The organism is Corynebacterium sp. 122RC1 (assembly GCF_024580955.1).
Classification (GTDB): Bacteria; Actinomycetota; Actinomycetes; order Mycobacteriales; family Mycobacteriaceae; genus Corynebacterium; species Corynebacterium kozikiae.
On sequence record NZ_JANIKD010000001.1, the window covers coordinates 1 to 57,112 of the forward strand.

General features: G+C 60.1%; 51 protein-coding genes (1 of these 51 cut by a window edge). 27 read left to right on the forward strand and 24 right to left on the reverse strand.

Annotation, left to right across the window (positions count from 1 at the left end):
- The first annotated feature begins 165 nt into the window (after positions 1-165).
- Positions 166-843, forward strand: a complete 678-nt coding sequence (locus tag NQ050_RS00005; RefSeq protein ID WP_257037176.1) for a metal-dependent transcriptional regulator — start codon at positions 166-168, stop codon at positions 841-843.
- Positions 844-846: 3 nt separating this feature from the next.
- Entirely contained in the window at positions 847-1,833 is a 987-nt protein-coding gene (gene galE, locus NQ050_RS00010) for a UDP-glucose 4-epimerase GalE (RefSeq protein ID WP_257037177.1), read from the forward strand.
- A gap of 55 nt (positions 1,834-1,888) precedes the next feature.
- Here the strand turns inward: galE and NQ050_RS00015 are convergent, their stop codons facing one another.
- Positions 1,889-3,058: a DUF4192 domain-containing protein gene (locus NQ050_RS00015; protein WP_257037178.1), complete on the reverse strand. Its 1,170-nt coding sequence runs from the start codon at positions 3,056-3,058 to the stop codon at positions 1,889-1,891.
- 374 nt (positions 3,059-3,432) lie between these two features.
- Between NQ050_RS00015 and NQ050_RS00020 the strand changes: the two genes are divergently transcribed.
- From NQ050_RS00020 to NQ050_RS00030, 3 genes are all read left to right on the forward strand, one after another.
- Entirely contained in the window at positions 3,433-4,395 is a 963-nt protein-coding gene (locus tag NQ050_RS00020) for a PAC2 family protein (protein WP_257037179.1), read from the forward strand.
- A 33-nt stretch (positions 4,396-4,428) separates the two neighbouring features.
- Positions 4,429-6,966: a DEAD/DEAH box helicase gene (locus NQ050_RS00025; protein ID WP_257037180.1), complete on the forward strand. Its 2,538-nt coding sequence runs from the start codon at positions 4,429-4,431 to the stop codon at positions 6,964-6,966.
- Positions 6,967-7,077: 111 nt separating this feature from the next.
- On the forward strand, positions 7,078-8,055 hold the full coding sequence (locus NQ050_RS00030; RefSeq protein WP_257037181.1) for a LysR substrate-binding domain-containing protein: 978 nt from the start codon (positions 7,078-7,080) through the stop codon (positions 8,053-8,055).
- Between the two features lie 47 nt (positions 8,056-8,102).
- Here the strand turns inward: NQ050_RS00030 and NQ050_RS00035 are convergent, their stop codons facing one another.
- Entirely contained in the window at positions 8,103-9,089 is a 987-nt protein-coding gene (locus tag NQ050_RS00035; RefSeq protein WP_257037182.1) for a hypothetical protein, read from the reverse strand.
- Positions 9,090-9,277: 188 nt separating this feature from the next.
- On the opposite strand from NQ050_RS00035, the gene hrpA reads away from it, so the two are divergent.
- Positions 9,278-13,345: an ATP-dependent RNA helicase HrpA gene (gene hrpA, locus NQ050_RS00040; RefSeq protein ID WP_257037183.1), complete on the forward strand. Its 4,068-nt coding sequence runs from the start codon at positions 9,278-9,280 to the stop codon at positions 13,343-13,345.
- A 32-nt stretch (positions 13,346-13,377) separates the two neighbouring features.
- On the opposite strand, the gene nrdR is transcribed toward hrpA, so the two are convergent.
- Positions 13,378-13,848, reverse strand: coding sequence for a transcriptional regulator NrdR (nrdR, locus tag NQ050_RS00045; RefSeq protein ID WP_257037184.1), 471 nt, complete (start codon positions 13,846-13,848; stop codon positions 13,378-13,380).
- Positions 13,849-14,924: 1,076 nt separating this feature from the next.
- On the opposite strand from nrdR, the gene lexA reads away from it, so the two are divergent.
- Positions 14,925-15,638 carry a transcriptional repressor LexA gene (gene lexA, locus NQ050_RS00050; RefSeq protein WP_257037185.1) on the forward strand — a complete coding sequence of 238 codons (714 nt, stop codon included), beginning with the start codon at positions 14,925-14,927 and terminating at the stop codon, positions 15,636-15,638.
- A gap of 420 nt (positions 15,639-16,058) precedes the next feature.
- Entirely contained in the window at positions 16,059-16,838 is a 780-nt protein-coding gene (locus NQ050_RS00055; protein ID WP_257037187.1) for a DeoR/GlpR family DNA-binding transcription regulator, read from the forward strand.
- A 188-nt stretch (positions 16,839-17,026) separates the two neighbouring features.
- Here the strand turns inward: NQ050_RS00055 and ptsP are convergent, their stop codons facing one another.
- Entirely contained in the window at positions 17,027-18,730 is a 1,704-nt protein-coding gene (gene ptsP / locus NQ050_RS00060) for a phosphoenolpyruvate--protein phosphotransferase (protein WP_257037188.1), read from the reverse strand.
- Positions 18,731-19,280: 550 nt separating this feature from the next.
- Between ptsP and NQ050_RS00065 the strand changes: the two genes are divergently transcribed.
- From NQ050_RS00065 to NQ050_RS00090, 6 genes are all read left to right on the forward strand, one after another.
- Positions 19,281-20,087 (forward strand): DeoR/GlpR family DNA-binding transcription regulator, encoded by an 807-nt coding sequence (locus NQ050_RS00065; protein WP_257037189.1) that lies wholly within the window; start codon positions 19,281-19,283, stop codon positions 20,085-20,087.
- Positions 20,084-21,079, forward strand: coding sequence for a 1-phosphofructokinase family hexose kinase (locus tag NQ050_RS00070; RefSeq protein WP_257037190.1), 996 nt, complete (start codon positions 20,084-20,086; stop codon positions 21,077-21,079). The genes NQ050_RS00065 and NQ050_RS00070 overlap by 4 nt, the downstream gene beginning before the upstream one ends.
- Positions 21,080-21,129: 50 nt before the next feature.
- Positions 21,130-23,202 (forward strand): fructose-specific PTS transporter subunit EIIC, encoded by a 2,073-nt coding sequence (locus tag NQ050_RS00075; RefSeq protein ID WP_257037191.1) that lies wholly within the window; start codon positions 21,130-21,132, stop codon positions 23,200-23,202.
- Between the two features lie 328 nt (positions 23,203-23,530).
- A complete protein-coding gene (locus tag NQ050_RS00080) occupies positions 23,531-23,797 on the forward strand; it encodes an HPr family phosphocarrier protein (RefSeq protein WP_257037192.1) in 267 nt (88 codons plus the stop codon).
- Positions 23,798-24,032: 235 nt separating this feature from the next.
- On the forward strand, positions 24,033-25,181 hold the full coding sequence (locus NQ050_RS00085; protein WP_257037193.1) for a CE1758 family FMN-dependent luciferase-like monooxygenase: 1,149 nt from the start codon (positions 24,033-24,035) through the stop codon (positions 25,179-25,181).
- A gap of 58 nt (positions 25,182-25,239) precedes the next feature.
- The gene (locus NQ050_RS00090) at positions 25,240-25,890 is read left to right on the forward strand and encodes an FMN reductase (RefSeq protein ID WP_257037195.1); all 651 of its coding nucleotides are present in this window, start codon (positions 25,240-25,242) and stop codon (positions 25,888-25,890) included.
- Between the two features lie 49 nt (positions 25,891-25,939).
- Here NQ050_RS00090 and NQ050_RS00095 read toward each other — a convergent pair whose 3' ends face one another.
- The 4 genes from NQ050_RS00095 to hflX all read right to left on the reverse strand — a co-directional run bounded on the left by NQ050_RS00095 (position 25,940) and on the right by hflX (position 30,824).
- On the reverse strand, positions 25,940-27,238 hold the full coding sequence (locus NQ050_RS00095) for a uracil-xanthine permease family protein (RefSeq protein ID WP_257037196.1): 1,299 nt from the start codon (positions 27,236-27,238) through the stop codon (positions 25,940-25,942).
- Between the two features lie 78 nt (positions 27,239-27,316).
- A complete protein-coding gene (locus tag NQ050_RS00100) occupies positions 27,317-27,703 on the reverse strand; it encodes a GNAT family N-acetyltransferase (RefSeq protein ID WP_257037197.1) in 387 nt (128 codons plus the stop codon).
- Between the two features lie 28 nt (positions 27,704-27,731).
- On the reverse strand, positions 27,732-29,060 hold the full coding sequence (locus NQ050_RS00105; RefSeq protein ID WP_257037198.1) for a hypothetical protein: 1,329 nt from the start codon (positions 29,058-29,060) through the stop codon (positions 27,732-27,734).
- Positions 29,061-29,171: 111 nt separating this feature from the next.
- Complete coding sequence (hflX, locus tag NQ050_RS00110; RefSeq protein ID WP_257037199.1) at positions 29,172-30,824, reverse strand: GTPase HflX; 1,653 nt, start codon at positions 30,822-30,824, stop codon at positions 29,172-29,174.
- A gap of 119 nt (positions 30,825-30,943) precedes the next feature.
- Between hflX and NQ050_RS00115 the strand changes: the two genes are divergently transcribed.
- Positions 30,944-31,723 carry a hypothetical protein gene (locus NQ050_RS00115; RefSeq protein WP_257037200.1) on the forward strand — a complete coding sequence of 260 codons (780 nt, stop codon included), beginning with the start codon at positions 30,944-30,946 and terminating at the stop codon, positions 31,721-31,723.
- Positions 31,724-31,726: 3 nt separating this feature from the next.
- Positions 31,727-32,260, forward strand: coding sequence for a hypothetical protein (locus NQ050_RS00120; RefSeq protein WP_257037201.1), 534 nt, complete (start codon positions 31,727-31,729; stop codon positions 32,258-32,260).
- Here the strand turns inward: NQ050_RS00120 and dapF are convergent.
- From dapF to NQ050_RS00135, 3 genes are read right to left on the reverse strand one after another with little or no spacing between them, the layout of a single operon-like run.
- On the reverse strand, positions 32,257-33,159 hold the full coding sequence (dapF, locus tag NQ050_RS00125; protein WP_257037202.1) for a diaminopimelate epimerase: 903 nt from the start codon (positions 33,157-33,159) through the stop codon (positions 32,257-32,259). The two genes, NQ050_RS00120 and dapF, sit on opposite strands and share 4 nt — an antisense overlap.
- Positions 33,156-34,052, reverse strand: a complete 897-nt coding sequence (gene miaA, locus NQ050_RS00130) for a tRNA (adenosine(37)-N6)-dimethylallyltransferase MiaA (protein ID WP_257037354.1) — start codon at positions 34,050-34,052, stop codon at positions 33,156-33,158. Before miaA ends, dapF begins: the two co-directional genes overlap by 4 nt.
- 26 nt (positions 34,053-34,078) lie before the next feature.
- On the reverse strand, positions 34,079-34,768 hold the full coding sequence (locus NQ050_RS00135; protein ID WP_257037203.1) for a hypothetical protein: 690 nt from the start codon (positions 34,766-34,768) through the stop codon (positions 34,079-34,081).
- 127 nt (positions 34,769-34,895) lie between these two features.
- Here NQ050_RS00135 and NQ050_RS00140 point away from each other — a divergent pair, with 127 nt between their 5' ends.
- Together NQ050_RS00140 and NQ050_RS00145 are read left to right on the forward strand one after the other, a co-directional pair.
- A complete protein-coding gene (locus NQ050_RS00140) occupies positions 34,896-36,245 on the forward strand; it encodes a DUF349 domain-containing protein (RefSeq protein WP_257037204.1) in 1,350 nt (449 codons plus the stop codon).
- Positions 36,245-37,264 carry a GNAT family N-acetyltransferase gene (locus NQ050_RS00145; protein ID WP_257037205.1) on the forward strand — a complete coding sequence of 340 codons (1,020 nt, stop codon included), beginning with the start codon at positions 36,245-36,247 and terminating at the stop codon, positions 37,262-37,264. Before NQ050_RS00140 ends, NQ050_RS00145 begins: the two co-directional genes overlap by 1 nt.
- A gap of 1 nt (position 37,265) precedes the next feature.
- Here the strand turns inward: NQ050_RS00145 and NQ050_RS00150 are convergent, their stop codons facing one another.
- Together NQ050_RS00150 and miaB are read right to left on the reverse strand one after the other, a co-directional pair.
- A complete protein-coding gene (locus NQ050_RS00150) occupies positions 37,266-37,919 on the reverse strand; it encodes a hypothetical protein (RefSeq protein ID WP_257037206.1) in 654 nt (217 codons plus the stop codon).
- Positions 37,920-37,939: 20 nt separating this feature from the next.
- Entirely contained in the window at positions 37,940-39,463 is a 1,524-nt protein-coding gene (gene miaB, locus NQ050_RS00155) for a tRNA (N6-isopentenyl adenosine(37)-C2)-methylthiotransferase MiaB (protein ID WP_257037207.1), read from the reverse strand.
- Positions 39,464-39,688: 225 nt separating this feature from the next.
- On the opposite strand from miaB, the gene gluA reads away from it, so the two are divergent.
- Genes gluA through NQ050_RS00175 form a run of 4 tightly spaced genes read left to right on the forward strand, consistent with a single transcriptional unit; the run spans position 39,689 to position 42,981 of the window.
- Complete coding sequence (gene gluA, locus NQ050_RS00160) at positions 39,689-40,417, forward strand: glutamate ABC transporter ATP-binding protein GluA (RefSeq protein WP_257037355.1); 729 nt, start codon at positions 39,689-39,691, stop codon at positions 40,415-40,417.
- Between the two features lie 52 nt (positions 40,418-40,469).
- Complete coding sequence (locus NQ050_RS00165) at positions 40,470-41,348, forward strand: glutamate ABC transporter substrate-binding protein (protein ID WP_257037208.1); 879 nt, start codon at positions 40,470-40,472, stop codon at positions 41,346-41,348.
- 11 nt (positions 41,349-41,359) lie between these two features.
- Positions 41,360-42,046 carry an amino acid ABC transporter permease gene (locus NQ050_RS00170; RefSeq protein WP_257037210.1) on the forward strand — a complete coding sequence of 229 codons (687 nt, stop codon included), beginning with the start codon at positions 41,360-41,362 and terminating at the stop codon, positions 42,044-42,046.
- On the forward strand, positions 42,043-42,981 hold the full coding sequence (locus NQ050_RS00175; RefSeq protein ID WP_257037211.1) for an amino acid ABC transporter permease: 939 nt from the start codon (positions 42,043-42,045) through the stop codon (positions 42,979-42,981). The genes NQ050_RS00170 and NQ050_RS00175 overlap by 4 nt, the downstream gene beginning before the upstream one ends.
- Here the strand turns inward: NQ050_RS00175 and NQ050_RS00180 are convergent.
- The 3 genes from NQ050_RS00180 to NQ050_RS00190 form a co-directional block, all read right to left on the reverse strand.
- Positions 42,962-43,525 carry a regulatory protein RecX gene (locus tag NQ050_RS00180; RefSeq protein ID WP_257037212.1) on the reverse strand — a complete coding sequence of 188 codons (564 nt, stop codon included), beginning with the start codon at positions 43,523-43,525 and terminating at the stop codon, positions 42,962-42,964. The genes NQ050_RS00175 and NQ050_RS00180 overlap by 20 nt on opposite strands.
- The gene (gene recA / locus NQ050_RS00185; protein ID WP_257037213.1) at positions 43,509-44,609 is read right to left on the reverse strand and encodes a recombinase RecA; all 1,101 of its coding nucleotides are present in this window, start codon (positions 44,607-44,609) and stop codon (positions 43,509-43,511) included. The genes NQ050_RS00180 and recA overlap by 17 nt, the downstream gene beginning before the upstream one ends.
- A 181-nt stretch (positions 44,610-44,790) precedes the next feature.
- Positions 44,791-45,003 carry a DUF3046 domain-containing protein gene (locus NQ050_RS00190; RefSeq protein WP_257037214.1) on the reverse strand — a complete coding sequence of 71 codons (213 nt, stop codon included), beginning with the start codon at positions 45,001-45,003 and terminating at the stop codon, positions 44,791-44,793.
- Between the two features lie 65 nt (positions 45,004-45,068).
- On the opposite strand from NQ050_RS00190, the gene NQ050_RS00195 reads away from it, so the two are divergent.
- Genes NQ050_RS00195 through NQ050_RS00205 form a run of 3 tightly spaced genes read left to right on the forward strand, consistent with a single transcriptional unit; the run spans position 45,069 to position 46,900 of the window.
- Complete coding sequence (locus tag NQ050_RS00195; RefSeq protein ID WP_257037215.1) at positions 45,069-45,629, forward strand: biotin transporter BioY; 561 nt, start codon at positions 45,069-45,071, stop codon at positions 45,627-45,629.
- Positions 45,630-46,313 carry an energy-coupling factor ABC transporter ATP-binding protein gene (locus NQ050_RS00200; RefSeq protein ID WP_257037216.1) on the forward strand — a complete coding sequence of 228 codons (684 nt, stop codon included), beginning with the start codon at positions 45,630-45,632 and terminating at the stop codon, positions 46,311-46,313. It abuts the gene before it with no gap.
- The gene (locus NQ050_RS00205) at positions 46,310-46,900 is read left to right on the forward strand and encodes an energy-coupling factor transporter transmembrane protein EcfT (protein ID WP_257037217.1); all 591 of its coding nucleotides are present in this window, start codon (positions 46,310-46,312) and stop codon (positions 46,898-46,900) included. Before NQ050_RS00200 ends, NQ050_RS00205 begins: the two co-directional genes overlap by 4 nt.
- Here NQ050_RS00205 and NQ050_RS00210 read toward each other — a convergent pair.
- The 4 genes from NQ050_RS00210 to pgsA are packed head-to-tail and all read right to left on the reverse strand — an operon-like array spanning position 46,897 to position 49,069.
- Complete coding sequence (locus NQ050_RS00210) at positions 46,897-47,712, reverse strand: PspA/IM30 family protein (protein WP_257037218.1); 816 nt, start codon at positions 47,710-47,712, stop codon at positions 46,897-46,899. The genes NQ050_RS00205 and NQ050_RS00210 overlap by 4 nt on opposite strands.
- Before the next feature lie 21 nt (positions 47,713-47,733).
- Entirely contained in the window at positions 47,734-48,045 is a 312-nt protein-coding gene (locus NQ050_RS00215; RefSeq protein WP_257037220.1) for a helix-turn-helix domain-containing protein, read from the reverse strand.
- 8 nt (positions 48,046-48,053) lie between these two features.
- Positions 48,054-48,512 carry a CinA family protein gene (locus NQ050_RS00220; protein WP_257037221.1) on the reverse strand — a complete coding sequence of 153 codons (459 nt, stop codon included), beginning with the start codon at positions 48,510-48,512 and terminating at the stop codon, positions 48,054-48,056.
- Positions 48,509-49,069 (reverse strand): CDP-diacylglycerol--glycerol-3-phosphate 3-phosphatidyltransferase, encoded by a 561-nt coding sequence (gene pgsA / locus NQ050_RS00225; protein WP_257037223.1) that lies wholly within the window; start codon positions 49,067-49,069, stop codon positions 48,509-48,511. The genes NQ050_RS00220 and pgsA overlap by 4 nt, the downstream gene beginning before the upstream one ends.
- 17 nt (positions 49,070-49,086) lie before the next feature.
- Between pgsA and NQ050_RS00230 the strand changes: the two genes are divergently transcribed.
- Entirely contained in the window at positions 49,087-49,380 is a 294-nt protein-coding gene (locus tag NQ050_RS00230) for a YciI family protein (RefSeq protein WP_257037224.1), read from the forward strand.
- Here the strand turns inward: NQ050_RS00230 and NQ050_RS00235 are convergent.
- The gene (locus NQ050_RS00235; RefSeq protein WP_257037225.1) at positions 49,377-50,429 is read right to left on the reverse strand and encodes a TerC family protein; all 1,053 of its coding nucleotides are present in this window, start codon (positions 50,427-50,429) and stop codon (positions 49,377-49,379) included. The two genes, NQ050_RS00230 and NQ050_RS00235, sit on opposite strands and share 4 nt — an antisense overlap.
- Before the next feature lie 318 nt (positions 50,430-50,747).
- Between NQ050_RS00235 and NQ050_RS00240 the strand changes: the two genes are divergently transcribed.
- Positions 50,748-51,863, forward strand: coding sequence for an HNH endonuclease (locus NQ050_RS00240; protein ID WP_257037226.1), 1,116 nt, complete (start codon positions 50,748-50,750; stop codon positions 51,861-51,863).
- A gap of 78 nt (positions 51,864-51,941) precedes the next feature.
- Here the strand turns inward: NQ050_RS00240 and NQ050_RS00245 are convergent, their stop codons facing one another.
- The 3 genes in view from NQ050_RS00245 to NQ050_RS00255 are tightly spaced (at most 56 nt apart) and all read right to left on the reverse strand, a layout consistent with a single transcriptional unit that may run on beyond the window.
- On the reverse strand, positions 51,942-54,503 hold the full coding sequence (locus tag NQ050_RS00245; protein ID WP_257037227.1) for a DNA translocase FtsK: 2,562 nt from the start codon (positions 54,501-54,503) through the stop codon (positions 51,942-51,944).
- 56 nt (positions 54,504-54,559) lie between these two features.
- Positions 54,560-55,177 carry a TIGR03085 family metal-binding protein gene (locus NQ050_RS00250; RefSeq protein ID WP_257037228.1) on the reverse strand — a complete coding sequence of 206 codons (618 nt, stop codon included), beginning with the start codon at positions 55,175-55,177 and terminating at the stop codon, positions 54,560-54,562.
- A gap of 18 nt (positions 55,178-55,195) precedes the next feature.
- Positions 55,196-57,112, reverse strand: the 3' portion of a protein-coding gene (locus NQ050_RS00255) for a ribonuclease J (RefSeq protein ID WP_257037229.1). 24 nt of this gene lie beyond the right edge of the window; only the last 1,917 of its 1,941 coding nucleotides appear in the window; the start codon falls outside the window, past its right edge; the stop codon is at positions 55,196-55,198.

Sequence of the window (57,112 nt, forward strand, 5' to 3'; positions counted from 1 at the left end):
GCTCCCGCCCCCGCCCAAGCTCCTGCCCCCACAACTTACTCACCCTGGCGAAAAACCCGTTACACTGTGTGAAGCGTTACAACTCCGTGCCCAACTTTTAGCTCTTAAGATAAGTGGCACATCGCGGCAAAAGCGTTCCTGTGGATGTAAAGGAAGAACTGCACAATGAAGGATTTGGTAGATACAACAGAAATGTATCTGCGCACCATTTATGAGCTGGAAGAAGAAGGTATCACTCCCCTTCGTGCTCGTATTGCGGAGCGCTTGGAGCAGTCTGGTCCAACCGTGAGCCAGACCGTTGCCCGTATGGAACGCGACGGACTCGTGGTGGTTGCCAATGACCGCAGCCTCCAGATGACTACTGAAGGCCGCGCTCTAGCCACCGCGGTGATGCGCAAGCACAGGCTCGCGGAACGCCTCCTCACCGATATCATCAAGCTGGACATCAACAAAGTCCACGAGGAAGCCTGCCGCTGGGAACATGTGATGAGCGAAGAGGTGGAGCGCCGTCTCGTAGAAGTGCTGGACACCATCGACCGCTCCCCCTTTGGCAACCCAATCCCAGGACTCGATGAACTCGGCGCCAATGTGGCTACCGCTGATGTGGGTGTACGCACCATTGACGCGGCATCATTGAGCCCCCGCAAAGTTCGCGTGGTGCAGTTCAACGAAATCCTCCAGGTGGATGAAGACCAGTTCACACGCCTTCAAGACGCCGGGATCACCTTGGGCTCTGAAGTGGAACTCGAGCTGCGTGAAGGCCGCGTGATCCTGCGCAAGGGTGACGTGGAAGTAGAGCTTATCGACGATCTCGCTCATGCCGTGCGCGTGGAGGATGTATAACCCATGAATCTGCTGGTCACAGGCGGCGCGGGGTATGTAGGCAGTGTGTGCACCGCGGTGCTCATTGAGCGCGGGCATTCTGTCACTGTTGTAGACACCCTTGCCACCGGCAACCGTGAGGCCGTCCACCCAGACGCCACCTTCATCCAAGGTGACATCGCCGATGTTGCCCACAGCGTGCTTTCGGAACACCACTTTGACGGCGTGCTCCACTTTGCCGCCCGTTCGCTTGTGGGTGAATCGGTGGAAGACCCAGCCGAATATTGGCAGCACAATGTTGTGACCACGCTTCGCCTCCTCGAAGCGATGCGCCAGACCAACACCAACAACCTGGTGTTCTCTTCCACCGCTGCGACCTATGGCGAACCGGCGCAGGTGCCAATTACCGAGGACTTCCCTACCGCCCCAACGAATCCTTACGGTGCAACGAAGCTGGCCATCGACGCGATGATCACCTCCTACGCACACGCCTACGGTCTGGCTGCCACCAGCCTGCGCTACTTCAACGTGGCCGGTGCATACGGTGGCTTCGGGGAAAACCGAGAGGTGGAAACCCACCTCATCCCCATCGTGCTGCAAGTGGCCTTAGGGCACCGGGAGTCCATCAAGATTTTCGGCGACGACTGGCCCACCCCAGACGGCACCTGTATCCGCGACTACATCCACATTTTCGACCTCGCCCAGGCGCACCTCCTCGCGCTGGAGTCCAACACGGCAGGCGCCCATCGCATTTACAACCTTGGTTCGGGTGAAGGTTTCTCCGTCCGTGAGGTCATCGACGCCTGCAGGCAGATCACCGGCCACCCGATCCCAGCCGTGGTGGAAAGCCGCCGCGCCGGTGACCCAGCGGTACTCATCGCTTCCTCCCAAAAGGCAAAAGAGGAACTTGGCTGGCAACCCGAACGCACTGAGCTCAACCAAATCGTGGGAGACGCCTGGGAGTTCACCTCTGCACTGGGGGACCGGGCGCACAGCGCTCCCAAACACTAGGACACCCATACACCTGGGCCCTGAGAAATAGGGTCTTGGAAATTAGGGCTGGAAATTAGGGTTGGAACCCCACCTGCTCATCGAGTTCTTCCAGGGTGACATGCGCCCCTTCGCTCATCGCATTCAGCAGCTCGGCGATCACCCCGAAGCGGTAGCCCTGGTGGATCAGATTGCACAGGTAGTGGCGTGGATCTTGCTCGAAGGCGGCTTGCAACGCCATATTGGTGTACGCCGTTGCCCCTTGGGCGAGTGAACTCAGCGCGCACAATGCCAATGCGTTTGTTTTCACCTCGCCTCCAACAGAGCTCGCCAGTGCCACCATGATGTTTTTCAAGGCCACAGCGTGATCCGGGATGAGCACACACAGGGCATCACGCAACTTCACATTCGCGCACATCGAACCAAAGGCGATAAGGACTTCCGAGTGCTGTTGGAGCTGTTCAATACTTTGATGCTTCACCTGCTCGCAATATTGCTCCAAGATGTCCAGGTGGCGGCGCACCACACTCCTAGGAATCCCCCGTGCATTGATGAGCTGTGAACTCAGCGTGTGGATGGCGGCGTCGAGGTCATCTTCATCAGATTCTGTAAGAAACGGGTTGGATTGGGTGAAGTACCTCCAGGCCTCCTCCCGATTCAGTGCCGGCAGTTCCCCTCCTTGGAGCAAGCGCTTGGTGGCAGGAGCACTGGCTATATTTCCCACCTTGGGCGTGCGCCAGGAACGGTGCGGGGCGTCGTGGCTGAACAACAGGTGCATAGGTTGCCCGGTGAGCAGTTCTGGGACGTGGTAGCAGGCAATGGCGTCAATCTGCCCCGCTTCGTGGGCATCGTGGAGTTGCTCCACAAGAATGCTCATGGCTACGTGATTGTGCTCGGTGATGAGGAAAGCCACCACCTTCGGATGAGACAGCGATTGGATAAATTCAAGGACTTCATCGATGTTGTTTCTCTGGTCAAAACCCAGGCGCAGTACAGGGCCGAGGCTCGTGCCCAAACAACGCTGCGGCCCCACAGCATCCACTGCATCCACCGCGTCCGCCGCGCTGCCGGGATGTTCGGGCTGGTGTTGCAGCTCTGGGTCTGGATGTGGGTCCGGCTGTGGGGTCGGCCGTGGGTGTGTTTCCACGGTGACGAGAACCAAGGACTCCTTTGGGTAGTAACCCAGGATTCCTGGGACGTTTGCAATGAGATCTGCTGGATGAAAATTGATTGTGACTTGTTGCATGGGCTCACTTTCACAAACCCCGTACAACACCCGCTAGGGTCCGTAAGTGGAAAGGGCCTAATCTGTGGAAAACGTGGCCCAGAGGGCACCGCTTGTGGAAAACTCAACGGCCTTCGGGAACCAAAACCGTAATGCTTCCCACCACGTGAGCGTCGTTGCTGCCCCACCTCACGCGCAGTGCAGCGGGCAGTGTGGAACAAATGTGTACCCACAGGCGTTGTGCCGGTAGTAACCCGCAATGAACTGAAACGTGCTGCCGCGTGTCCGCGAAGGTGGACCATTGCCGGCGTGGCATGGATTAGCATGGATTGCCAGAAACGTTATTGGTGCGCCCGGCGGCGCGCTGATGGCTAGACACACCCCGGGAGGAAGTTATGCCAGAAGATTTTGGCCGGATGTATGAGCTACAGTTCCCCGCACCCGAGGTGAACAATGCCGATTCCCAAGGCCCAACGCTCATTGTGGCGCTACAGGGGTACGCAGACGCAGGCCATGCCGTTGAGCACAGTGCCGATCACCTGTTGGCCGCATTGGATCACCGCCCGGTGGCCTCCTTCAACAGTGACGAGTTGATTGACTATCGCTCGCGGCGCCCGGCGGTCACCATTGATCACAACGCGGTTGTAGAAATTGAAGATCTGCATATCGGCATGGACGTGGTGCGCGATAGCACCGGGAAATCCTTTCTGCTGCTCAGTGGCCCCGAGCCAGACTTGCGCTGGGAGGGATTCACCCAAGCGGTAGCAAACTTGGTGGACCGATTCGGCGTGAGCCAGACCATTTGCCTTTACGCCGCACCCATGGCCGTTCCGCATACCCGCCCCATGGTGATCTCTGCGCACGGCAACTCCCCGGAACTCGTGAGCAGCCAGTTCAACCTGGACACCCGTATCACCGTTCCCGGCGCTGCCGCCCTGCACCTGGAGCGCCTCCTGCACCAGCAGGGCCGCAAAGTCGCAGGCTTCACGGCGCATGTGCCGCACTACCTGGCCGCGTCGGTATACCCGCAAGCAGTCCTCGGGCTGCTTGAGGCCGCCGCCAGCGCTGCAGACCTTTCCTTGCCGCTGCGCGCACTCGAGGAAGACGCCGCAAAGGTAGCGATGCAGATCGAGGAACAGGTGGACGGCACCCCCGAGATCGAGCAGGTGGTGCACATGTTGGAGCGCCAGTACGACGAAGAGTTGGAACGATACCGCGAACGCAAACCCCACGCGGTCATGCCTGGGGAAAGCGCAGTGCCCACCGGCGAGGAACTTGGCGAGGAGTTCGAACGCTTCCTCGCGGGGCTTGACGACGAGCCCGGCACCGAAGGCACCGACGCTCCCCCGGCCCCTTAAGGCACACACCCCTTCTCCACTAAGGTAGAAGGGGTGAATTTGTCTCGGATGCTGCCAGATCTTGAAGAGGTCCCCGAAAACCTGCTTGATGAGTCCATCTTTGACTCCTTCCTCCGGTGGACCTCGGACCGCGGGATCAGCCTGTACCCCGCGCAAGAGGAAGCAGCGCTAGGCATCCTCGCTGGAGACAACGTCATTCTGGCCACCCCCACCGGCTCCGGAAAGTCCATGGTGGCTATCGCCGCCCACTTCATCGCTATGGCTCGCGGGCAGCGCAGCTTCTACACCGCACCCATCAAGGCCCTGGTGAGTGAGAAGTTCTTTGCCCTCTGCGAGATCTTCGGGCCAGAAAACGTGGGTATGATGACCGGCGACGCCACCGTCAACGGCCAAGCCCCTATCATCTGCGCAACAGCCGAGATCGTTGCCAACATAGCTCTACGCGACGGCGCCCAGGCCAACATCGGCCAAGTGGTAATGGACGAGTTCCACTACTACTCCGAACCCCGCCGCGGCTGGGCTTGGCAAGTACCTCTCCTGGAGCTGCCGCACGCCCAATTCCTCCTCATGTCCGCCACCTTGGGCTCCACTGACTTCCTTAGCGAAGACCTCAGTAAGCGCACCGGCCGCACCACCAACCTCGTGGCCGGCGCGACCCGCCCGGTGCCACTGGAGTTTGAGTACGTGTACACCCCCGTCCACGAAACCATCGAGGAGCTGCTGAGCAAAGGCAAAGCCCCGGTGTACGTGGTGCACTTCACCCAGCGCCAAGCTGTGGAGCGCGCGCAGTCCCTGACCAGCATCAGCATCATCACACCGGAAGAGAAGGAGCAGATCGCGGCGGAAATCGGGGCGTTTCGCTTTACCACCACCTTCGGCCAAACCCTCTCCAAGCTGCTCAGACGCGGCATCGGTATTCACCACGCAGGCATGCTGCCGAAGTACCGCCGCCTCGTGGAAAAACTCTCGCAGACCGGCCTGCTCAAGGTCATCTGCGGCACCGATACCCTTGGAGTGGGCATCAACGTGCCCATCCGCACCGTGTTGTTCACCGGCCTGGCCAAATTCGACGGCACCAAACAGCGCATCCTCGCCTCCCGGGAGTTCCACCAGATTGCAGGACGCGCCGGGCGCGCTGGCTACGACACCGTAGGCTACGTGGTGGTGGAGGCCCCTGAGCACGAGATTGAGAACTGGCGCCTGCGCCAGCGAGCCGGCCAGGACCCCAAGAAGCTCAAGAAGATGCGGATGAAATCCGCCCGCGATGGTGAAGTTACCTGGGGCGAACGCACTTTTGAACGCCTTATGAATGCACAGCCAGAGCAGCTCACCAGCCAGTTCATGGTGTCCAACTCCATGGTGCTCAATGTGATTGCCCGCCCCGGCGACGCCTACCAGCACCTGAAAAAACTCCTCCGCGGTAACCACGACAACTGGGACAAACAAAACAGAGACATCCTCACCACGATTGAACTCGTGCGCGGCCTGGTCACCGCGGGGATCGTGGTCCGTTTGGATGAAATTGACGCCACGGGACGTCGATACGCTCTCACCGAAGAACTGGAGCGTGACTTCGCGCTGAACCAGCCGCTCTCCCCCTTTGCCCTGGCGAGCCTGGAGCTGCTGGACCGGGAGGCGGATGACTTTGAGCTCAACGTGATCAGCGCTTTCGAGGCCATTTTGGATGACCCCCGCCAGGTGTTGCTCGCGCAGCAGAAGGCCGCGCGTGACGAGCAGATCGCGGCGATGAAGGAAGAGGGCCTGGATTACACGGAGCGGATGCGGCTGCTTGACGACGTCACGTGGCCGCAACCCCAAGCCGAACTCCTTGAGCAAGCGTATGCTACATACGCCGCCGGGCACCCTTGGGCGCGGGAATTCCAGATCAGCCCGAAGTCCATCATCCGTGACATGGTGGAACAGGGCATGACTTTCAGCGATTTCATTGCCGCCTACGGGCTCGCGCGCTCGGAGGGAGTGGTGCTGCACTACCTCACTGATGCGTGGCGCACCCTCAAGAACTCGATTCCCGAGGAGTACCGAACCCAGCAGCTTGAGGACATCGTGGAATGGCTCGGTGAGCTGATTCGTCAGGTGGATTCCTCGCTGATTGATGAATGGGCGCAGATGGCGGACCCAGACGCCCCGATCTCGCAGGATGCATTGGCCACGGAGCTGGCGTTCGGCGTGGAAGACCCCAACGCGCTGACCGCAAACAAGCGTGCCTTCCAAGTGATGGTGCGCAACCTCATGTTCCGCCTGGTGAGCCTGTTCGCATTGGAAAAGGAAGACGAGCTGGCGGAAATGCTGGACTACCTGGAGGAAGTGCCAGACTTCGGTGCCGCCATGGACGCCTACTTTGAGGACTACGCGGACCTGGATACCTCCGCCGCTGCCCGCGGCCCGGAGTACTTCCGCGTGGAAAAAGGCCCCGAGAAGTGGCGGGTGCGTCAGGTCATCAAGGATCCCGAGGATGACCGGGCATTTGCGTTTGTGGCCGAGGTGGACCTTGCCGCCTCTGACGCTGCAGGCGAAGTTCGGCTCTCTCAGCTTGAGATCGACCAACACTAGTGCGGTGTTGTGCGGTGTAGTGCGGTGTGGTGCGGTGTGGTGCGGTGTGGTGCGGTGTGCACGATAGGCTCAATCAGTTGAACCTATTAACACTGCTCTATACTCATAGGCATGAGCAATAAAGAGTACCGCCCGACTCTCGCCCAGCTTCGCACGTTCGTCACCATCGCGGAAAACCGCCACTTTGGCACCGCCGCCACCAAGCTCAACATTTCCCAGCCCTCGCTTTCCCAAGCGTTGGTTTCCTTGGAAAACGGCCTGGGGGTGCAGCTCATTGAGCGCTCCACGCGGCGGGTGATCGTCACACCGATCGGCGAATCCCTCCTGCCCTTCGCCAAAGCCACCCTGGATGCAGCCGAGGCTTTTATCGCTCATGCCCAAGGCAACAGTGGCGTGTTGTCTGGCAACCTCGCGGTGGGAATCATCCCCACCATCGCGCCGTACATTCTGCCCGAGCTGTACAAGGAACTCGCTGCCAGCTACCCCGACCTCGAACTGCAAATCGTGGAAGATCAAACGCAACACCTGCTCAGCCAGCTTAAAGACGGCCACATCGATTGTGCCCTCTTGGCCTTGCCGGTGGAAAACACCGGGATTGTGGAAATCCCCCTGTACGCCGAACACTTCAAGATCGTTGTATCGGAGTCCAATGTACTCGCCGGCAGGGAGGACGTGAAGCTCTCCTCGCTCGCGGACCTCAACCTGCTCCTCCTTGACGACGGACACTGCCTGCGCGACCAAGTCGTGGACCTCTGCCGCAAGGCAGACGTCAACCCCTTGGCGCAGCGCAGCGCCGAAACCAAGGCCGCAAGTCTCACCACCGTGATGCAACTCGTCAGTGCGGGCATTGGCTCCACATTGATCCCCGAAAGCGCCGTGAGCATTGAAACCAACCGCGAGGGTGTGGCAACCGCAAGTTTTGCCCAAGACGTGACCGCCAGCCGCCAAGTGGGGCTGGTGTACCGTGCGTCCTCCACCAGGGAAGACACCTACCTGAAACTTGGTTCAGTAATCTCCGAGGCTTTCTACCGCACGATTGGCATGGAAAACACGGGTGGCATGGATGGCATGGATGGCACCGAGAAATAGCACAAAAGCCCAGACCATAGATGTCTGGGCTGTGTGTTTTCCGGAGTTTAGCGCAGGTCGCGCGGGAACTCACCGCCGGAGATCTGGCGGTAGAAGTGCGCGGTGGCGTTCAGGCTAACGCCAATTGCCACGACGATTCCCAAGCCACAAGTGGCCAGGACAAGCAGCATGACAACCAACGAGGTCATCACATAGAAACCTACGGTCTTCAGGTAATTGGCTTTCACCGCCTGGAAGGAAGCGGAAACAGAGGCTAGGGCGCCGCTGCGACCGTCGGCCGCGAAATATGGCGCAAAATTCACCAGGGGCACTACCAAAAGGCTCACCACCAATTGCGCCAGCATTCCAAGGGAATACATGCCCCAATTAATTTCGCCCGTGGAGGTATCGATCGCCAGCATGAGCGGCAATGCAGCCACCACGGTAACAACGCCGGTAATAAGAGAGCACAGTAAATAGCTCAAAAACGTGGCGCCATAATGCGGGCCGGGCACTGCCTCGCCCACTGCGAACTTCTTGCCGTCTGCCTGGAGCAACGTCAGCCGCATGATCATTGGGTAAATCAGCAATGCCAGGATGAAAATCACCCAGGTGGACGGGTTCGTGTAAGGGTTCACCTCAAAGTTTTGTGGGTCTTCCACCGCCAGCGGCGCGTTGGCGATGTAGTACGCGAAGTAGCCACCAAGTGCCACCAGCGAAAGCAGACCGAGGCCAAGCCACAATGGCCAACGCTTAAAGGTGATGCGGAAACCGTATTTGATTGCCTCAAAGAGATCTACCGTTTGGCCGGGACCGGCCACCATGAGGTCGCCTAGATCTTCATGGCGGCGATCCCCGCCGTGATTCTCCCCAAACTGGCCAGCACCGTAATTGCCGGCGCCGTAGCCACCGGCATTTGCTGCACCAAATCCGGCGGTACCAAAATCTGGGCGGTCTTCTGGATGATTGGACGCTGGATATTGCGAATCAGCGGAAAACTCACCGTCAAATGGGTCCTGGGAAGGCCCATTTTCATCATTGGGACTGTTGGTCATGAAAACTCCTTCGGGTTTGAGCGCATTTTCGGCACTACGCGATCATGGAAACGTAAAGCCGAGAAAGTCAACTCGAATTAGTGAAAAGGATGAATTGAGACAAAACCCAATACTAGTGAAGTTCACTGGCGAAGGCAGGCAAGCAAAAAGCAAGCAGCCCCAAACGCAAGATAGACTGGGCAATTGCTATGACCGAAGCCAAAAAGGAACCCCACAGCGCTGAGCAACTCCCGCGCCGCCGCTCTCAGCGAACTCAGCACCCTCAACGCCGCCGTCGGAAGCCGCAGGCAGCCGCACAGGCGCCGGTAGGGACACGAGCCCAGGCACCGCTAGAGGGGGCGCTCAAGGCAACACAGAGGGAACTGCTAACCCACATTGAGCAAGACGCGCCGAACTTGCGCACTGTGGATGTTCGCGCGCTGCGCAGACGAGCCCGGAATGCGCGCAGCGACAAGGCGTTTCAGGCGATCCACGCCGACTTGCAGCAGGCTGTATCGCACCACGCCGAGTTCGTGGCGAGTCTTCCCGAGGTGAGCTATCCGGAGTCATTGCCGGTCAGCGCACGTAAAGATGACATCGCCGAGGCAATCCGGGACCATCAAGTGGTCATCATTGCCGGTGAAACCGGTTCCGGTAAAACCACGCAGATTCCCAAGATCTGCCTGGAGCTCGGCCGCGGGCGCAAAGGCCTAATTGGGCATACGCAGCCGCGCCGTCTCGCTGCGCGCACAGTTGCAGAACGCATTGCATTTGAGCTGGAACAACCGATCGGCCAGACCGTTGGCTATGCGATCCGTTTTGATGACCAAGTGGGCCCCAACACGGCGATCAAGCTCATGACTGACGGCATCCTGCTGGCGGAAATGCAGCGCGACCGCTTCCTTAACGCATACGACACCATCATCATCGACGAAGCCCACGAACGCTCCCTCAACATCGACTTCCTCTTGGGCTACCTGAAGCAGCTTCTGCCGAAACGCCCGGATCTCAAGGTGGTGATCACCTCCGCAACAATCGACCCTGCACGATTCGCAGAGCATTTCGCGCAGCCCGACGGCACCCCGGCCCCCATCATCGAAGTTTCCGGCCGAACCTATCCAGTGGAGGTTCGCTACCGGCCGCTCGAGGTTGAAGTAGGCGAAAAGACAGTGGACATCGATCCACTCGACGGCCTGATTGGCGCTTTGGAAGAGCTCATGAGTGAGGGGCCGGGAGATATTCTGTGCTTTTTCGCAGGCGAAGCTGACATCCGCGACGCCATGGAAGTGATCCAGGCGCGGCGCTACAAGAATGTGGAGGTCACTCCCCTCTTTGGCCGGTTGTCCAACCAGGAACAGCACAAGGTGTTCAGCCCCCATTCGGGGCGCCGCATCGTGCTGGCCACCAACATCGCGGAAACTTCACTCACGGTTCCCGGAATCCACTATGTGGTGGACACCGGCACCGCCCGCATCTCCCGCTACTCCACGCGCACCAAAGTGCAGCGCCTTCCGGTTGAACCCATCTCCCAGGCCAGTGCCAATCAGCGTTCGGGCCGTTGTGGGCGCGTTGCCGACGGCGTGGCCATCCGTTTGTACTCGGAGGAGGATTTCTCCTCCCGCCCGGAGTTCACGGACCCGGAGATTTTGCGGACCAACCTGGCGAGCGTCATCCTACAAATGGCCAGCCTGCGGCTGGGCGACATCGAGGCGTTTCCATTTCTACAGGCCCCAGATACTAAGGCCATTCGGGACGGCCTGTTGCTGCTCCATGAACTCGGGGCTTTGGACAGCACGACGGGCAAAGACGGCGAACCGCGGCTCACCAAAGTGGGCCGCGACATCGCGCGCGTTCCCCTTGATCCCCGGCTTGCACGCATGCTCCTGGAGGCCAACACCCATGGGGTGTTGGGTGCGGTGTATGTGATTGTTGCCGCGCTGAGCATCCAGGATGTGCGCGAACGCCCGCTCGAAATGCAGGCCCAAGCAGATCAGGCACATGCGCGTTTCAAAGACCCCAACAGTGACTTCTTGAGCCTGCTGAAGTTGTGGGAACACATCGTTGAAGAGCGCGGTGCCCTCAGCGGCAACGCCTTCAAACGCTCGGTGCAAAAACAATTCCTGCACTACATGCGCATCCGGGAGTGGTTCGACCTCGTGCGTCAGTTGCGCAATATCGGTGACCAGTTGGGGTGGGCTGACCCAATGCACGGCCTGTTTGAGTCGCTTGGTGACGTTGAATCGCAGGCGGACCTCATCCACCGCGCGCTACTTTCGGGTCTGCTTTCCCAAATTGGCATCCGTGACGCGCAAACAAAGGAGTTCCAGGGCACACGGAATACCCGTTTCATGATTTTCCCCGGCTCAGCGCTTGCCAAAAAGCCACCGCAGTTTCTGATGGCGGCCCAGTTGGTGGAAACCTCCAGATTGTGGGCCCGCGACGTGGCAAGTATTGATCCTCGCTGGGTAGAGCAACTGGGCAAAGACCTCCTCAAGCACCAATACTCAGAGCCCTTCTGGTCCACCAAACGCGGCAGCGCCATGGCTCACCAACGCTCAACACTGTACGGCGTACCGGTTGTTGCGGACCGGGTGGTTGGGTATCACACCATTGATCCTCAGGCAGCGCGTGACATGTTCCTCCGCGAGGCTCTCATTGACGGCAATTGGAACACTCACCACGAATTTTTCCATAACAACACCGCCAAATTGGAGCTCGCGGGTGAGCTTGAGGAGAAGGCCCGTAGGCGTGACATTGTGGTGGATGAGCAGGCACTGTTCGACTTCTACGATGCTCGCATCCCGCAAGAGGTTTTCAACGCCAACACCTTCCACTCTTGGTGGAAAAAGCAGCAGGGCATCACCCCGAATCTACTGGACTTTGACCCCGCGGAGCTGCTCACCGAGCACGCCGAGGACGTCCACGAAGATGCATTCCCAGATTCCTGGACGCAAAACGGTGTGGATTTTGAACTCACCTACAAGTTTGAACCGGGCACCGTGGACGACGGCGTCACAGTGCGCATTCCGGTTCCCCTGTTGGGGAGCGTCCGCCCCGAGGGTTTTGAGTGGAATGTCCCTGGCCTACGCGAAGAGTTAGTGACAGCGCTGATCAAAACGTTGCCCAAGCACCTCCGCAGACAGGTGGTGCCCGCACCCGACTACGCCAAAAAGGTTGCAGCCAATCTGCGTTTCGGCTCCGGTGACCTGCTGGTTCAGGTGGCCAACGAGCTGGTCCACTTGGGAGGCAGTGGCATCACTGAGGATGATTTCTCCTTGGCCCAGGTCCCAGACCACCTTAAGGTGAGTTTCGGCGCTGTGGATAAGCGCGGCGACGTCATTGACCGGGATAAAGACCTCCTCGCCCTCCAGCAGCGCTTCAAAGGGAAAATCTCCACGTCTATGGCGAAGGTTGGCCCGAAGCAGCAACGCGCCACGGAGTGGACCTCGGAGACGCTCGGCACTATCGCTGAGGAGGTGATCACGAAGGTCGATGGGCAAAATGTGATTGCGTACCCTACACTCGCGGTGGGCAAGACTGGGGTGGCGGTGGAGGTAGTGTCCACGAAGGCGCAGGCCGAAGCCCAGCTCTTTACCGCGACATTGACGTTAATGTTGCGGGAAGTGAAGCTCAACGCACAGAAAATGTTGAATGGCCTACCGCTGCAGCAGCGGGTTGCGCTGGAGCACTTTCCAAACGGAGGTGCGCAGGGTTTCATTGCCGACGCCACCGCCGCAGCCGTGCGCGACATCCTTCGCGATAACGGTGGCCCTTCCCGAAATCCCGCACGGTTTAGAGAGCTGTTGTCCCTGGTGAAAGAGCAGGCGCCTGCTGTGGTACGTCGGACAACTGTGGATCTTGCGCCGTCAGTGTTGGCGTTTCACCAGTTGAATGACGAGTTGGAGCTGTGGTCCGGTCCCGCAATTGATGATATGCGGGCCCAGGTTGCCGGCTGGCTCCCCCAGCACGCGATTACCAGGCTCGGCGTTGCGCGTTTGCGGCATATTCCTCGTTTTGCCCAGGCAATCCGTCTGAGGTTAGAGGATTTGCAGCGGCTTCCGGATCGAGACGCGCGCTACCAGCAGCAGATCCAGGTTTTGCAGCAGCGATTGGCCCAGAAGGTCCAGGCTTCCAAGCGTGGAGTGAACCAGAGCCAGGTGTTGGATATTCAGTGGATGATCGAAGAGCTGCGGGTGAGCTTGTTTGCACAACGTTTGGGTACCGCGCAAAAGGTTTCCGAGCGCAAAATTGAGAAAGCGATTGATGAGTTGAAGTAGCCGAGGCTGCGCGTGTCTTTGTGGCTGCTTCCCTATTCGCCGAGGTTGTCAAAGCTTCGGCTTCTGCGCCGCATGAGCCGGATTTCTGACTCAAAGTCCTCGGCACGTTCAAATGATTTGTACACTGAGGCGAAGCGAAGGTATGCAACCTCGTCGAGCTCTCGGAGCGGATCGAGGATTGCTAAGCCTACGTCGTTGGCGTACACCTGCGATCCGTGTTGGCTGCGCACGGTTGCCTCCACTTCTTGGGCGAGGCGTTTCAGTGCATCTTCGCTGACATCGCGGCCTTGGCATGCACGGCGCACTCCGGTGATGACCTTTTCTTTGCTGAAAGGCTCAGAAAGTCCGTTCTTCTTGATGACCAAGAGCACTGCTTTTTCCACTGTAGTGAAGCGGCCTTCACAATGAGTGCATTGGCGGCGCCTGCGAATGGCGGTGCCTTCCTCGAAAATCCTTGAGTCAATTACCTTGGAGTGTTCGTTGTTGCAAAACGGGCAGTACATCTTCTTGCCTCATGCCTTTCGTGCGTCACCACCGAGCTTCCCAGACAGGCCAGCGTTCCCACGTCGAGCGTCTCGCATCGTGGCCCTCTGAAACTCTGCTCACAAGGCTGAAATTATACGCTGCCCGCTGGTATTAATGGTGCGCGCTTTGGGACAAGGTGAAGTCTGGGGTCACACCGGCCGGGACCGGTGGCTGGGTGTCCTCAGGCTGACCGAAAAGCGCAATTCCAGCAGCCAGGACCAAACCTACCAAGGAGCCAGCAAACGCATTCGCCCAACGTTCTGACCTCTTTGTGGGCCGCTCGGTGGAGGCGGCAGTCAAAGGGGCGGTGTGCACATCTTGCAGAGCCGAGCTCCTGCGGCGAGAGGCCGCAAGGGTGGTCAACCCAGAATTGTGGTTTCGAACAACAGGCTTGTTACTGCCATGACCACTCCCACGATCATCATTCTCTATACGGGGCCGAAGTGTTCGAATAGCTGTTGCAGTATGTTCGATACCCAAGTTGCCACGGCTTACGCGAACTTGCCTACGGCTGGGTTCCCACACCTCCGCAGGGGGGACTACTCGCGTTAAAGCATGATCCTGCACAGCCCGGTAAGGGAATCGTGCGGCAGAGGTGGACTGAGGTGCTGCGATGGTCATGATCTTTTCCTTTTTGGTGAGTTGAAACAGAAGGAGTAACACTCCTGTAACGGAACACAACGCACTCTATATTCCCGCCCGGACACGAAGGCCCATTGAGGATCGAAGTCTCGTGCATATGTTCGACTATTTTCGATTTGTTCGAATTATGCACCTTGTTCGAACACTTGTCAAGAATTCGAACGACACTCTCGAACAAATGTATGATTTGGTAAGGACAATGCGCTAGAGTGGGGAACGAGCGCACTCCACCCAGCCCTCTCTGGCAGTCAGTTCCGACAATCAGCTTGGGCAATGGTTCGGCCCCGCCGAGTCACCCTGCTCCCGCGTTTTCGCGGCTTCTGGGTAGGTCTGCGCGCCAGTAACTACACCTCTTAAACCACCTACTCATAACGCGCCGCCACGCACTGCAACGATTTTCAGGAGAACAGAAATGCCACCTCGCAAAAACACGGACCCGAGCAAGCAAGAACCTCTTTCTGACCGCCAACGCAGAATCCTTCAAGTGATTTCCGATGCAGTAGTGCTACGTGGCTACCCGCCAAGCATTCGTGAGATCGGTGATGCAACTGGCCTGCAATCCACTTCATCCGTGGCCTACCAACTGCGCGAACTTGAGCGCAAGGGATACCTGCGCAGGGACGCCAATAAGCCACGAGCGGTAGACGTTCGCACGTTGCCAGATCAGAAGGCCACCAAACCTGGACCAAAGACTCGAACCAAGGAGCAGCCATCTGCGCCGGCGTTCAGTCCGGAGAATGCCGAGGCCTCCTCCACCACCTACATTCCCATCGTCGGTAGCATCGCGGCAGGCGCTCCGATCTTGGCTGAAGAAAACGTGGAACAGTACTTCCCACTCCCTCAGGATGTGGTAGGCGACGGCGAGCTCTTCATGCTCCAGGTTGTTGGTGAGTCAATGAAAGACGCCGGCATCCTGGATGGCGACTGGGTGGTGATTCGCTCACAGCCAGTAGTTGAGCAAGGCCAATTTGCAGCCGCCCTCATTGACGGCGAAGCAACCGTCAAGGAATTCCACAAGGACTCCTCCGGCGTGTGGCTTCTTCCCCACAATGACGCCTTCTCCCCCATTCCTGCGGAGCACGCTGAAATTATGGGCAAGGTGGTAACCGTCCTGCGCAAGTACTAGGAAAATCGCGGACTCATTCTCAGAGCAGCCGCGGTTCCAAACACCCGTCAGACAACGTACTTGCCTGGCGGGTTTCAGCTATGCTCCCACCCCTATATTGGGGAGTTTCTCAACAATTCTTCTACAAAAACTCACAGCTCATTCGGACACGAGCGGCACTAAACAGACTGCCTAAGCAGGATTTTGTGGGATCATATCCAAAATCGTGCCCGATATTACATATCCCCCTGCCCATTTTTCCCGATTTTTGGGGTTTGTCCGTGCAAAACTGTCTGTATTGCGTTGCTGTTGGTTTGTTGGCTTTTCGTTGTGCCCAGCCAATTCGGGCATTTCCAACAGCACTCCGTTCCCAACATTGGGAATTCCATGTTCAGCGCCGAACAAGAGTGCCACCAACCATGGGCATTTGAAAGGAAAGAGATGTACTCAGAGGAACGCCGCCGGCAAATTGCGTCACTCACCGCAGTTGAGGGAAGGGTAAATGTCACCGAACTTGCCGCGCGTTTTGAAGTCACCGCCGAAACAATTCGTCGCGACCTCGCTGTGCTGGACCGCGAGGGCGTAGTGCACCGAGTACACGGCGGCGCGGTGGCTAACCAAACGTTCCAAACCGCTGAGTTCAGCCTGGACACCCGTGCCCGTTCGGCATCGGGTGCAAAAAACTCCATTGCACACGCAGCGTTGGCATTCCTCCCAGAAGCAAATGGTGGGATGTTCCTGGACGCCGGCACCACCATCGCGGCGCTCGCAGAACTCATTGCGGTACAGCCACTTGCAAGGCAGTGGTCCATCGTGACCAACAGCCTCTCTATCGCACTGACGTTGGCGAACGCCAACATGGACTCTATTCAGCTCCTCGGCGGCAGCGTTCGCGCCATCACCCAGGCGGTAGTCGGTGATACCGCCTTGCGCACCCTCGCCCTGATGCGGGCAGACGTCGCGTTCATTGGCACCAACGCGCTCACCCTCGATCACGGCCTTTCCACCGCGGACTCCCAGGAGGCCGCAATCAAGAGCGCCATGATCACCAATGCCCACAAGGTTGTGGTGCTGTGTGACTCCACCAAGATGGGCACGGACTATCTGGTGAGCTTCGGCAGCATTGAGGACATTGACGTGGTGGTCACAGACTCCAATGCCCCAGAATCCTTTGTCAAGGCGCTGCGTGACCGTGACGTTGAGGTGGTCATCGCGCAATAAAGCCCAAGAACTTTCAAACAGGGGCCTGATTTCCACTACACATGGAAGCTCAGGCCCTTTAGCTATCCCTAACCTCACCACCGCACAGGGCATGAAAACTCCCCACCAGCCAATACAAAACTGATGGGGAGCAATCTACCAAGCAGTGAATGAGCCACTTGGGGGCGTCGGAACGCTGCCGGAGAGCGTCAGGCGTTGGCCTTCATGATGACCTCGCGCACTGCCGCGCGGGCCTCGGTGGCACCTTCTGCGTCCAGGGCTGCCTCAGCGGCGCGCTTGCATGTCTCAAAATCAACTGCGGAGAGTTGAGCACCCACACCCGCGATCGCAGTGGAAGCGGAGGAAAGGGAGTTCACGCCCAGGCCTGCGAGGACGCAAGCGAGCAGTGGATCGGCTGCGGCCTCGCCACACACACCCACGGCCGTGTTGGTGCGCTCGCCTTCCTTACAGGTGTGCGCAATGAGACGCAGCACCGCTGGCTGCCAAGGGTCGGTGAGGTACGCGAGCTGCGGGCTCATGCGGTCTGCAGCCATGGTGTACTGGGTGAGGTCGTTGGTGCCGATGGACACGAAGTGCAGGTATGGCATGAGCTTGTCAGCCATCAAGGAAGCTGCAGGAACCTCGATCATTGCGCCTGCAATCAAGCCGCGCTCCTCACACAGGCCTGCGAACCACTTTGCCTCGCGGGCAGTAGCCACCATTGGAGCCATCACCCAGGTTGGGGCATCCTCGCCGCGGCCGAGCTCCTTTGCGGCCAAGGCGATTGCGTCGAGCTGGCGGGTTAGCAGAGCCTCGTTTGCGCGAGCTACGCGCAGACCACGAACACCCAAGGCAGGGTTCATCTCATCAGCCATGGAGGCAAAGGCCACAGGCTTGTCCGAACCGGCGTCGAGGGAGCGCACCACAACCTTGCTGTGCGGGAACTGCTCCAGCACCTTCTTGTACACGGCGGCCTGCTCTTCCACACTTGGTTCCTCGGTAGCGGTGAGGAAGCACATCTCAGTGCGGAACAGGCCGATACCCTCTGCCTGGCTCTGCGTCGCAGCGATGCGGGCGGCGTTGCCGTCCTGGACATTAGCCAGAAGCTGCACGCGGTGGCCATCTTTGGTTTCTGCAGGCCCAGTCCACTGGGCAATGCGCTCTGCGAGCATCTTAGATTCCTGCTCTGCAGCAAGGGCAGTCTCAGGGTCCGCATCCAGGGTAACGGTACCCAAGGCGCCGTCCACTAGAACCATATCCCCAACCTTGACGTTGTGGAGCTTTTCACCCACAGCCACGATGCAGGGCACGTTGAGTTGGCGGGCGATGATAGCGGTGTGGGAGGTTGGGCCGCCGAGCTCGGTGACCAAACCCACGAACAGGTCAGTATCCAAAGCGGCGGTGTCTGCTGGGGAGAGGTCGTCTGCGAACAGGACCACCTGCTCATCAACGGTTGGCAGGCCTGGCTCCTGCTCGCCACGCAGCTCCGCGATCACGCGGTCTCGGATGTCACGCAAGTCCGTGGTGCGCTCTGCCATTACGCCGCCGGCAGCCTCAAACATAGTGACAAACTTGGTGGTTGCGGCAACCACGGCATAGTCGGCTGGGTGGCCACCCTGGATGCCCTTCTTCACAGCCTTCAGCCAGCCACGGTCGCGCACCATACCGGCGGTTGCCTTGAGCACCTCAGCTGCAGCACCTTCTGCGCTGGCAGAGCGCTTTTCCAGGCGGGCCGCCACAGCCTCAGCGGCGGTAGTGAATCGTTCCAGCTCGGCCTCACGCTGGGATTCATCGATCACTTCGCCTGCTTGAGGCAGCTCAGGGCGAGGAGAGATCCATACTGCCTTGGCGTAGCGAACGCCAGAAACAACTGCAGTGCCCTTAATTGTTGTGTCGCTAGTCACATTATTCAACGAGATCCGCCTATCTTCACAAACTCTTGATGGAATGCCTTCACATCACCACAAAAACAACATTTTCGCAACCGATCAAACAAAGTTTTCTTGACAATCAAACACAAGTGGGCATACGTTTAAGGCAGATTCCAACATTTTCTATAGGTTTGCCGGTTTCCACACCAAGCGGATTTGACCCCAGAAACTACTTCTTTCAGGTCAAATCCAGCTTAGGAAATCTGACTACCGCCAGATGAGCTGGAAAAACAGGAGTGGATCGCCGAAGGAGCACACGCTCAAACAACGGCGCTGCCCCTTCGACCCTTTCCGGCCGGCCTGTCCAGCCACCTACATCTAGCGGATCCAACCCCCAAGAAAAATGTGGGAAATCACACAACAAAACAAAATCACGCAGTACCCAATCAACACTTTTCGGGGCTTTCACTGATTCACCTGCCCCGCAAAATGTACGACTAGACCTCATTTGCCCAAAGGGTGTTCAGGCTGCGCAGCCACAACGCCCCAAAAAACTCGAAGATTCAGTACCAATATCCAGAGAGGTGGTGAAATGGCCACAGTAGAAGAGGTAGCCAACCGGCAATCCACGATCGTTGCCTTGACGCAAAAATACGGCCGAAGCAACGTCTCTGACCTCGCAGCGGAATTCAACGTCACCCCTGAAACCATCCGCCGTGACCTCAAGGCACTCGAACAGCGCGGCCACATCCGTAGGGTGCATGGTGGCGCGGTGATTGACGCGCACGCGCACCGCACCGATCTCCTTGCCATTGACGAGGAGGATTCCGGACTACCACTCCACCAGGTGCAGCGCCGCAAGCAGGCGATCGCCGAGGCAGCGATGCACCTCATCCCCGGCCCCCAGGCCTCCATGTTTATTGATGCAGGCTCCACAACCGAGGCCTTTGCCAACGTGCTCGCCCGTTATTACGTGGGCCAGCAATGGGTGGTGGTGACTAATTCCCCTAACGTGGCGCGCACACTGGTCTCGGCCGGAGTGCCCGAGGTAACCATCCTCGGCGGCGTGGTGAAAGGCCAGACTCAGGCTGTAGTGGGGCCGCGGGCAGTGAATGCCTTGCAGCTCCTGCGCGCGGACGTCGCCTTCATGGGTACCTCCGGTCTCACCACCGACGACGGCCTCACCACCTCCGATCCCCGCGAAGCAGCCGTAAAAACCGCCATGATCGAACGCTGCCGCACCGCCATTGTGCTGTGCGACTCAACCAAGATCGGCAAATCTTCCACAGTCACCTTCGCCCCACTCAGCAAGGTTCATGTGGCCGTGACTGACCGCTTTGCCCCAGCAGACTTCACCTCGAAGCTCAAACCATTCCATACAAAGGTAGTTATCTCGTGATTCTCACCTTCACACCTCATCCAAGCATCGACCTCACGTTGAGCCTGCCCGAACCCATCCGCCGCGGCGCCGTCCAACGCCTCGAAGGCAGCGAATCTGTAGCCGGTGGCAAGGGGATCAACGTGGCTCAGGCGTGCGTCAAAGCTGGCAAAGAAGCTCTCGCAATCTTTCCCGCGTGCAAAAAGGACCCGTTCCTGGGGCTTGTCGACGCAGCCAACATCCCAGCACTCGCCGTGGAAATGTCCGGTAGGGTCCGCACCAACACCGCGGTGACAGAGCCCGACGGCACCACCACGAAATTCAACGGCCAGGGCCCCACGATGAACGATGCACAGCTCGAGCACGTGGCAGAAGTGCTCAAGGAACAGGCAAAGCAGGCCAATTGGGTGGTGCTCGCTGGTTCCTTGCCACCTGGGGCGCCCGATGATTGGTATGCCAGTCTGATTACGGCGGTTCGCTCCGTAGCCCCCAAGGTCAAGATCGCCGTGGATACCTCCGACGCCGCGCTCGAGGCCCTTGGCAAGCACTTTGGCACCGCCACCCCTGATCTGATCAAGCCCAACGGCGTGGAGTTGGGCCAGCTCGTGGGTACGGACGGCGAAGCCTTAGAAGACGCAGCTCAGGAAGGCAACTTCGCCCCCGTCATCGAGGCCGCAGCTCCACTTCTTGAACAAGGTATCCAGTATGTGCTGGTGACCTTGGGTGCTGCGGGCGCGGTGCTGGTGAGCAACGCTGGCGTATGGCGTGCCACCCCGCCTCCGACCGTGGCGGTGTCCACCGTTGGCGCCGGCGATTGCACCTTGAGCGGCTTCATCATGGGCCTCGAGGACAACCAACCCGCGCCTGAGGCCCTCGCGCTCGGCGTGGCCTACGGCTCCGCGGCGGCGTCTCTCCCAGGCACCACCATCCCCACCCCAGAGCAGGTCAATGTGGCCGAGACCCATGTCACGCAGGTGCACAGCAACCAGCGACTCAACGTCGCACAAGCCTAAATACCTTCACTCAATACTCATTTCTCCCCCCTCTCAGTAAAGGAATCATCATGACGCAGCACGTCATCAATAGTCAGCTCGTGCGGCTTGATGTTGACTTCGGCGCCTCCACCACCGAGGTCGTCAACAATCTCGCCCAGATTGTCGTGGATGCAGGGCGAGCTTCCGACGCCAGCCAACTTGCCGCAGATGCAATCGCCCGCGAATCCAAGTCCGGGACCGGCGTACCAGGCGGCATTGCAATCCCCCACTGCCGCTCCGAGGCAGTCAGCGTGCCGACCTTGGCCTTCGCCCGCCTGACCCAGCCAGTGGACTTCTCTGGCCCTGACGGCGACGCAAACCTCATCTTCCTCATCGCTGCCCCCGCAGGTGGAGGGAAGGAGCACCTGAAGATCCTCTCCAAGCTGGCCCGTGCACTGGTGCGCAAGGACTTCGTGGAGGCTCTGCGCACCGCAGAAAGTGAAGACGCCCTGGTAGAGCTCGTGCTCGGCGTGGTCAAAGCCGAGCCCAAGAAGGCTTCTTCCTCCCCTGTAGCCGCAACACCCACTGCTGCTTCTGATGCTGCCGCCGTGGGAGCGTCGGCAGGCGAAATCACCCGGATCGTGGCGATCACAGCGTGCCCTACCGGCATTGCGCACACCTACATGGCTGCAGATGCGCTGACCCAAACTGCGGAGGCCACTGAAGGTGTGGAGCTGAAGGTGGAGACCCAGGGCTCCTCTTCGGTGACGCCGCTGCCCGCTGAGGTCATTGCCGCTGCTGACGCCGTGATCTTTGCCACCGACGTGGGGGTGAAAGACCGTGAGCGTTTTGCCGGGAAGCCTGTGATTGAGTCCGGAGTGAAGCGGGCAATCAACGAACCCGCGAAAATGATCCAGGAAGCCGTGGAAGCTGCAAAGAACCCGAATGCTCGCCGCGTTGCGGGTGCTGGTGCCGTGCAAGCCGCAAGCCCCGAAGCTGCAGGCTCAGGGCTTTCTTGGGGCAAGCGGATTCAGCAAGCCGTGATGACCGGCGTGTCTTATATGGTGCCGTTTGTTGCCGCGGGCGGTTTGCTGCTCGCGCTGGGCTTCCTGTTCGGCGGCTACGACGTGGCTGGTGGCGCACAAGCGATCGCCTTGCAGCACTCCTTGGGCAACCTGCCGGGCAATGAAGTGGTGATCGACGGCGTTGCCACCACCTTTGACCGCTCCGGCCTTGCGCTCTACCTGGGTGCTGTGCTCTTTGCTACCGGCCAGGCAGCCATGGGCTTTGTGGTTGCCGCGCTTTCCGGCTACATTTCCTACGCTCTCGCGGGCCGCCCTGGTATCGCCCCAGGTTTCGTGGGTGGCGCAATCTCCGTGGCCGTGGGCGCTGGCTTCATCGGTGGCCTGATCAGTGGTCTGCTGGCCGGCCTGGTTGCGGCGTGGATCGCCTCTTGGCGCGTACCTCGCGTGATTGGCTCCCTGATGCCAGTGGTGATTATTCCACTGCTCACCTCGTTGATCGTTGGTCTGTCCATGTTCCTGCTGCTCGGCCGCCCACTTGAGGGCATCATGTCCGGCCTGCAGAACTGGTTGAGCTCCATGAGCGGTAGCTCCGCCATTGTGCTGGGTATCATCCTTGGCCTGATGATGTGCTTCGACCTCGGCGGCCCCGTGAACAAGGCAGCATACCTCTTTGCCACGGCAGGTCTTTCCACCGGCGACGAAGCCTCGATGAAGATCATGGCTGCCGTGATGGCCGCCGGCATGGTGCCACCGATCGCGCTTTCCCTGGCTACCTTTGTGCGCAAGAACCTGTTTACGCCAGCCGAGCAGGAAAACGGCAAGTCCGCTTGGCTGCTGGGTCTCTCCTTCATCTCCGAAGGCGCGCTCCCATTCGCGGCCGCCGACCCACTGCGCGTGATTCCTTCGATGATGCTCGGTGGTGCCGTGACCGGTGCGCTCACCATGGCAACGGCAACCACCTCTCGTGCTCCGCACGGCGGCATCTTTGTCCTCTTTGCAATTTCCCCAGTGTGGGGCTTCCTCATTGCCATCGTGGCTGGCACCCTAGTTTCCGCGCTCGCCGTAATCGCAATGAAGCAGTTCTGGCCCAACACCGCTGTTGAGGCTGAGGCACAGAAGGCTGCTGTAGCGGCCTAGGCTCGCTTGGACATACAACGCACTGCTCCACGAGGCCACGCCCGAAAGCAAGGCCCCCGGTATTTGGGGGATGACACTTGCTTGGCGGCGTGGCCTTTCGCTTTGAGGAATTGTCCGATTTGCGGGAAATCCCACATGTTTTGGGCAAAATCATTGTTTGTTTCGGTGGAGTTTTTTTGTTTCAGGTCGTAGAATAGCTAACAACCCTACGGTTTCCTGCGTGGCGTCACATTTCCCTTCTGGGAGGTACTCACGCAACAATCACAAACTCTTGCCCTGCCACCACGGTGTTTCGCTGTGGTGTTGGGCGTTATGAAAGGACCATCACATGGCTTCCAAGACCGTTGTTGTCGGCTCTTCCGTTGGCCTGCACGCTCGCCCTGCTTCCATCATCGCTGAAGCCGCTGGTGAGTACGACGAAGACATCTTCCTCGCCCTCGAGGGCGAAGAGGACGACGAGACCGACGCCGCCTCCTCCCTGATGATCATGGCTCTGGGCGCTGAGCACGGCGACAAGGTCACCGTCACCTCCGAGAACGCAGAGGCCGTAGAGAAGATCGCCGCTCTGATCGAGAAGGACCTCGACGCAGAGTAGGCCACCTACTCCCCCCTCCACGGGTCACGCGATTTACATCGCATGACCCGTTTTTTCATTTCCTTGCTACAGACGGGCCACTTTGCGTGCTCACGTAGGCCTATTGCCAAAAATCGAGCGCATCCTATTGCCCCAAAACATCGGCACCCACACACTTGACTTTTGTTGATATATCACATAAGTTGGTTCTTGTTAGCTACCCTAGACAAAACTTCATGCACGTTAGGAACTGACCATGCAATTCGGCATTTTCACCATCGGCGACCTCACCCCAAACCCCCACACCGGCGTTACCCCCACGGAGCACGAGCGCATTGAGGCAATGACCGCCATTGCCATCAAGGCCGAGGAAGTTGGCTTGGACGTCTTTGCCACCGGCGAGCACCACAACCCGCCATTTGTCCCCTCCTCCCCCACAACCCACTTGGGATATATCGCGGCGAAGACGAAAAACATTATCCTTTCCACCTCCACTACGCTGATCACCACCAATGACCCGGTGAAGATCGCCGAGGATTACGCCTTCCTGCAGCATCTAGCCAACGGGCGCACCGACCTCATGCTTGGCCGCGGTAACACCGGCCCTGTGTACCCCTGGTTTGGCAAAGACATCCGCAAGGGCATTGAGCTCGCCGTAGAAAACTACCACCTATTGCGTCGGTTGTGGCGCGAGCCAGTGGTGAACTGGCAGGGCGAGTTCCGCACCCCGCTTCAGGGATACACCTCCACCCCTGCCCCGCTGGACGGCGTTGCACCCTTCGTGTGGCACGGCTCGATCCGCTCCCCACAGATTGCCGAGCAGGCTGCGTTCTACGGCGATGGCTTCTTCCACAACAACATCTTCTGGAACAAGGAACACACTGCTCAGATGGTGCACTCCTACCGCCGCCGCTTTGCAAAGTACGGCCACGGCTCCGAAGAGCAGGCCATCGTGGGCCTTGGCGGGCACGTGTTCATTGGTGAAACCGAACAGGCCGCCAAAGACGAGTTCCGCCCTTACTTCGACAACGCCCCTGTGTATGGCCACGGCCCTTCCCTTGAGGAGTTCTCCTCGCTCACCCCACTTACGGTGGGCACCGTGGAGCAGGTCATTGATCGCACCATGCAGTTTGCTGACTGGGTGGGTGACTACCAGCGCCAGCTCTTCCTGGTGGACCACGCCGGCTTGCCACTGGAGACCGTCCTCAAGCAGATCGAAATCCTGGGCACCCAGGTAGTGCCGGAGCTCCGCCGCCGGATGGAGGAACGCCGCCCAGAGGGTGTGCCATCGGACCCACCAACCCACGCGTGGCTCAAGGAGCACAGGGATGCACCGCACTTCCTGGTGATGCCCGGATCAGACGGCGCGAACGGCGCGAACGGCGCGAACAGCACCGAAGCCTAGGAGATAGAAGCCAAGCACCGGTACACAATCTGTTTTCCAGAAAGGTAGAACTGTAACTATGAGAAAACTCCTCGTTGTCAGTGCAGGTCTGTCCGTACCTTCCACCACCACCCAAATAGCCCAGCGCATCGGTAGTGCGGTCAAAGGTGCAGTTTCGGCCAGGGGCGAGTCTTTGGAAGTGGATACCATTGAGCTGCGAGAGCTAGCGCAGGATTTGGCGCAGTTCATGGTGAACGGCCAAATTTCCACGCCAAAGCTGGACCAGGCGCTGCAGGCGGTGGAGCAGGCGGATGCCCTGGTGGCGGTCAGCCCAATCTTCAAGGCGAGCTACAACGGCCTGTTCAAGATGTTCTTCGACGCCATCGATAAAGACGCGCTGATTGACACCCCAGTGATTATCGCGGCAACTGCCGGCACCGCGCGCCACAGCTTGGCTCTTGAGCACGCGCTGCGCCCCCTGTTCGCGTACCTGCGCGCGGTGGTGATGCCCACCTCCCTCTTTGCTGCCACCGAGGACTTTGGCAACTCCGAGGGTGCGGTGTTTGAGAAGCGCATTCTCCGCGCCGCCGGGGAGTTGGCCGACTACATCGTTGCCACCGAAGGCCATGTGGGCGGCCTGGGCGGTTTTACCGCGGACCCTGCCCCCAAGGGCGATGCCGACGTCACCCCCTTTGCCCAAATGCTCAGCGGGCACGACGGCCGCGGCTAACCCAATACCCACCCCACGGCAACGCCAAGTACAAATTCCACTCGGGATCTCAGTACTTGGCGTTTTGTCCTTCACCGATGGTTTCGTAGGCCCACTTGAGCAGCGGGTACAGCACGATAATGCCGATGGAGCCCCAGGCGATTCCCTCCAGCTCCACGCCGAACACGCTGAGCGTGAGGTTACCAATGCCCGCCACCAGCGCCACCGCGGCAGTGGTGAGGTTCACCGGGTTGTTGAAGTTCACCTTGTTGTCCTGCCAGATGCGCACACCGAGCATACCGATCAGGCCATAGAGCACCACTGCCGCGCCGCCGAGTACGCCAGACGGAATGGTGAAAATCAGCGCACCAAACTTTGGCACGAACGCCAAGCCAATTGCGGTGAAAGCCGCTACCCAGTACGCCGCAGTGGAGTACACGCGGGTCGCGGCCATCACGCCGATGTTTTCCGCGTAGGTAGTGGTACCGGAGCCGCCGAAGCCACCAGCTAGGGTGGTTGCTAGGCCGTCGGCAATGAGGGCGTCGCCCGCGAGGTCGTCGAGGTTTCGTCCGGTCATCTCACTCACTGCCTTCACATGGCCCACGTTTTCCGCAATGAGCACGATCACCACAGGAAGCGTCACCAGCACCGCAGACACTGTGAATTGCGGAGAATGGAACTGCGGCAGCCCCACCCAGGGAGCCTGCGCGATGGCCTCCGCGGCACCTTCACTGAGATTGTTGGTGAGCGCCGCAAACACCCAACCGATCACCACGCCGATCAGGATGCCCAGGCGCGCGAGCATTCCCCGCCCAGCCACGGTAATACCCAGGATCGCGAGCATGGTGATGGTTGCCACCAAGGGTTGCGCGGCATAGTTTTGCGTTGCCGACGGCGCCAGGTTCAAACCAATCAAGGCCACAATCGCGCCTGTCACCGCAGGTGGCATCACGGCATCAATAACCTTGCGCCCCATGGCTTTCACGATGAAACCCACAGCGATCAGCGCGAGGCCCGCCGCGAGCACACCGCCGAGCTGCGCCCCAATGCCCTGGGATTGGCTGGCCATCAGCGGCGCAATGAATCCAAAAGAGCTTCCCAGGTAGGAGGGCAGTCGGTTCTTGGTGATGAGGAGGAAGATGATGGTTCCCACACCAGAAAACAGCAAGGTGGTGTTCACGGGGAACCCGGTGATGGTGGGTACCAGCAGGGTTGCGCCGAACATGGCAATCACGTGTTGCATGCCGATGCCGATGGTTCGTGGCCAACTGAGGCGCTCTTCAGGGGCAACTACTGCGCCTGGTTTGACTGTGTGGCCGTCACCGTGGAGTTTCCATCCGATGAGGGACCCAGAAGAAGATTTGTTCACGAAACGCCATTATCCCACCAACTCACCATGAGCAACAAAGCATGTTGGTGGGATCGGCTACCCGAAGGCGCTCACCCTTTAGCCCAATACCCGCTGTAGCACCTGCATGTGAGCAGAGGTCGGCTTGCGCACCTCGCCCCCACTGCGTTCATATTCGGCCCCATGCTTGTCCAGGTAACCCTTCACCATGGGGCACACAGGCACCACGGCGAACCCTGTGGCGCGCACGTGCGCGAGGGCTTGCTCGATCAGCATGGTGCCTAGACCTCGGCCACCAAACTGCTCGTTGACCTCCGTGTGGTAGAAGATGAGTTCCTGTTCATGCGGCACCACCGTGGTGCGCCCAACGGTGGTGAACACTCCCGCGGGACCGTTCACGGAGATGGTGTATCCGGAGATCGCCGGGTCAAAGGCCACCACCACAGCCTCACCGGTGCGGTCCTCCATCAGCTCAATGCTTGGCATGTTTCCTCCTTCAAAAATCTCTACATCTCTACTCTTCAACCAGCACATGGTCGCGCCCACTCAACGTGTGGGTGGAAATCGCCGCAAGGTCCTGCTCGCTCACTGTGTCGGCTGCGGTGTGCAGAGCGTCGGCGTCGTTGCCCGTGGTGCGCACGCCGCCGTCGACCCGCAGCTTTGACACCGGACCGAAGGACTCGAAAGCCCAGACGCCGTCGCCGCCCGTAGAAACTTGACCGCCAATCTCAAGGCGCTGCACACTCCCGCCAGGCTTGACAGACACGCCGATGGCTCGAAGTTCTGTCTGCACACCCTTCACCAAGGACATACCGGTGCCGCCGGCTGTGGTGACGTCGCGCGCCACCGTAATGGACTCCACTGGCTGGGAGATTTGGATGCCGATGCTGCCGGCACCGGTGGTGGCGATGGACTGGAAGGAGGCGCTGCGTAGGTGGCCGTCGTAGACGTTGAAGCCGCGCGCACCAACGCCCGTGGTCACAATTGGAGCCTTGACTTCCAGGGTGTCGAGCTCGCCGAACTGCACGAACCCGATCCCCGAGGGGCCATGCGAGCTTACTTCAGCCTCTGCCTCGGCAACCCAGGTCTGAACCTCGCCCCAGTTATCCAGAACCATGTCATTGGCGCCAAAAGTGGTCACGGGACCAAGGTTGCGCACGGTGCCTACCTTGGCGCCCGTGATCACAAACACGCCGCCGGAGATGAGGTCGGGCGTCGATGGGGTGATGCCGCCGTCGATGGCCACTTCTGCCGTGGTGAGCTCCTCTGCCTTGATGTGCCCACCGATGAACAACCCGCTTCCGCGAACCGGGGTTTGCTTGCTGCCCACGGAGATGTTGCGGAAAGTACCCTCCAGCCACACGGAAGGGTCCTCGGCGAGGTTCCACACCGTGAAGCCGCCCTGCTGGGCATCCACGCCGAATGCATGGGGACGAAGGACCCTACCACGGACGTCGGCACGCTCTACCTGAACCGTGTCTACCTCAAAGGAACCTGTTCGCACTTTTGCCCCCGTGCCCAGGAACACTTGGCCGCGGGTGCTCAGGTTTTTCAGGCTTATGGTGCCCAGGTCAGTTGCCTCTTGTGCGATGCCGAGTGCCACTTCGGTTTCTGCGGTTTCGATTCTGAGGTTTGCCACCGCGTTGTCGCCGCTGAGGAACACACCTTTAGCGCCGAAGCGCAACGTAGCGCCCGGATCGGCGCCAACGAGGGCGACGCCTTCGGGCAACACCACCGAGGGCTGGCCGCTAATCAGCCCGTGGACCTCAATGCGGTCCCCGATTTGTGCTTGCGCAATCGCGTTGTTGAGCTCTGCTGCATTGTGCACGCTGATGTTCGCCATGATGTATCACTTCTTTCTGAACCAATTTTGTTGATACATCAATTAAAAACCTTGCGCGCGGAAATCGCAAGCACTTCCTACGGGATTCCTCTTCCTTCCTCCACCTTCCCCTTAGTGAGAAACCTGGAACTCCCGCAACTCACCGGCAAGCTGCGCTGGAAGACGCACCACCATGTGCGTGCCCTCTTCCACGTATTCCTCTTCCAGCACCGTGGCCTGCTGGTGCAGGCGGGAAACCACGTCGCCGCGAGTAAACGGCACCAGAAGCTCCACGTGCGCGTCCAGGGAGTTGAGGAACAGCTCCACGCGGGCCTCCAACTCCTTGATGCCCTCGCCGGTTTTGGCGGAGACAAACACCACGTCGTCGAGCACATGTCGCAGCTCGGCGAGCACCAACGGATCGGCTTGGTCGATCTTGTTGGCCACGATGATCTCCGGTGGCGCCTGTACTCCGGCCTCGCGCACAATCTCGGAGATCACTTGGTTTACGGCCTCGATCTGCTTCAGTGGGAACGGATCGGAGCCATCCACCACGTGCAGCACCAAATCAGCCTCAATCACTTCCTCCAGCGTGGAGCGGAAGGCCTCCACCAATTGGGTGGGCAGGTGCCGCACGAAGCCTACGGTGTCCGTGAACACCACGCTGCGGCCGTCGGCAAGCTCTGCCTTCCTGGTGGTGGGATCCAGCGTTGCAAACAGCGCATCCTCTACCAGCACACCGGCGCCGGTCATGGCGTTAATCAGCGAGGACTTGCCCGCGTTGGTGTAACCCGCGATCGCGATTTGCGGAATGGTGGATTCCCGGCGGCGCTGGCGCTTGATTTCGCGTGCCGTCTTCATGCCGGAGATCTCTTTGCGCAGCTTGGCCATGTCGGCGCGCAAACGCCTGCGGTCGGCTTCGATCTTGGTCTCACCGGGACCGCGCAGGCCCACGCCACCATTCGACCCGGCGCGGCCACCCGCCTGACGCGAGAGCGCACCACCCCAACCACGCACACGCGTAATCAGGTATTCCATTTGGGCGAGCGAGACCTGCGCCTTACCTTCCTTGGACTTTGCGTGTTGGGCGAAGATGTCCAAGATGAGCATCGTGCGGTCAATGACCTTCACATCCAGTGCCTTTTCCAGCGCAATCATCTGGCCGGGGCTGAGCTCACCGTCACAAACCACGGTGTCCACGCCTGTGTCCATCACGATGTCCTTGAGCTCGGCAACCTTGCCTGATCCGATGTAGGTGCCTGGGTCCGGCTTGTCGCGCTTCTGGTAGAGCACCTCCACCACTTCCGATCCGGCCGTCTCCGCCAGGGCTTGCAGCTCCTGCATGTTGGCCTCGATCTCAGCGGTGGTGCCATGGGTCCATACGCCGACCAGAATCACGCGCTCCAGGCGCAGCTTGCGGTATTCAACGTCGTAGCCGTCATCCTGGTCCGTGGCGCGGATCTCACCGCCGCGGGTGAGCCTGCGCAGACTGGAACGCGCCTCCAGGTCCAGTTCACCAACGGTTGGCTGCTCTTCTGCCTCCAACAGCCCACTCAAATCTTTACCCTCTGCGGCTTTCGGAGGGATCGGGCGGTGGTCCCGGAAGGCTTCGGCGAGCAGGTCTTCGTGGGCGCCTGCCTGCTCCCGGAAATCTACGGCTCGCTCGGCTTTGTAGGCTTGCCGACGCTGCCCAAAGTCCTGCTCGGGTTGCGCATCCTTGGCGCCGAACGGCAGATCGGGGGAAGAATTACTTGTGTGTTCAGTATGTTTTGTGTGTTTAGTCATCGTTAGCAACCATTGTTGCACCAATTTGGCCTGCACACCACAAACACCGTGGCGATAATTGGGCAGGAAATGCCGCCGGAAATGTGCCAGGTTGGTGCGAAAGGATAGAATGTCAGCTTATGAGCGCACAAAGCACACGCACCACTGATCTGTTGAGCATCGGTATGTCCTTTGAGAAATGGCAGGACGCCGTTGAAGCGGCGATCGCCTCCGGCACCCTGGCTGTGACCGGCGAGGTCCGCGGCGGGCAGCTCGTGCAGTTCGCCGACCCTTCGGGTGCCCAACTCAACATCTTGGCTGTGGAGCCTTTTGCCACCTTTGCGGGCTTTGAATCCGAAACCCAGACCTTTGCCCACATCAACATGGTGAATGATGTTCTGGCACTGTGCGAGTTGGTGGACTACAACGGCCAGCCGATCGCCACGGTTACCGCCAACCTGGCCCAGGGCCCTCTGTTGGTTGATGAACCCGAGCAGCGCTGGCAGCAGCTCGGCCTCACGGCGTTGGTGACCTCGGCCAAGGCTTACGAGAACGCCGAGAACTTCCATGAGAACTTTGGCCCGGACATCGTAATCGGTGAGGTCACCAGCCCCGGTGCGGAAATTGTTGCTTCCGGCGACGGCTCCGCCACCCCAGATGCGGAGATTCACTTCACCGCGCGCGTGCTGGAAGCTGAATACCGCACCAACACGCTGACCGGCACCCGCTTCATCCACGCCACCGTGGACGCGGCCTTCCCATTTGACCTGTGCATTCCGGACTCCCCCGACCTGCCACAGCGTGATCAGGTCCTCGCAGGTACCGCGGTGCTGGCTGGTACGGTGAGCGCACTGGCTGGAGGCGGCTGCGGCAGCGGATCGGGTGGCTGCGGGGGTTCGTGCGGTTGCGGCGGGCACTAAATCATGCCCGAGTTTGAAGGCATCGGCGAACATAGGGGGGCCAGTTACTGGCCCCACCTCACTATTGCCGTCGGCTGTTTACTACTCATCATGTGGCTCAAGGTCACCGGAGTGCTGCTTTCGGTGTGCATCCTCGCACTGGTGTTCTTTATTTTGCGCTTCCGCCCAGACTCCAACGAGGTCGCAACGTTGAAGTCCTCGGTGCGTCTTTCCCTGGAGGACATCGAGGACGTGGTGCGGGCCTTCCAAAAATTTGAGGTAGGCCAAGACGCCGAGTCCCTTGCGGACCGCACCCTCCACCGCCCGGCCCTGCTGGACCTGGACACGGATTCGGAGGAAATTGCCAAGTTCCACTTCCTGCTGGGCAACTCCAAACGCTTCAGCCGCCGAGTGGAGGGCAAGCTGCGCCAAAACCTTTCGGTGAGTCAGCTCGAGCGGCTGTTGACGGTCACGGACACCCGCGCCAGCGAGCTGCAGCAGGCCTGGTTGGAAGCCCGCAAGGCGGCGTATCGCCTGGGCCCCTCCAACAACTCCTAGAGCGCAGCGAGGTTGAGCACGCCGGTGGCCACAATCTTGCTTGGCCCCTTCAGCACCGACCCTTCATCTAGGATGCTCACCTGCACTGCGCCGCCGGGCACATGAACAGTGACTTCCCCGGTGCCCTGGCCGGCGTCGGCAAGCGCAGACCTGGCCGCGGCCACAGTTCCCGTGCCGCAGCTCCTGGTCTCCCCCACGCCGCGCTCGAAGACGCGCATGTGGATCTCGCCATTGCGCAGCTCAGTGGCAATTTCTACATTCACGCCTTCGGGGAAAAACTCCTTGTCGAAAACGGGAGCCACCAGGTCAAGGGCAGCGAGGTCCTGCACAGACAGCCCAGGGACCACGCAGGCGAGGTGGGGGTTGCCCATGTCCACCCCGAGGCCCGCGAAGGTATGCTCGCCGATCTTCGTGGTGGATACACCAGTGACTACCGCAGGTCCCATGTCCACGCTCACGGTTGCCTCTTGGGCTGTGCAGGCGTGGACCGTCACGGGCTTCGCCCCGGCGCGGGTGCCCACCGTGAATTGATCCTGATCCACATGGCCCCGGGAACGCACCCAGTGCGCGAACACCCTGGTGCCGTTGCCGCACATCTGGGCGATCGAGCCGTCGGCGTTGTAGTAGTCCATGAAGTAGTCGGTGTCCGCGATGCCTTCAAGGTCTTCGCCGTGGAGCACGCCGCGTTCGCGCAGGGCTTTGGTGGTAGCTACGCGCAGGACGCCGTCGGCACCGATGCCCGCGCGGCGATCACAGAGGGTAGCTACGAGCTCGGGAGTGAGATTGAGCTCGGCGCGTGGGTCCTCAAGGATGATGAAGTCGTTTTGCGTGCCGTGGCCTTTGGCAAAAGGAATACTTGCTGGCCGGTGCTGTGCAGTCTGCTGCTCTTGGGTATTCACTCCACCAATGCTAGCGCCTGCGTCAAGGTGTCCTGCTCCGCGTCGAGCCAGTGGATTCTGGGATCGCGGCGGAACCAACTGCGCTGGCGGCGCACATATCGCCTGGTCCCGGTGATGGTGCGTTCCACCGCCTCCTCCCAGGTGAGTTCCCCTGCCATCGCCTGGAACACCTGGGCGTAACCGATGGCGCGCCCAGCCGTGGAATCCGGCTCCAAGCCCTGGGTTTGCAGATACTCCACCTCTTCTACCAGGCCTTGGGCAAACATTTGCTGGGTGCGCAGCTCGATGCGGGGGTTGAGCCACTCAGCGGTGGTGTGCAGGCCCAGGATGAGGGCGTTCCAGCGCGGTGGCGCATCCTTGGGGGGCTGGCTGGCCTGGAAGGGCTTCCCCGTGAGCTCGATGACCTCTAATGCGCGCACGGTGCGGCGCGGGTCTTGATCCTCGATGATTCGGGCTGCTTCAGGGTCTTTTTCCGCGAGCAATTGGTGCAGTGCCTCGATGCCAATTGAGTCCAGCAGCGCCTCAAAGTGCGCGCGCACCTCCGGATCGGTGGGTGGAAACGCCCAATTGTCCAGCAGCGACTGCGCGTACAGCATGGAGCCACCCACCAAGATGGGCACGTTACCGCGAGCCATAATCGCCTCCACATCCGCGATCGCATCCTGCTGGAAGCGCGCCACCGAGGCTGTGTCCGTGACCTCCCAAACGTCCAATTGGTGGTGCGGGATACCCTCGCGCTCTGCCACGCTCAGCTTGGCGGTGCCGATGTCCATGCCCTTGTAAAGCTGCATGGAATCCACGTTCACCACCTCCCCACCGAGCCTGTGGGCAAGGCGAATCCCCAGTGCCGATTTCCCGGAGGCCGTTGGCCCCACCACGGCAATCGGGCGAATCACGCGACTCACTTGATCTACGCGGTTCACGCAGGCACCTCCACCGGCTCGCTGAACTGCCACAGCGCCACGAAGCGCCCTACGCCTAAGGTGGCGTCGGCAAGCAGCAGGTGCGCGTGTTCCCGCGCGGACGTGGGCAGCGCCGCAACTTCCAGCCAGAAATCCAGGTTTGTATCTTCGGGCACCCCTGCGGCGCGCAGCGTTTCCGCGGTCCACTGCGGCGAACTCGTGCCGTTGAGCAGCGAAATCATGTCTCGGTGCACATCATGGGCCCCCGGCACGAGCGCGAGCGGAGCGCGGGGTGTCAGGCCCAGGCTGCCATCTATGGGAAGCACGAGCAGGTCAACGTCGGAACTTCCGACGACACCCGCATGCCCCTGCACGATCTTGGAACCCCAGCCCACCTGCTGCACCAGGTAGCGCGCAACCAACTCTGGGAGGTGATTGCCAGCGCCAACGTCCGTGTGCGGATCCCCCCAAGCCCGAAACCTGCCGGTGTGACGAGTGTAGGTGTGTGCTTCCTCGCGTACCCACAACGCCACCGTGGACACCTCCCCCACAAGCTCACGGGCTTGCCGCACCGCCGCGCGCAACAACTCCCCAGCAGGGTCCTTTGGCGCGAGTTGCGCAACCACCGCTGGGGAGGCTGGAACAAACAAGATGGCGCGAGTCCGGACTGGGGCTTGGAATGTCATGCCGTCCAGCTTAAAACCCAAGTGCACCACCTTGAGGCATTTGCACGCTAATGTTTATTGGAGGCACTCGCTTTCGGGCGAGGAAGAACCCTTTTGGCAGCCGCGCCGCGCGGCACGACCCCAGGAAACACAGGAAGCAGGACCCACCATGAGCTCACCTACTCCGAAACCAGGCCCCCGTCCCGGTGCCCGTCCCCGTCCCGCTGCCGGTGCGGGTACCGGTACCGGCCCCCGTCCATCCGCCGCAGCATCTGCTACTAAGGCACACCCGCCGGTGGCCAGCGATCCTTCAAAGTTTGGCCGAGTGGACGCCGAGGGCAACGTGTTTCTCACCGTTGACGGCCAGGAGCGCCAAATTGCGCAGTGGCAGGCCGGCACTCCGGAAGAGGGGCTGCGTCACTTCGGCGCGCGTTTTGATGACCTCGCCACCGAGGTCAGCCTCATGGAGACTCGCCTGAATACCAGCCCGGAGGACGCAAAGCACCTCAAGGCTAAGGCGGAGGAGCTCATCAAGCAACTGCCTGAAGCAGCGGTGATTGGCGACATCAAGGCCCTGCAAGCCCGACTGGAAACGGTAGTGGGCTCTGCAGACGCCGCCGGCGAGCAAGCCGAGGCCGCGAAACAGGCGCGCCGCGCGGAGGCAATCGCCCGCAAGGAGGCCCTGCTCGCCGAGGCAGAGCAGCTCGCCGAGGAATCCACTGACTGGAAGCAGGCCGGTGACCGCATCCGTGACATCCTTCAGGAGTGGAAGACCATCAAGGGCATTGACCGAAAGACGGACGACGCCCTCTGGAAGCGCTACTCCCGGGCCAGGGATGCCTTCAACCGCCGCCGCGGCTCGCACTTCGCGGACCTAGACCGTAGCCGCGCCGCCGCCCGGAAGGTGAAGGAAGAACTCGTTGCACAGGCTGAGGCACTGCGCGAATCCACCGATTGGAACGAGACCGCGGCAAAGTTCCGCGAGCTCATGGGCTCCTGGAAGAAGGCAGGCCGCGCACAGCGCGAGGTGGATGACAAGCTCTGGGGCTTGTTCAAGGCTGCCCAAGACGCCTTCTTTGAGGCCCGCAACGCCGCCACCAACGAGCGCGACCGCGAGTTCCAGGCCAACGCAGACGCCAAGAATGCCCTCCTGGAGCAGTACGACTCCCTCATTGATCCCGCCAAGGACCTGGAGGGCGCACGCGCCAAGCTGCGCGAGCTGCAGGAAAAGTGGGAAGAAATCGGCTTTGTGCCACGCAACCAGGTTCGCGAGTTTGAGGACAAAATCGGTGCCCTGGAAGCCCGCGTAGAGCAAGCCGCCGACGCTCAATGGCGCCGCACCGACCCAGAAGCCCAGGCCCGCGCGCGGCAGTTCCTGGACAAGGTTGAAGAATTCAAGGCGCAGGCCGACGCCGCCAAAGCCAAAGGTAATGAGAAGAAGGCTGCGGAGTTGCTGGCCCAAGCCCAGCAGTGGCAGGAGTGGGCGGACGCCGCAGTTAATGCGGTGGAAAACCGCTAATGGCCACGCTCAAGCGCATTGCTGCCGATGATGAGGACCTCATCCGGCAGCTTGTGTTTTCCGCCAACCTGGCAAGCCAAGACGCGGCAGGTGACCTCACCCATTCCATGAGCACCGAGGACGTGCTCCGGGGCCTCAAGGGAACGCCGCAGGCCCGAAGCGAGTTCTACGCCCTCTTGGACACGGAGACCGATGCAGATTTTGCCCTCGGCTTCATCCAGGCCAACATCCCGCTGGTAGACAACCGCCATGCGGTGGACGTGGATGTGTTCTATGACGCCGAGCTCGCCCCCATCCCCGGGGAGCAGCCCGAACGTCCGGAAGTCTACGAAGAGCTCGTGGAGCAAGCCTGCCGGCTCACGGCCGATTTGGGACGCACACACCTGCGCTTGTGGAAAGAGCTGCCCACCCAGGGACCGTTCGCACCCTACGACACTCCGCCTGCCGGGTTCCACCGAGTCATGGAGGAAGTATTGGGGTTTCTTCCCCTACCAGTGCCCGTTCGCGAGCCCGCCGCCGCTGCCCCACAAACATTCAGCGTGGAGATTGTGGAAGACATGGCATACTCCCCCGGCCAGCTCGCGGCAGTGCTCAAGCTCTATGCGCAATTTGACCAAGACTGCCCCACCGGCACACTCAGCAACCGCACCACCTCATGGACGCCAGAACAAATTGAGATCCTGCGCCTAGACGGCTTGAAGCACAAAGACCAGCACCTCAGCATCTTTCTGCGCGAACCAGGCGGGGAGATTGTGGGCATGAGCGTGGTGGTGCACAAGCACACTCATGAGCGCAGCGTTGCAGCAGCGGGCTCCACGATCATCGAGCGTTCGTGGCGCGGCAAGGGTTTAGCCAGCTTCCTCAAGACACAGGCGCTTACTGCCGCCAGCCGCCGCTGGCCCGCCGTCAGCCGCGTGGCCACCGGGTTTGAGGTAAGCAACCAGCCCATTGCGCATGCAAATGCGGCCTTGGGTTTTGTTCCCCAAAGCCGCACCGTTGTATTTGAAAAGGCCGTCTGAGCTAGGCAGTGCCATCCTGATGACGCAGCTTGGCGCGGGCCCTGCGATCGTCGATCAGCAAAGGATTTTCCTCTTGCATAGCGATCGCCTCGCTGGACGCCTCCTGCTGCGCCAAGCCCACGGTATCGAGTTTCCGGGCGGCCTCGAGGCGAATGCGCTGGGCGTTGAGCTGCTCCGGAGAACGCGCGAACACCACCAGTGAAAGGCAGACGAGCTGCGCGATCACCATTGCCACCTGGACGTAGAGCGCCGCGCCAATCCCTGGGGTGCCTTGTACCTCCGCGGATTGCAGGCGCATCCACAGCCCAAGCAGGGAGCTAAACAGCGCCATGCCAGTGAGCAGGAACGCCACGTTGGCCAGGACCGTGCGCTGCGTAAGCGCAACGAGGCCGCCGAACACGCCCACCGCCGCGGTGGCGAGCAGCAAAAACACGATCTCGGGGATTTTGATGAGCACCTCTTGGGCGGCCGGTTGGAAGCCCAGCACCTGCCAGGAGGCCACGCTTCCGGAGTGCGGCAGCAGCAAACTGAGTACGAAGACCAGCCAAATCACCGCCAGGGCGATCCGCACCCCGCCGAGAGCGAGGGTGGCGCCGGCACGTTGTTCTGCGCGGCGCAGGGCGTCTGAGTTGTCCATGTTTTCAATGTTGTCCATCTCTTGCCTCCTCTGAGCGGTTAGCAGCCGCAGGCGTCTGCGCCTGCTTGTGGAGTCTTTGCTGCAGGCTTCCCTACCGCCGGCAAGCCCAGCCCAACCCCCACTGGTGCGGTGGTGGGTACCTTGCCGGCGGCAGACATGTCGCCCGCTTTGGTGCGGCGGTGCGTGAGCACGCCAGAGTCAGCGATGAGGAAGTGCGGCTTGGCCTCGGTGACGGTAGCGATCACGACGTCACCTGGTCGGACCTGCTCCTCAATGTTGCCTTCAGGCATGAAGTGGACAAGGCGCCCGTCCCTGGCGCGGCCAGTCATCCGCTTGGTGGCGTCGTTCTTGCGCCCGCCCGTGGCCTGCACCAGCAGCTCCACCTCAGTACCAACGAGCTTCTGGTTTTCTTCCCAACTGATGCGCTCTTGCAGTGCAATCAGGCGTTCGTAGCGCTCCTGCACCACTTCCTTGGGCACCTGCTCTGCGTATTCCGCCGCCGGGGTGCCTGGGCGTGGGCTGTATTGGAAGGTGTAGGCGCTGCTGAACCGCGCCTTTTCCACCACGTCGAGGGTGTCTTGGAAGTCCTGTTCAGTTTCACCGGGGAATCCCACGATGATATCCGTGGTAATACAGGCGTTCGGCAGCTTCTCGCGGACCTCGTCCAAGATGGCCAGGAAGCGGGCGGAGCGGTAGCTACGGCGCATGTTCTTGAGCACTGTGTCTGAACCGGACTGCAGCGGCATGTGGAGCTGCGGGCAGACGTTGGGTGTTTCCGCCATGGCATCAATCACGTCAGAGGTGAACTCCGCCGGGTGTGGGCTGGTGAAGCGCACGCGCTCCAGGCCCTCGATTTCTCCGCAGGCACGCAGCAGCTTGGAAAAAGCGGAGCGGTCGCGCTCCAGGGTGGGGTCGGCAAAGTTCACGCCATATGCGTTCACGTTTTGGCCCAGCAGGGTCACCTCGCTCACGCCTTGCTCCACTAGCGCCTTCACCTCAGCGAGAATTTCGCCTGGGCGGCGGTCCACTTCCTTGCCGCGCAGTGAGGGGACGATGCAGAAGGTGCAGGTGTTGTTGCAGCCCACGGACACGCTCACCCAGCCGGCGTAGGCCGACTCACGCTTGGCCGGCAGCACCGATGGGAACTGCTCCAAGGCGTCCACGATTTCCACCTGGGCCTGCTTGTTGTGGCGCGCTCGCTCCAACAGCACCGGCAGCGAGCCGATGTTGTGGGTACCAAAGACCACATCCACCCACGGGGCCTTCTGCACCACAGTTTCCTTGTCCTTTTGCGCCAAGCAGCCGCCCACCGCGATCTGCAGGTTGGGGTTGCGCTCCTTGTTGGAACGCAATTGGCCCAGGGTGCCGTAGAGGCGCAGGTCAGCGTTTTCGCGCACCGCGCAGGTGTTGAACACGATGAGGTCCGCTTCTTGGTCCGCGGGCGCAGGGGTGTAGCCTGCGTCCTCCAGCAGGCCGGAGAGGCGCTCGGAATCGTGGACGTTCATCTGGCAGCCGAAAGTGCGCACCTCGTAGGTGCGGGAATCTGAGCTTGGTTGTTGCACGGGTTGCAAGTCTAGTTCTTGTGGCCTATTTCCCCAACCTGCGGTGTTAGCTCACTTGGGATGTAGTTGAGCAGGCCGCTGGACTTTTGCGGAATTGTGGGCTTAGATGGCACACAGGATCAATTTCTATTGGCCGATAGGTATTGAAAATCTTTAGCAATCTTTGCAAAATGTGATCCAGATTTCACTAAGGTGAGACCCATGACACAGCATACAAGCACGCCGATGATCCAAATCACTGGGGTGGATAAGTATTTTGAGAGCTTCCACGCGCTCAAAGACATCAACCTCGAGGTACCCAAAGGCCAGGTTGTAGTGGTGTTGGGGCCATCCGGCTCCGGCAAATCAACTCTGTGCCGCACCATCAACCGCCTGGAAACCATCAACAACGGCGAAATCCGCATTGACGGCAAACTTCTCCCCGAAGAAGGCAAAGCCCTTGCGAGCTTGCGTGCTGATGTCGGCATGGTGTTCCAGCAATTCAACCTCTTCCCCCACTTGAGCATCCGAGACAACGTAACCCTCGGCCCCATCAAGGTACGGAAGATGAAAAAGCAGGAGGCCAACGAGCTGGCCATGGAGCTCCTGGAGCGAGTAGGCATTGCCAATCAGGCAGACAAGTACCCCGCCCAGCTCTCCGGTGGTCAGCAGCAGCGCGTGGCAATCGCCCGTGCACTCGCCATGCGTCCCAAGGTCATGCTTTTCGACGAACCCACCTCGGCCCTGGACCCGGAAATGGTCAACGAGGTCTTGGATGTCATGGCAGACCTCGCCAAGGAAGGCATGACCATGCTCTGCGTCACACACGAGATGGGTTTTGCCCGCAAGGCCGCAGACCGCGTGCTCTTTATGGCGGACGGCGCCATCGTGGAGGATTCCACCCCAGAGGAATTCTTTGCCAACCCCAAAACCGAGCGCGCCAAAGACTTCCTCGGCAAAATCCTCGCCCACTAGCCCACTAGCCCACTAGCCCACAGCGCTTTCGCGCAACAAGTAAGGAGCAACCATGTCCCTGAACCGTACTTTCGCCACCATCTCCACCGCTCTGATTGCTGCTACCGCCCTCGTCGCTTGCGGCTCCGACTCCTCCGCCGGCGGCGACGCTGGACTCTTGGCCAACATTGAATCCGGCAGCGTGACCCTGGGCACCAAGTACGACCAGCCAGGCCTGGGCCTGCGCAACGCCGACGGCTCCATGAGTGGCCTCGACGTAGACGTAGCCACCTACATCGTGAACCACATCGCCGAGGAAAACGGTTGGGCCGCCCCCACCATCACCTGGCGTGAAACCCCTTCCGCACAGCGCGAAACCCTCATCCAAAACGGCGAGGTAGACCTGATCGCCGCCACGTACTCCATCAACAAGTCCCGCTCCGAGTCCGTGAACTTCGGTGGCCCATACCTGCTCACCCACCAGGCCCTCCTGGTCCGCGCCGACGACTCCTCCATCAACACCGTCGAGGATCTAGACAACGGCCGCATCCTCTGCTCCGTCTCCGGCTCCACCCCAGCCCAAAAGGTCAAGGATGCCCTGCCTGGCGTGCAGCTCCAGGAGTACGACACCTACTCTTCCTGCGTTGAAGCTCTCCTGCAGGGCAACGTGGACGCGCTCACTACCGACGCCACCATCTTGAACGGCTACTCCCAGCAAAATGCCGGCAACTTCCGCCTGGTAGAAATGTTCCAGCCGGATGGCTCCGCCTACACCAACGAGTACTACGGCGTTGGCGTGAAGAAGGATGACACCGCCGCAACCGACGCCGTCAACAAAGCCCTGGAAGCGATGATTGCCTCCGGTGAACTGGAGTCCGCCATTAACACGAACTTGGGCTCCACAGACGGCATCACCTTGGGCACCCCAGGTGACCTCTCCTTCATCGAATAACAGGAGGCCTCATGGAAGCGATGTGGGCACAACTTGGCCCAGCGATCTTGCCGGCGTTTTGGGTGACCATCAAACTGACCGTGCTCTCCGCACTCGGCTCGATGGTGTTTGGCACCATCCTCACCGCCATGCGGGTTTCCCCCGTGCGCATTCTGCGAAGCATTGCCACCTTGTACATCAACACGGTCCGTAATACGCCGCTGACCTTGGTGGTACTGTTCTGCTCATTCGGCCTCTACCAAACGCTAGGGCTGCAGATGGCCGATAGAGAATCCGCCACGTTCCTGGCGGATAACAACTTCCGCCTGGCGGTGCTGGGCTTCATCCTCTACACCTCCGCGTTCGTGGCTGAATGCTTGCGTTCCGGCATCAACACCGTGGACTTTGGGCAGGCCGAGGCGGCGCGCTCACTGGGTTTGAGCTTTGGCCAAACCTTTCAAACCATTGTGTTCCCCCAAGCCATCCGCGGCGCGGTGGTGCCTTTGGGGAACACCTTGATTGCACTCACCAAGAACACCACCATCGCTTCCGTGATCGGTGTTGCTGAAGCGTCCTTGCTGATGAAGGAAGTCATTGAAAACCACGCAAGCCAGCTCTTCATTATCTTCGGCGCCTTTGCAATTGGCTTCATGCTGCTCACCCTGCCCACGGGCCTGGCGGTCGGCGCGCTGGCGAACAAGATGGCGGTGAAACGATGAGCGTACGCGCAACAGTCCTCTACGACGCACCAGGGCCCAAAGCCCGCATGCGTAATCGCATCTACTCTGCCCTCGTGGTGGCCCTTTCCCTCCTGCTGCTGTGGTGGGTTGTGAGCACCCTTGGGGAGAAAGGCCAACTCGAGGCCGCAAAATGGACCCCCTTCCTAGAGGCCAATACCTGGCGCACCTACCTGCTCCCAGGTCTGGTTGGCACCTTGAAGGCGGCGTTCGCCTCCATTTTGCTCGCCATCGTGGTGGGCGCCCTGTTGGGGCTAGGGAGGCTCTCACCGAATGTATTAATCCGGGGCGTATGCGCGGCGATCGTGGAGTTTTTCCGCGCCATCCCCGTGCTCCTGCTGATCATCTTCTCCTACCAAGTGCTGGCCGTGTATGGCCTGGTACCCCCACGCCAGCTCGCGTTTACCGCAGTGGTGTTCGCCTTGACCATGTATAACGGCTCAGTGATCGCGGAGATCCTCCGTTCCGGCATCAAGAGTTTGCCGAAGGGCCAAAAGGAAGCCGCGGCAGCGTTGGGGTTGAGCCACCGGCAAACCATGTGGAAGGTCCTCCTCCCCCAGGCGGTTGCCGCGATGCTCCCGGCGCTTATCGCCCAGGCCGTGATTGCCTTGAAGGACTCGGCACTGGGTTACCAGATTGGTTATGTGGAGATCGTGCGCCAGGGCATCCAATCCAGCGCGGTGAACCGCAACTATTTGGCATCCCTCATCGTGGTGGCGGTCGTGATGATCATCATTAATTACGCGCTCACTTTGCTCGCAGAGCGCATTGAACGCCAACTGCGCGCCGGCCGCGCACGCCGCAACATTTTTGCCAAGGTGCCACAAATGCCTACTCAGGGTTTGGACACCAAGGACAACGTGAACGTGGACTGGCACGCAGCCGAGCACGTTGAGATTAAGAATCCAGCCCAATAGCCTCCCTGGCCACCTCTATTGCGAGGTATTCGGGGAAGCCGCGGCGGGCAAGGTAGCCCACCACCTTCTGCAGTTGCTTCTGCTGCTCCTGCCAGGTGGTGGGTGTTTCTTTGAGCGTACGCGCCTTCTTTTGCGCAAAGGTTCTGGCGAGCTCGCGTTCGTCTGCGTCGCTCACTGCCGCGAGAGCCTCCTCAGCGGTGTTGGAGTGTACGCCTTTTTGACGCAGCTCTTGGCGCAGGGCCCGTTTGGATTTTCCGCGGCGTTCCCTGCGCTGCGTGACCCATGCATGGGCAAATGCGGCGTCATCGATGAGCCCCACGCGCTCTAGGTCATCCAGGACTTCCGCGATCTGCGGCTCCGGGAACTCGAGTGCGCCCAGGCGTTCCTCAAGCTCTTTGCGGGACCTGGCGCGTTGATCAAGGAGGAGCAGGGCCCTGTTGCGGATCTTTGTTTTTTGCTGCTCTGCTTCAACATCAATCTGCGCTGGGGTGTAGGACTCCAGCGCAGCTCGAAGTTGTTCGATTTTGTTATTCTTCGGCGTCATCGAAATCGACGTTTGGCACCATGTCTACAGGCTCGTCGCTCAGTTCATCGCCTTTGCCGGCGAACTCACCGATGCCGAGCTTTTCAAAGATCTTCTTCTCGATCTCATCAGAAAGCTCGGGGGAATCCTTGAGAAAGAGGCGCACTTTTTCTTTGCCCTGGCCGAGTTGCTCGCCGTCATAGGTAAACCAGGAGCCGGACTTTTTGATGATGCCGTTATCCACGCCGAGGTCGATAATGGAGGATTCGCGGGAGATGCCCTCGCCGTAGATGATGTCAAACTCTGCGATCTTGAACGGTGGGGACACCTTGTTCTTCACGACCTTCAACTTAGTGCGGTTACCAATTGCATCTTGGCCGTCTTTGAGGGTTTGGATGCGGCGGACATCGCAGCGCACGGAGGCGTAGAACTTCAGTGCCTTACCACCGGTGGTGGTCTCCGGGGAACCGAACATCACGCCAATCTTTTCACGCAATTGGTTGATGAAGATCGCGGTGGTGCCAGAGTTGTAGAGGGCGCCCGTCATCTTGCGCAGCGCTTGGGACATCAGGCGGGCTTGGAGGCCAACGTGGGAATCGCCCATCTCGCCTTCAATTTCCGCCTTTGGGGTAAGGGCTGCAACGGAGTCAATCACGATGATGTCAATGGCACCGGAGCGCACCAGCATGTCTGCAATTTCGAGGGCCTGCTCGCCGGTGTCTGGTTGGGAGACGAGAAGCGCATCGGTGTCCACGCCGAGCTTGCGGGCATAGTCTGGGTCAAGCGCGTGCTCGGCGTCGATAAACGCCGCGATGCCGCCAGCTCGCTGGGCCTGTGCGATGGCGTGCAGGGCCACAGTGGTCTTACCCGAGGATTCAGGGCCGTAAATCTCCACGATGCGCCCACGGGGGAAACCACCGATGCCCAATGCGACGTCAATCGCAGTGTTGCCGGAAGAGATCACCTGGATTGGCGGGCGATTATCATCACCCAAGCGCATCACTGCGCCCTTGCCAAAGTCCTTTTCAATCATTGCCAATGCGGCGTCCAACGCCTTTTGGCGGTTGTCTCCGGCGTTTGCGGCGGCGGTCTTCTTCGGTGCCATGTTTGCTGATGTTCCTTCTGTGGTTTGTGAAAGTGAGGTAGTCATACCTACTTAGACGGCCCCAAGGGGGCTATTTGGTTCCCTCACGGTAGCGGTTGAGCCAAACATTACCCCCGAGTATAACGCACAATTGTTCGAAGATCGAGTTTTCGAACGCTACGGCGTGTGAGCTGGATACACGCTATTTATCCGTGTCCTGACCCAGGCGGCGTTCTGCGGGAATTCGAAAATCATCGCACAGTGCCTCCCACACCTGTTTGAGGTCCTCCCCATCCTCAACGAGCTCGTTTGCGGTTTTCCCATGCGCAGCAAGCACATGGGAGTGCAAGATCCACTCCCCTTGCGCTTGGCCAAACTCATCGTGGACCAGCTTCGCAAACAGGGTATAACGCATAGCCCACAGTGTACGGATTACCTTGGGATTCCTAGATTTTAGCCGCTAGGACTATAATTTGAACAGTGACCAATAAATCTTCAGCGCGCGACCTCGCCTACATCGCAGTGTTCGCAGCCCTCATCATTGTTCTTGCTTTCGTTGCTATCCCAGTTGGTGCCGCAGGTGTGCCAATCGTCCTCCAGAACGCAGCCGTCATCCTGGCCGGCCTCGTCTTGGGCGGCAAGCGCGGCTTCCTCACCGCGGCGCTCTTCCTCGGCCTTGGCCTGCTGGGTCTGCCAGTCCTCGCAGGTGGCCGTTCCACCCTCGCCGCACTCTCCGGCGTTTCTGTCGGCTATCTGGTGGGCTACCTCGTCTCCGCAACTGTCGCCGGCGCCATCGCCTACCAGGGCCTGCGTCTGCGCGGCGCTGGGCGCGTCGGAATGTTCATCCTTGCCGGCGCCGTGGCACTGCTCATGCAGTACACCTGCGGCGCAATCGGCTTCATGCTGCGCGCTGACATGGACCTCGCGGCAGCAGTGGCAGCCCAAGGCCCCTTCGTACTTTTTGACTCCATCAAGGTCGCCGTAGCAATCATCATCGCGCTCGCCGTGCATAAGGCATTCCCAAACAACCTCAAGGCATAAATGGCTCGCATTAAATTCAACGACGTCAGCGTGACATACGGTGACGTCGGCGTGCTTTCCCACATCACCACCGAAATCACCGAGCCACGCGTCGCAGTGATCGGTGCGAACGGCGGCGGCAAGTCCACCCTTGTCCGCCTCATCAACGGCCTGAGCGAGGCAACTTCGGGGGAGGTGCTTGTCGACGGGCGCAACGTGGCACGTGAAGCGAAAGCAGTGCGCAAAAAGGTGGGCTTTGTGTTCTCCGATGCCGAAAACCAAATCGTCATGCCCACCGTGCGCGAAGACATCGCCTTTTCCCTGCGCCGCTTCAAGCTGAGCAAGGAAGAAAAACAGCACAAGGTGGAGCAAACGATGGAGCGCTTTGGACTCAGCAAGCTCGCTGACAACTCCCCGCACACGCTCTCCGGCGGCCAAAAGCAGCTCCTCGCCCTCGCCTCCGTGCTCGTGATCGATCCAGACGTGGTGATCGCCGACGAACCCACCACATTGCTAGACTTCCGCAACCGCGAACTCATCCGCGAGGTGTTCGCCAGCCTGAGCCAACAGCTCATCGTGGTGACCCACGACCTCGACTTCATCACCGACTTCGACCGCGCCCTCTGCGTGGATAATCACCGCATCGCGGCTGACGGCGCTCCAACAGACGTCATCCGCTATTACATGGAGGAAACCCGGCCATGATCCGCCAGGTCCCAATGGGCGTGTATGTTCCCGGCAACAGCCTGATCCACCGCACCCCACCGATGCTCAAGATAGGGCTGCTTATCGCTTTCATTATCTTCGCGCGCGGAATCTACACACCATTGGTGCCTATCGTCCTCATGGCGATCGCGAGAATCCCCCTTAAAACCGCATGGAGCCAAGTCTGGCCTGTTCTCCCCGTGCTGGCCGTTCTGTTCGCCTACCAATGGTGGCAAATCAGCCTCGTGCGCGCCGCTGAAATCACCGCCGGCATCCTCGCCGCCCTCATGCTGGCCACGTTGATTACCCTCACCACCAAGCTCGAGGCGATGATGGAGGCGTTGGAGCGCTTCCTCGCACCAACAAAGAAAATCGGCGTGCCGGTGGACACCATTGTGCTGGCGTTTTCCCTTACTCTGCGGCTGCTGCCACTGATGCTCGCGACCGTGGGTGAGGTGCTAGACGCAAGAAAGGCGCGTGGAGCGAACACTTCCCTGTTGGCTTTTGGTACGCCAGTGGTGATCCGCTCCATGCGCCGTGCCCAGGCAATAGGCGATGCCCTGGTTGCCCGTGGCTTAGATGACTAGCTTTCGCCGCGTAGCTCACGCAGCTTCTGCGCCACAGCATCATCGCCTTGCGCCTGCTGCTGTGGGGCTTCAATAGCCTGAGCCTCCGCCTTTGGCGCGTTCAGCTCCGCGCGGATTTGCTCCAAGCGGGAGTGGCCGGCGAGCTGCACGCCAGCCTGCTCGATTTCCGCCATACGACCCTGCACGGAGTTCTGTGCCAACTCCGCCGTACCGAGTGCGTTCGCGTAGCGGCGCTCAATCTTCTCGCGCACAGCCTCAAGACTTGGGGTATCGCGGTTGGTGATTGAGTTCATGGACTGGATGGACTCCGCCACCTTCTCCTGCATTTTTGCCTGCTCAAGCTGGGACAGCAGCTTGGTGCGCTCGGCTACCTTCTGCTGCAGCGCCATGGAGTTGCGCTCCACGGCCTGCTTCGCGGCCTCGGCCTGTTGGAGGGCTTGGTCATGGAGCTTCTTGGTGTCTTCCACGCCCTGCTCCGCAGTCACGAGCTGCGCCGCGAAGGCCTCCGCAGCATTTTCATACTCGCTGGCCTTTTGGGTGTTGCCCTCAGCGCGAGCCTTATCCGCAAGCTGCAGCGCCTGGCGGGTATTCGCGTGCAGCTTCTCAATGTCCGCCAGGCGGCGGTTGAGCTGCATCTCCAGTTGGCGCTGGTTACCAATCACTGCCGCAGCCTGCTGCGAAAGCTCCTGGTGCTGGCGCTGCGCATCCTCAATGGCCTGCTGGATCTGCACCTTGGGGTCAGCGTGCTCCTCGATCTTGGAGTCGAACAAAGCCATGAAGTATTTCCAAGCCTTGGAAAATGGGTTCGCCATGAAAAGGTGCCTTTCTCAACGTTAATTGTTTATCTCGCGGAACAGTCTAGCTTCTGCACGGCTCATTGCCATGGTGCTCGCCGCTTCAATGAGTACATCTGCCACAGAAGTCCCAAGGGCATGGCACACAGACGCCAACAGCTCCGAAGACACTTCCTTACGTCCGCGCTCCAGCTCCGAAAGATACCCCGGAGACACCCGCGAGGCCTCAGCCAACTCACGCAAGGTAATGCCCTTATCCGCGCGGAAAGCACGCAGGGCGGAACCGAGCGCCTCGCGCAGCAGCATCTCCGGCGCAATCGGCTTTTCCAAAACAGCAGTGTAATTCATCATCAGCTTCTTCAACGCCCACTAGCCACAATTAGTTCCCCCACCCACAAAAGCGCAGCTTCCGCCGCCTGCCCGCGAATTTCTTGCCGCCCACCCGCAAAGCGAAACTCCCTACTCCAACTGTCCCCCTCAGGCCCGACAACACCCACAAACACCTGCCCCACCAGATCCCCCTCCGGCCCCGCGTAGCCCGTCAAAGACACGCCCCACGACGCCCCCAAGGCCCGTGCCGCTGCCGCCGCCATGGCACGGGCGGTCTGGGGAGAGACGACGCCGTGTGCGTCGATAATTTCTTGATCCACCCCAGCCAGTGAGACCTTGACCTCGGTTGCGTACGTAATCAAGCCCCCGCGCAGCACATTTGAAGCTCCTGGGGTGTCGGCGATCCGTGCCGCGCACAGGCCAGCCGTGAGTGACTCGCAGGTAGCAATCGTTTCCCCACGTGCCGCCAGAGCCTGCACCAATGTCATTTCGCGTTGAGCTTCCGCGCCTCAACCACGTATTGCACGCCCGTCACCACCGTAATCGCCACTGCCGCCAACATCACCGGCAACGCCACAAGCTTTGCCCCCGGAATCAGGTACAACGCAACTGCAACAGCCTGCAGCACCGTCTTCAACTTGCCGCCCCGGCTCGCCGGCACCACATTGCCCTTGCGCAGCTCAAACATGCGCCAAATCGTGATTCCAAGCTCGCGGAACACAATCACCACGGTGATCCACCACGGCATCAAACCCACCAGATTCAGGCACACCAACGCGGTAATCATCAGCGCCTTATCCGCAATAGGGTCCGCGATCTTACCGAAATCCGTGACCAGCCCACGCGAGCGCGCAATATCGCCGTCGAGCTTGTCCGTGATCATCAACACCACGAACACACCCAACGCCCACCACATGCGCTCCGAAAGCACCAACCAGGCAAACGGCGGAATGGCAATAATGCGCAAACTCGTGAGCACATTTGGCAGATTCCAGTTCGTGGGCTTTTCATCATTCACAACCACCAACACTACCTGCTTTCCCACGCAGTAGCATGGAAGTCATGACAACATTTGCTATCGAGTACCAATACAACCCCACCAGCGAAAAGATCCTCGAACACCGGCCCAAGCACCGCGAATTCTTGGCAAACCTCCTCAAAGAAGGCAAACTGCTCGCCTCCGGCCCCATCACCGAACCCGCAGGCAGCTCACTCATCATCATCCGCCTCGCCGAAGGCACCACCATCGCCGACGCCGAAGCCGAAATGGAAAAGGACCCCTTCCACCAAGAAGGCGCCCTTGACGCGCGTACCTTCCAGGTGTGGGATCCCGTACTGAACGTGTTCCAGGACTAAGCTGGCCAGTCCTCACCAGTCTTCTTGGCGTGGTTCCAATGTGCCTGCACGCCACCTTGGGCCTCGTCACGCTTGGACTTCCACACCGAAGCCAACACCGTCACCGTCAAGATGCCAACAATCACAATCAACGACCAGTGCGTTGGAATCTCAAACACGTGCAGCGGCTCACCACCGTTAATCCACGGCAAGTTGTTCTCATGCAGCGCGTGCAGCAGCAACTTCACACCGATGAAGCCCAGGATCAAGCCCAGACCGTACGGCAGGTACACAAGACGATCCAACAGGCCATCCAACAGGAAGTACATCTGACGCAGACCCAACAGTGCAAAAGCGTTCGTGGTGAACACAATGTACGGCTCGGAAGTAATGCCATAGATCGCCGGAATGGAGTCGAAGGCGAACATCAAGTCGATCATGCCTACGGCCATCAACGCCACCAGCATCGGCGTCACCGCGCGCTTGCCGTTCACCCGGCCAAACAAACGGTCACCGTTATACGTTGGCGTTACATGCATAACCTTACGCAGCAACTTGATGACAGCCATATCATTCGGATCAGTCTCCGGCTTCTCCGAAAACTCATCCCAAATCAACTTCACCGCGGTGTAAATCAAGAACAAACCGAAAATGTAGAACACCGCAGACCAGCGCTCAATCGCCGCGGCACCCAACAAAATGAACACCAAACGGAACACAAGCGCCAACGCAATACCAATCAGCAGCACCTTCTGCTGATACTTCCGCGGAATCTTAAACGCGCCCATAATCAGCGCAAACACAAACAGATTATCGACGCTCAGCGCCTTCTCAGTGATATAGCCCGTAAAGAACTCAATACCATGCTGATGCGGATTCCCCGGCTCACCCCACGTGAACCACAAGAACACACCGAATACGGCCGCCAACGCCACATAAAACAGCGACCAAAACGCAGACTCCTTCAACGAAGGCTCATGCGGCGTCCGCACATGCGAATAGAAGTCGAACACAAAAAAACCAGCGATCACCGCAATCGTGATCAGCCACGTCACAAGATTCACTTCCATAAAAAGACACCTCCGGTCTCATACAACAACTGACATGAGCCGGAGGTCTCCCCCACTCCACCCAAAAAGCGAAGCCGGCACGACCGGGAACGAACACGCTCCGTGTTGACGATCAATACCGCGGGCGGGGTACTCCCCTCCATGCATGCCCGCAACTCTACCCATGGGGCGGGCATATGTCATATTCGCCGCGCCGTCAAGCCCCCACCAACCGAAATTCCACAGGCACAACCCCCTCCAACACGAATTCCACAGAAATCGCCCCTCCAACACATTCACCCTTTCGCCCCCTTGCGGACGCGCCCTACAGTCAGCGCCATGGACTTCATCCGGTCATACCACCAAGACGGGCTACAGGTACTCGATGCCATCGCCCGCGCCCTCCGCGAAAACTCACGCGAAGACGTTGCCGCCGACCTACGCATCTCCACCCAAACCGTCCACCGCATGCTTTGGGTCCGCAAGTACTACTTGGACGCCAAGGTCCGCAAGGCCGCAGTCAACGTCCCTCTTGACGCCCTGGACGGCGTCGCTAGGCATATCAAGCAGCTTCGCAGGGAACATCGCAACCCTGTGTTGTTGGAGTGTCTTGCAGGAACCGAGGCTTTGAGCGTAGACGCCATCATCGCGCGCGCCAAGCACCTGGTTGAGGAGTTCAAGAAGCGGCACGAGTACGAACCGAAGCGCACCGAAACCGTCAATGTACAGGAGGAACCCGACTCGAACGGACAACGACGAATCGTTGGTGTATTCAACGACCACACCCTCACCGCCATGCTCAAAAAACTTCAAGGGCGCGTCAGCACCTTCACCAAAGCCGGCATGGCAAAAAATGAGGCCCTCGCGCACGCGTTCAGCGAAGCCATCCTCGGGGACACTTCCGACGGCACCCCGTTGCGCTACCAACCAGGCCTGCTCCTACCGCTGCGGCCCAGCGAAGGCTACTTCAAGGACGGCAAGGTTTACACCTTCGACGGAGCCGGGGTGCCGCTATCCGAACTCGATGGCCTGCAGATCGCCGACACCGGATTCCTGATAGCCACGGCCCTCGACGCCGATGGCAAACTCGGGGCAGAGGCCATCCCAATCCGGCGCTTCGCCACCGACCTCCAACGAATCCTCCTTGCCACCGAACTACTGGTGTGCCCCTACCCGCACTGCCAAGTGCCCGCCGGCGACTGCCAATACCACCACATCGAGGCATTCTCCCAAGGCGGCGCTACAACAACCGACAACCTGGTTATCCTCTGCCGAACACACAATGCCAAGAACGACGACAACCCCCACAGACACAAAAACGGCCGCGTAGAACGCAACTCCAACACAGGCGACCCCCACTACAAAGCCAGCCCAGACGCCGAACCCGCCACCAACCCTCATCCAGCTCGGCGCAAAGGTTGGAGGGAGGAATCCAAAGCCTTCCTAGGGCTTTAGGATCTAGCCTCCAGGGCGCCTGAAACGCGACAGCCGTAGAACCGAAAGGGTTCTACGGCTACCAGTGCTGCTCCAACACTAAAACGGAGCATTCGTTGGGTTATACACCTCTTCCTTTGGGGCATCCGCTGGGTTGGCGCCCTTAATCATCCAGATGGTGGTGTCCAACTCTTCTGGTTTCACCAACACTTCGCGTGGCTTCGAGCCCTCAGATGGACCAACCACGCCCCTGGTTTCCATGAGGTCCATGAGACGGCCAGCCTTTGCGAAACCAATGCGCAGCTTTCGTTGGAGCATGGAGGTGGAGCCCAGTTGGCTGTTCACCACCAACTCCACGGCCTGGAGGAGATCCTCCATGTCTGATCCAATGTCGTCGTCGATTTCGCGCTTGGACTCGGAGGCCTTCTCCTCCGTCACGCCCTCGGTGTAGTCGGGCTCTCCTTGGAGCTTGGCGGCCTCCACCACCGCTTGCACTTCTTCATCCGTTACAAACGCACCTTGGATGCGCTGCGGGCGGCCGCCCTGCGGGATGAACAAGCCATCGCCCATACCAATGAGCTTTTCTGCGCCGGCTTGGTCGAGGATGACGCGGGAGTCAGTGAGCGAGGAAGTGGCAAACGCGAGGCGTGATGGAACGTTGGTTTTGATCAAACCGGTGACCACGTCCACGGATGGGCGCTGGGTAGCGAGCACTAGGTGGATGCCTGCGGCGCGGGCCTTTTGCGTGATGCGGACGATCGAATCCTCGATTTCCTTGGGGGCAGTCATCATCAGGTCGGCAAGCTCGTCCACAACGCACACAATGTACGGGTAGCGTCGGTACTCCCTTTGCGACCCTGCTGGCGCCTGGATTTCTCCAGCGGACACTTTCCGGTTGAAGTCCTTGATGTGGCGCACCCTGGCTTGCTGCATGTCCATGTAGCGCTGCTCCATCTCCTCAACGAGCCATTGGAGCGCGGCCGCGGCCTTCTTTGGTTGGGTGATGATAGGCGTGATGAGGTGCGGGATTCCCTCGTAGGGGGTGAGCTCCACCATCTTGGGGTCCACCAGGATCAGTCGCACGTCTTCGGGGGTCGCGCGCGTAAGCAAGGAAACCAGCAGCGAGTTGACGAACGCAGACTTACCGGAACCCGTTGAACCAGCCACCAACAGGTGCGGCATTTTCTGGATGGAGTGGCTGACGTAATCGCCCTCGATGTCCTTCCCAAGGCCAATAAGCATGGGGTCCTGGTCAGCCAGGGTCTCGGGAGCGTTGAGGACATCACCCAGGCGCACCATCTCGCGATCCGCGTTGGGTACCTCGATACCAACAGCCGACTTGCCCGGAATCGGCGTGAGTAGGCGCACGTTATCCGTCGCTACAGCGTAGGCAAGGTTGGACTGCAAGTTCGTAATCTTTGAAACCTTCACACCCGGACCAAGCTCGACCTCGTAGCGAGTCACCGTTGGTCCACGGGAAAAGCCCGTCACCTGGGCATCGACCTTGAACTCCTCAAACACCGCGGTGATGGCCTCGATCATCCGATCATTCGCCGCGGAGTGCTTCTTGGACTCCTGGCCGGGGATCAGCAGGTTGGTGCTCGGGACTTCATAATCCCCCGACTCCAACAGCTTTTCCTCCACCGCGGGTGGCTGTGGAGTTGGTTGGGGCGCAGGTGCTGGCGCTGGTTTGCGCTCTTCCACCGCAGCCTTGAGGTTTTGCGTGGCTGCAACCACTGCGTCCTTTGTTGGTGGAGGGGTTGTGATTGCCGGGAATTCGTTGGTGTCTTCCACCAACGGTTTGGCCTTCTTCGTTGGAGCGGGTTCTGGTTCCTGGAACAGCGTGGTTGGTAGGTCTTCTTCCTCCACCAACGGCGGCGCAACATTCCGAGGCGCGCGTGGCGTTGGCACTGGCCGGCGCTCGAACGCGCGGGAGCGCTCCCGTGGCTTTTCCGCCTCCGCGAACTCGACCGCTGCCGCGTTTTCCGCCTCTGCCTGCTCCTCTTCTTCCAGCTCCCTTTCCGGCCGCAGCGCTTTCACGGCGTCCACAAACTCGCGCGCCGTCACTCCAGTCACCTTTTGCGCTCCAAGAATGATGAGCAGCACCAGCAGGGGCACCGCAATGTACGCGCTGAAACCCTTGGCAAGCAATCCACCAAGAACACTGCCGACGATCCCACCCGCGGTCATACGCTCCGGCCAGGCGGTAGGGTTCCCGGCGAAGACGTCGAGGAGGCCGAGCATGGACACGATAATGAGGAACGTGCCGCCGAAGACGCGGATACGAGCGTCGACGGCGGGGACGTGGCCAAGCATGAGGGCAACGGCTATAGCAACCAACGCAATGGGTGCGATGAGGGCTCCCGCGCCAATGGCCATGTGTGTAAGATCGGAGATGAACGCGCCGACGGGGCCGGCGATGTTAAACCAAACCGACGCTCCAAGAACTACGGCGAGTGCTACGAGGCTCAGCGCGAGGGTATCGCTGTGTTCCTTGGGTTCTTCCTGATCTTGATCTTGGCCGCCAGCCTTCCGGGTCAGCGATCCCAGGCCCTTTGCGGTTGCGCCAAAAATGCTCGCCAAACCGCCTCCAACAGCTTTGTAGGCGCTGCCGGTGCGTTCGACTGTTTCGGTCTTGCGTCTGGTGGTGGGGGAAGCCATGTGAAAGAGTTTAACCACTCAAATCACATTCATCACATTCGCAACACCGATCAAGTCTAGATACTTGAACGAACCACAAACCCTTGCGGATCCTCCACCTCAACCTGCACAGCATCACGCCCAAACACCCACAACAGCAACTCGCCAGGTGCCCCGGTCACGGTAGCTACCTCAGCACCCTTCGCCGCTACTCGCGGGTTGGAGTGGGCGGTGAAACGCTGCCCACCACCGATTGGTTGAAGCACCACCGGGCCGGTGGAACGCCGCAACTGCATCGGCGCCGTTTGCCGCAAAATCTGCAACAGGTCAGACGTCCTCTTGGTGGAGAACGTTCGCGGCGCAATGACTCCCCTCCCCCGCCGGACGTCCTCATGATGAACAAAGTTCTCCGCCCCATTGATCAAAGCGTCTGCAACCCTGCGGCCTTTGAAGTTTGCCCACGAGTCAATGAGTTGGTGATATTCGCGTTTTCGTGTGTTGGTTTGGGTGCGTTGGAGGTAGTGCTGCAGTGGCGGTAGCACTAAGCCCGCGGCAGCGAGGGGTCGCTGCTCGCGGACTACGAGGTGTGCGATGAGGTCGTGGGTTGTCCAGCCTTCGCACAGGGTTGGGTATTCGGGGCCGACGTCACGCAGGAGCTTGGCAAGCTCCTTGCGTTCGTAACTTGCAAATGACATGCCCCCGAGTCTATTCCCTTAGAGGCTCGGCCGGTGTGCGTTGACTTCGGAGTCGTCGGCGGCTACGGCGTTGGAGGTGACGGGGAATACGGTTGGCATGATCATTGGCTTGCGGCGCCAGGTTTGTTCGACGTAGCGGGAAACTTTCCTGCGCAGTTGTTGAACCATGCGGTAGGGGTCGTTTTCGCCTTCGGCTGCGAGGTCGTTCATGGTGTTTTCCACGAGTTCGGCAACCTCGGGCATCATGGCTACGGCGTCTTCGGAGAAGCCCTTGGCTTCTACCCGTGGGCGCTCCACCAGGCGGCCGGTGCGGTTGTCGATCACTGCGGTGATGGCGATCAGGCCGCCTTCACCGAGCGAGGTGCGTTCTTCGAGGACCTCGGTGTCGATGTCGCCCATGGTGACGCCATCCACGTAGAGGTTACCCACTGGGATTTGGCCAACTACGCGGGCACGGCCGTCCACGAGGTCCACTACCACGCCGTTTTGGGCAAGCACCACGCGGTCTGGGTCCACGCCGGTGGAGATGGCGAGTTCCTTGTTCGCGCGCAGGTGGCGCCATTCGCCGTGCACGGGCATGGCGTTCACTGGGCGGGCGGCGTTGTAGAGGAACAGCAGCTCGCCGGAGTAGCCGTGGCCAGAGGTGTGCACTTTGGCGTCGCGGCCAGTGATGACGGTGGCGCCGATCTGGGAGAGCATGTTGATCACGCCGAACACCGCTTCCTCATTGCCTGGGACCAGGGAGGAGGAAAGGATGATGACGTCGCCAGCACGAACGGTGATTTGACGGTGCTCACGACGCGCCATGCGGGAAAGCGCTGCCATTGGTTCACCCTGGGTGCCGGTGGTGATGAGCAGGACCTTGTGTGGTGCGAGCTTGGCGGCGTCGTCCATGCTGATGATCGTGCCGCGCGGCGCCTTCAAGTAGCCCATCTTCTCCGCGATCTCCATGTTTCGGATCATGGAGCGGCCGTTGAAGGCAACCTTGCGGCCGGCGGCAACGGCAGCATCAACGGCAGCCTGTACGCGGTACACGTTGGAGGCGAAGGAAGCCAGGATGACGCGCTGTTTCGCTTCGGCCACGATCCGCTTGAGTGTTGGAGCGATTTCAGCTTCCGAGCCGGACACGCCGGGGGTGGTGGCGTTGGTGGAGTCGCAGAGCAGCAGGTCCACGCCTTCGTCACCGAAGCGGGACAGTGCGGGCAGGTCGGTTGGGCGGCCGTCGGTTGGAGTTTGGTCCAGCTTGATGTCGCCTGTGTGCACAACCAGGCCGGCGCCGGTCTTGATGGCTACGCCGAGGCAATCTGGGATGGAGTGGTTCACGGCCCAGAAACGGATGTTGAACGGCCCGCGGTTTTCGTTGGACTTCTCGTTAACCTCGATCAGCTTGGGGCGCTGACGGTGCTCACGGCACTTGGCTGCGATCAGGGCCAGGGTGAACTTAGAAGCCAGGATGGGCAGGTCGGGGCGCAGTTTGAGCAGCCATGGGATGGCGCCGATGTGGTCCTCGTGGCCGTGGGTGACCACCAGCGCTTCAACTTGGTTGATGCGGTCTTCGATTGGGCCGAAGTCCGGCAGGATCAGGTCCACGCCGGGTTCGCCGGATGAGGGGAAGAGCACGCCGCAGTCCACGATGAGCAGGCGGTTGTTGTACTCGAACACGGTCATGTTGCGGCCGATTTCGGAAATGCCGCCGAGTGCCGTGATGCGCAGTCCGTTCTTCGGTGCCTTCGGTGGCAGTGGAAGGCGCTCGGTGAGGTCTGCACCTTGCATGGACTTCACCACGTTGCGTCGGGCGCCGTTGTTGGAGTTGTTTCGGCGGCCGCGGCCACGGTTGCGGTTGTTGCGTCCGCCGTTTTCCTGCTTCTGCTCAGGCGCCTGGAAGGTTGGGCTCTCTGCGGTTTCTGGGGAGCCTGACTTACGGGTTGCCCTGCG

Bases quoted from the DNA above. Each gene is read 5' to 3' on its own strand.
- NQ050_RS00005 (WP_257037176.1), top strand. From the start codon at position 166: ATGAAGGATTTGGTAGATACAACAGAAATGTATCTGCGCACCATTTAT.
- galE (WP_257037177.1), top strand. From the start codon at position 847: ATGAATCTGCTGGTCACAGGCGGCGCGGGGTATGTAGGCAGTGTGTGC.
- NQ050_RS00015 (WP_257037178.1), bottom strand. From the start codon at position 3,058: ATGCAACAAGTCACAATCAATTTTCATCCAGCAGATCTCATTGCAAAC.
- NQ050_RS00020 (WP_257037179.1), top strand. From the start codon at position 3,433: ATGCCAGAAGATTTTGGCCGGATGTATGAGCTACAGTTCCCCGCACCC.
- NQ050_RS00030 (WP_257037181.1), top strand. From the start codon at position 7,078: ATGAGCAATAAAGAGTACCGCCCGACTCTCGCCCAGCTTCGCACGTTC.
- NQ050_RS00035 (WP_257037182.1), bottom strand. From the start codon at position 9,089: ATGACCAACAGTCCCAATGATGAAAATGGGCCTTCCCAGGACCCATTT.
- hrpA (WP_257037183.1), top strand. From the start codon at position 9,278: ATGACCGAAGCCAAAAAGGAACCCCACAGCGCTGAGCAACTCCCGCGC.
- nrdR (WP_257037184.1), bottom strand. From the start codon at position 13,848: ATGTACTGCCCGTTTTGCAACAACGAACACTCCAAGGTAATTGACTCA.
- lexA (WP_257037185.1), top strand. From the start codon at position 14,925: ATGCCACCTCGCAAAAACACGGACCCGAGCAAGCAAGAACCTCTTTCT.
- NQ050_RS00055 (WP_257037187.1), top strand. From the start codon at position 16,059: ATGTACTCAGAGGAACGCCGCCGGCAAATTGCGTCACTCACCGCAGTT.
- NQ050_RS00065 (WP_257037189.1), top strand. From the start codon at position 19,281: ATGGCCACAGTAGAAGAGGTAGCCAACCGGCAATCCACGATCGTTGCC.
- NQ050_RS00075 (WP_257037191.1), top strand. From the start codon at position 21,130: ATGACGCAGCACGTCATCAATAGTCAGCTCGTGCGGCTTGATGTTGAC.
- NQ050_RS00080 (WP_257037192.1), top strand. From the start codon at position 23,531: ATGGCTTCCAAGACCGTTGTTGTCGGCTCTTCCGTTGGCCTGCACGCT.
- NQ050_RS00085 (WP_257037193.1), top strand. From the start codon at position 24,033: ATGCAATTCGGCATTTTCACCATCGGCGACCTCACCCCAAACCCCCAC.
- NQ050_RS00090 (WP_257037195.1), top strand. From the start codon at position 25,240: ATGAGAAAACTCCTCGTTGTCAGTGCAGGTCTGTCCGTACCTTCCACC.
- NQ050_RS00100 (WP_257037197.1), bottom strand. From the start codon at position 27,703: ATGCCAAGCATTGAGCTGATGGAGGACCGCACCGGTGAGGCTGTGGTG.
- NQ050_RS00105 (WP_257037198.1), bottom strand. From the start codon at position 29,060: ATGGCGAACATCAGCGTGCACAATGCAGCAGAGCTCAACAACGCGATT.
- hflX (WP_257037199.1), bottom strand. From the start codon at position 30,824: ATGACTAAACACACAAAACATACTGAACACACAAGTAATTCTTCCCCC.
- NQ050_RS00115 (WP_257037200.1), top strand. From the start codon at position 30,944: ATGAGCGCACAAAGCACACGCACCACTGATCTGTTGAGCATCGGTATG.
- NQ050_RS00120 (WP_257037201.1), top strand. From the start codon at position 31,727: ATGCCCGAGTTTGAAGGCATCGGCGAACATAGGGGGGCCAGTTACTGG.
- NQ050_RS00140 (WP_257037204.1), top strand. From the start codon at position 34,896: ATGAGCTCACCTACTCCGAAACCAGGCCCCCGTCCCGGTGCCCGTCCC.
- NQ050_RS00145 (WP_257037205.1), top strand. From the start codon at position 36,245: ATGGCCACGCTCAAGCGCATTGCTGCCGATGATGAGGACCTCATCCGG.
- NQ050_RS00150 (WP_257037206.1), bottom strand. From the start codon at position 37,919: ATGGACAACATTGAAAACATGGACAACTCAGACGCCCTGCGCCGCGCA.
- gluA (WP_257037355.1), top strand. From the start codon at position 39,689: ATGATCCAAATCACTGGGGTGGATAAGTATTTTGAGAGCTTCCACGCG.
- NQ050_RS00165 (WP_257037208.1), top strand. From the start codon at position 40,470: ATGTCCCTGAACCGTACTTTCGCCACCATCTCCACCGCTCTGATTGCT.
- NQ050_RS00170 (WP_257037210.1), top strand. From the start codon at position 41,360: ATGGAAGCGATGTGGGCACAACTTGGCCCAGCGATCTTGCCGGCGTTT.
- NQ050_RS00175 (WP_257037211.1), top strand. From the start codon at position 42,043: ATGAGCGTACGCGCAACAGTCCTCTACGACGCACCAGGGCCCAAAGCC.
- NQ050_RS00180 (WP_257037212.1), bottom strand. From the start codon at position 43,525: ATGACGCCGAAGAATAACAAAATCGAACAACTTCGAGCTGCGCTGGAG.
- recA (WP_257037213.1), bottom strand. From the start codon at position 44,609: ATGGCACCGAAGAAGACCGCCGCCGCAAACGCCGGAGACAACCGCCAA.
- NQ050_RS00190 (WP_257037214.1), bottom strand. From the start codon at position 45,003: ATGCGTTATACCCTGTTTGCGAAGCTGGTCCACGATGAGTTTGGCCAA.
- NQ050_RS00200 (WP_257037216.1), top strand. From the start codon at position 45,630: ATGGCTCGCATTAAATTCAACGACGTCAGCGTGACATACGGTGACGTC.
- NQ050_RS00205 (WP_257037217.1), top strand. From the start codon at position 46,310: ATGATCCGCCAGGTCCCAATGGGCGTGTATGTTCCCGGCAACAGCCTG.
- NQ050_RS00210 (WP_257037218.1), bottom strand. From the start codon at position 47,712: ATGGCGAACCCATTTTCCAAGGCTTGGAAATACTTCATGGCTTTGTTC.
- NQ050_RS00215 (WP_257037220.1), bottom strand. From the start codon at position 48,045: ATGATGAATTACACTGCTGTTTTGGAAAAGCCGATTGCGCCGGAGATG.
- NQ050_RS00220 (WP_257037221.1), bottom strand. From the start codon at position 48,512: ATGACATTGGTGCAGGCTCTGGCGGCACGTGGGGAAACGATTGCTACC.
- NQ050_RS00230 (WP_257037224.1), top strand. From the start codon at position 49,087: ATGACAACATTTGCTATCGAGTACCAATACAACCCCACCAGCGAAAAG.
- NQ050_RS00235 (WP_257037225.1), bottom strand. From the start codon at position 50,429: ATGGAAGTGAATCTTGTGACGTGGCTGATCACGATTGCGGTGATCGCT.
- NQ050_RS00240 (WP_257037226.1), top strand. From the start codon at position 50,748: ATGGACTTCATCCGGTCATACCACCAAGACGGGCTACAGGTACTCGAT.
- NQ050_RS00245 (WP_257037227.1), bottom strand. From the start codon at position 54,503: ATGGCTTCCCCCACCACCAGACGCAAGACCGAAACAGTCGAACGCACC.
- NQ050_RS00250 (WP_257037228.1), bottom strand. From the start codon at position 55,177: ATGTCATTTGCAAGTTACGAACGCAAGGAGCTTGCCAAGCTCCTGCGT.